The sequence below is a fragment of the Thiohalophilus sp. genome (assembly GCF_034522235.1).
GTDB lineage: Bacteria > Pseudomonadota > Gammaproteobacteria > UBA6429 > Thiohalophilaceae > Thiohalophilus.
The window spans coordinates 171,904-226,696 of sequence record NZ_JAXHLN010000002.1 but is presented as its reverse complement, the minus strand read 5'-3'; the positions used below and the strand labels follow the sequence as shown (position 1 = coordinate 226,696).

At 54.1% G+C, this 54,793-nt stretch carries 66 protein-coding genes (2 of these 66 running past the window's edge); 22 read left to right on the top strand and 44 right to left on the bottom strand.

Annotation, left to right across the window (positions count from 1 at the left end; all coding sequences use genetic code 11):
• The 4 genes from U5J94_RS01290 to U5J94_RS01275 form a co-directional block, all read left to right on the top strand.
• On the top strand, positions 1-868 hold the 3' portion of the coding sequence (locus U5J94_RS01290; protein WP_322563845.1) for a phosphoribulokinase. It extends 20 nt beyond the left edge of the window; only the last 868 of its 888 coding nucleotides appear in the window; its start codon lies beyond the left edge, outside the window; the stop codon is at positions 866-868.
• A 214-nt stretch (positions 869-1,082) separates the two neighbouring features.
• On the top strand, positions 1,083-2,189 hold the full coding sequence (locus tag U5J94_RS01285) for an FIST signal transduction protein (RefSeq protein WP_322563844.1): 1,107 nt from the start codon (positions 1,083-1,085) through the stop codon (positions 2,187-2,189).
• Between the two features lie 191 nt (positions 2,190-2,380).
• Positions 2,381-3,424: an NADP(H)-dependent aldo-keto reductase gene (locus tag U5J94_RS01280; RefSeq protein WP_416224141.1), complete on the top strand. Its 1,044-nt coding sequence runs from the start codon at positions 2,381-2,383 to the stop codon at positions 3,422-3,424.
• A 300-nt stretch (positions 3,425-3,724) separates the two neighbouring features.
• A complete protein-coding gene (locus tag U5J94_RS01275; RefSeq protein ID WP_322563842.1) occupies positions 3,725-4,066 on the top strand; it encodes a histidine triad nucleotide-binding protein in 342 nt (113 codons plus the stop codon).
• A 91-nt stretch (positions 4,067-4,157) separates the two neighbouring features.
• On the opposite strand, the gene U5J94_RS01270 is transcribed toward U5J94_RS01275, so the two are convergent.
• The 3 genes from U5J94_RS01270 to U5J94_RS01260 form a co-directional block, all read right to left on the bottom strand.
• Positions 4,158-5,243 carry a cyclic nucleotide-binding domain-containing protein gene (locus tag U5J94_RS01270; protein WP_322563841.1) on the bottom strand — a complete coding sequence of 362 codons (1,086 nt, stop codon included), beginning with the start codon at positions 5,241-5,243 and terminating at the stop codon, positions 4,158-4,160.
• A 665-nt stretch (positions 5,244-5,908) separates the two neighbouring features.
• Positions 5,909-6,493 carry a TIGR04211 family SH3 domain-containing protein gene (locus tag U5J94_RS01265; protein ID WP_322563840.1) on the bottom strand — a complete coding sequence of 195 codons (585 nt, stop codon included), beginning with the start codon at positions 6,491-6,493 and terminating at the stop codon, positions 5,909-5,911.
• A gap of 90 nt (positions 6,494-6,583) precedes the next feature.
• A complete protein-coding gene (locus tag U5J94_RS01260; protein WP_322563839.1) occupies positions 6,584-6,922 on the bottom strand; it encodes a Rieske (2Fe-2S) protein in 339 nt (112 codons plus the stop codon).
• Positions 6,923-7,089: 167 nt separating this feature from the next.
• Between U5J94_RS01260 and U5J94_RS01255 the strand changes: the two genes are divergently transcribed.
• Positions 7,090-7,476 (top strand): HU family DNA-binding protein, encoded by a 387-nt coding sequence (locus U5J94_RS01255; RefSeq protein ID WP_322563838.1) that lies wholly within the window; start codon positions 7,090-7,092, stop codon positions 7,474-7,476.
• Between the two features lie 263 nt (positions 7,477-7,739).
• Complete coding sequence (locus tag U5J94_RS01250) at positions 7,740-8,336, top strand: CBS domain-containing protein (protein WP_322563837.1); 597 nt, start codon at positions 7,740-7,742, stop codon at positions 8,334-8,336.
• Positions 8,337-8,410: 74 nt separating this feature from the next.
• Here U5J94_RS01250 and U5J94_RS01245 read toward each other — a convergent pair whose 3' ends face one another.
• On the bottom strand, positions 8,411-9,118 hold the full coding sequence (locus U5J94_RS01245) for a YfaZ family outer membrane protein (protein WP_322563836.1): 708 nt from the start codon (positions 9,116-9,118) through the stop codon (positions 8,411-8,413).
• A gap of 54 nt (positions 9,119-9,172) precedes the next feature.
• The gene (locus tag U5J94_RS01240) at positions 9,173-10,087 is read right to left on the bottom strand and encodes a cyclic nucleotide-binding domain-containing protein (RefSeq protein ID WP_322563835.1); all 915 of its coding nucleotides are present in this window, start codon (positions 10,085-10,087) and stop codon (positions 9,173-9,175) included.
• Between the two features lie 203 nt (positions 10,088-10,290).
• Here U5J94_RS01240 and U5J94_RS01235 point away from each other — a divergent pair, with 203 nt between their 5' ends.
• Entirely contained in the window at positions 10,291-11,730 is a 1,440-nt protein-coding gene (locus tag U5J94_RS01235; protein ID WP_322563834.1) for a rhomboid family intramembrane serine protease, read from the top strand.
• Here U5J94_RS01235 and U5J94_RS01230 read toward each other — a convergent pair.
• From U5J94_RS01230 to U5J94_RS01150, 17 genes are all read right to left on the bottom strand, one after another.
• A complete protein-coding gene (locus tag U5J94_RS01230) occupies positions 11,715-13,148 on the bottom strand; it encodes a hypothetical protein (RefSeq protein ID WP_322563833.1) in 1,434 nt (477 codons plus the stop codon). The two genes, U5J94_RS01235 and U5J94_RS01230, sit on opposite strands and share 16 nt — an antisense overlap.
• Before the next feature lie 358 nt (positions 13,149-13,506).
• Complete coding sequence (locus U5J94_RS01225; protein WP_322563832.1) at positions 13,507-13,713, bottom strand: DUF3565 domain-containing protein; 207 nt, start codon at positions 13,711-13,713, stop codon at positions 13,507-13,509.
• Positions 13,706-14,188: a YajQ family cyclic di-GMP-binding protein gene (locus U5J94_RS01220; RefSeq protein ID WP_322563831.1), complete on the bottom strand. Its 483-nt coding sequence runs from the start codon at positions 14,186-14,188 to the stop codon at positions 13,706-13,708. Before U5J94_RS01220 ends, U5J94_RS01225 begins: the two co-directional genes overlap by 8 nt.
• 171 nt (positions 14,189-14,359) lie before the next feature.
• On the bottom strand, positions 14,360-15,052 hold the full coding sequence (locus U5J94_RS01215) for a hypothetical protein (protein WP_322563830.1): 693 nt from the start codon (positions 15,050-15,052) through the stop codon (positions 14,360-14,362).
• Between the two features lie 64 nt (positions 15,053-15,116).
• A complete protein-coding gene (locus tag U5J94_RS01210) occupies positions 15,117-15,572 on the bottom strand; it encodes a YcgN family cysteine cluster protein (protein ID WP_322563829.1) in 456 nt (151 codons plus the stop codon).
• A gap of 67 nt (positions 15,573-15,639) precedes the next feature.
• Positions 15,640-15,921, bottom strand: coding sequence for a PilZ domain-containing protein (locus U5J94_RS01205; RefSeq protein WP_322563828.1), 282 nt, complete (start codon positions 15,919-15,921; stop codon positions 15,640-15,642).
• An 84-nt stretch (positions 15,922-16,005) separates the two neighbouring features.
• On the bottom strand, positions 16,006-16,467 hold the full coding sequence (locus U5J94_RS01200) for a hypothetical protein (RefSeq protein WP_322563827.1): 462 nt from the start codon (positions 16,465-16,467) through the stop codon (positions 16,006-16,008).
• A gap of 71 nt (positions 16,468-16,538) precedes the next feature.
• Complete coding sequence (locus tag U5J94_RS01195; RefSeq protein WP_322563826.1) at positions 16,539-16,892, bottom strand: PilZ domain-containing protein; 354 nt, start codon at positions 16,890-16,892, stop codon at positions 16,539-16,541.
• Between the two features lie 269 nt (positions 16,893-17,161).
• Positions 17,162-17,494 (bottom strand): TraR/DksA family transcriptional regulator, encoded by a 333-nt coding sequence (locus U5J94_RS01190; protein WP_322563825.1) that lies wholly within the window; start codon positions 17,492-17,494, stop codon positions 17,162-17,164.
• 95 nt (positions 17,495-17,589) lie between these two features.
• A complete protein-coding gene (locus U5J94_RS01185; protein ID WP_322563824.1) occupies positions 17,590-17,913 on the bottom strand; it encodes a PilZ domain-containing protein in 324 nt (107 codons plus the stop codon).
• 216 nt (positions 17,914-18,129) lie between these two features.
• On the bottom strand, positions 18,130-18,399 hold the full coding sequence (locus U5J94_RS01180) for a hypothetical protein (RefSeq protein ID WP_322563823.1): 270 nt from the start codon (positions 18,397-18,399) through the stop codon (positions 18,130-18,132).
• A 137-nt stretch (positions 18,400-18,536) separates the two neighbouring features.
• Positions 18,537-18,893 (bottom strand): hypothetical protein, encoded by a 357-nt coding sequence (locus U5J94_RS01175; protein WP_322563822.1) that lies wholly within the window; start codon positions 18,891-18,893, stop codon positions 18,537-18,539.
• A complete protein-coding gene (locus U5J94_RS01170) occupies positions 18,886-19,089 on the bottom strand; it encodes a hypothetical protein (protein ID WP_322563821.1) in 204 nt (67 codons plus the stop codon). Before U5J94_RS01170 ends, U5J94_RS01175 begins: the two co-directional genes overlap by 8 nt.
• Positions 19,090-19,108: 19 nt before the next feature.
• Positions 19,109-19,243 (bottom strand): hypothetical protein, encoded by a 135-nt coding sequence (locus U5J94_RS01165; protein WP_322563820.1) that lies wholly within the window; start codon positions 19,241-19,243, stop codon positions 19,109-19,111.
• Between the two features lie 384 nt (positions 19,244-19,627).
• Complete coding sequence (locus U5J94_RS01160) at positions 19,628-20,440, bottom strand: phospholipase A (protein ID WP_322563819.1); 813 nt, start codon at positions 20,438-20,440, stop codon at positions 19,628-19,630.
• A 212-nt stretch (positions 20,441-20,652) separates the two neighbouring features.
• Positions 20,653-21,555 (bottom strand): patatin-like phospholipase family protein, encoded by a 903-nt coding sequence (locus U5J94_RS01155; protein ID WP_322563818.1) that lies wholly within the window; start codon positions 21,553-21,555, stop codon positions 20,653-20,655.
• A gap of 277 nt (positions 21,556-21,832) precedes the next feature.
• Positions 21,833-22,633 (bottom strand): DUF2189 domain-containing protein, encoded by an 801-nt coding sequence (locus U5J94_RS01150; protein ID WP_322563817.1) that lies wholly within the window; start codon positions 22,631-22,633, stop codon positions 21,833-21,835.
• A gap of 198 nt (positions 22,634-22,831) precedes the next feature.
• Between U5J94_RS01150 and U5J94_RS01145 the strand changes: the two genes are divergently transcribed.
• On the top strand, positions 22,832-23,440 hold the full coding sequence (locus U5J94_RS01145) for a BCCT family transporter (protein WP_322563816.1): 609 nt from the start codon (positions 22,832-22,834) through the stop codon (positions 23,438-23,440).
• A gap of 97 nt (positions 23,441-23,537) precedes the next feature.
• On the opposite strand, the gene U5J94_RS01140 is transcribed toward U5J94_RS01145, so the two are convergent.
• Positions 23,538-23,903, bottom strand: a complete 366-nt coding sequence (locus tag U5J94_RS01140; RefSeq protein WP_322563815.1) for a TusE/DsrC/DsvC family sulfur relay protein — start codon at positions 23,901-23,903, stop codon at positions 23,538-23,540.
• Positions 23,904-24,214: 311 nt separating this feature from the next.
• Here U5J94_RS01140 and U5J94_RS01135 point away from each other — a divergent pair, with 311 nt between their 5' ends.
• Together U5J94_RS01135 and U5J94_RS01130 are read left to right on the top strand one after the other, a co-directional pair.
• A complete protein-coding gene (locus tag U5J94_RS01135; RefSeq protein ID WP_322563814.1) occupies positions 24,215-24,814 on the top strand; it encodes a hypothetical protein in 600 nt (199 codons plus the stop codon).
• Positions 24,815-24,844: 30 nt separating this feature from the next.
• Positions 24,845-26,035, top strand: a complete 1,191-nt coding sequence (locus tag U5J94_RS01130) for a diguanylate cyclase domain-containing protein (RefSeq protein WP_322563813.1) — start codon at positions 24,845-24,847, stop codon at positions 26,033-26,035.
• Here the strand turns inward: U5J94_RS01130 and U5J94_RS01125 are convergent.
• From U5J94_RS01125 to U5J94_RS01085, 9 genes are all read right to left on the bottom strand, one after another.
• Positions 26,029-26,499 carry a hypothetical protein gene (locus U5J94_RS01125; RefSeq protein WP_322563812.1) on the bottom strand — a complete coding sequence of 157 codons (471 nt, stop codon included), beginning with the start codon at positions 26,497-26,499 and terminating at the stop codon, positions 26,029-26,031. The genes U5J94_RS01130 and U5J94_RS01125 overlap by 7 nt on opposite strands.
• Positions 26,500-26,505: 6 nt before the next feature.
• Positions 26,506-26,781 carry an acyloxyacyl hydrolase gene (locus U5J94_RS01120; RefSeq protein WP_322563811.1) on the bottom strand — a complete coding sequence of 92 codons (276 nt, stop codon included), beginning with the start codon at positions 26,779-26,781 and terminating at the stop codon, positions 26,506-26,508.
• A complete protein-coding gene (locus tag U5J94_RS01115; RefSeq protein WP_322563810.1) occupies positions 26,663-27,127 on the bottom strand; it encodes a MerR family transcriptional regulator in 465 nt (154 codons plus the stop codon). The genes U5J94_RS01120 and U5J94_RS01115 overlap by 119 nt, the downstream gene beginning before the upstream one ends.
• A 23-nt stretch (positions 27,128-27,150) precedes the next feature.
• On the bottom strand, positions 27,151-27,441 hold the full coding sequence (locus tag U5J94_RS01110; protein WP_322563809.1) for a hypothetical protein: 291 nt from the start codon (positions 27,439-27,441) through the stop codon (positions 27,151-27,153).
• 118 nt (positions 27,442-27,559) lie between these two features.
• On the bottom strand, positions 27,560-28,909 hold the full coding sequence (locus tag U5J94_RS01105) for a TrpB-like pyridoxal phosphate-dependent enzyme (RefSeq protein ID WP_322563808.1): 1,350 nt from the start codon (positions 28,907-28,909) through the stop codon (positions 27,560-27,562).
• A 259-nt stretch (positions 28,910-29,168) separates the two neighbouring features.
• A complete protein-coding gene (locus U5J94_RS01100; RefSeq protein ID WP_322563807.1) occupies positions 29,169-29,852 on the bottom strand; it encodes a DUF2459 domain-containing protein in 684 nt (227 codons plus the stop codon).
• A 678-nt stretch (positions 29,853-30,530) separates the two neighbouring features.
• A complete protein-coding gene (locus tag U5J94_RS01095; RefSeq protein ID WP_322563806.1) occupies positions 30,531-30,974 on the bottom strand; it encodes a DUF3617 domain-containing protein in 444 nt (147 codons plus the stop codon).
• Between the two features lie 24 nt (positions 30,975-30,998).
• Positions 30,999-31,259 carry a DUF2007 domain-containing protein gene (locus U5J94_RS01090; protein WP_322563805.1) on the bottom strand — a complete coding sequence of 87 codons (261 nt, stop codon included), beginning with the start codon at positions 31,257-31,259 and terminating at the stop codon, positions 30,999-31,001.
• Positions 31,259-31,654 carry a phosphate-starvation-inducible PsiE family protein gene (locus U5J94_RS01085; RefSeq protein ID WP_322563804.1) on the bottom strand — a complete coding sequence of 132 codons (396 nt, stop codon included), beginning with the start codon at positions 31,652-31,654 and terminating at the stop codon, positions 31,259-31,261. Before U5J94_RS01085 ends, U5J94_RS01090 begins: the two co-directional genes overlap by 1 nt.
• 141 nt (positions 31,655-31,795) lie before the next feature.
• Here U5J94_RS01085 and U5J94_RS01080 point away from each other — a divergent pair, with 141 nt between their 5' ends.
• The 4 genes from U5J94_RS01080 (at position 31,796) to U5J94_RS01065 (ending at position 35,919) form a co-directional block, all read left to right on the top strand.
• Positions 31,796-31,990 (top strand): hypothetical protein, encoded by a 195-nt coding sequence (locus U5J94_RS01080; protein WP_322563803.1) that lies wholly within the window; start codon positions 31,796-31,798, stop codon positions 31,988-31,990.
• A gap of 25 nt (positions 31,991-32,015) precedes the next feature.
• Entirely contained in the window at positions 32,016-32,606 is a 591-nt protein-coding gene (locus U5J94_RS01075) for a glutathione S-transferase family protein (protein WP_416224140.1), read from the top strand.
• Between the two features lie 457 nt (positions 32,607-33,063).
• Entirely contained in the window at positions 33,064-35,223 is a 2,160-nt protein-coding gene (katG, locus tag U5J94_RS01070; RefSeq protein ID WP_322563801.1) for a catalase/peroxidase HPI, read from the top strand.
• A gap of 225 nt (positions 35,224-35,448) precedes the next feature.
• On the top strand, positions 35,449-35,919 hold the full coding sequence (locus U5J94_RS01065; protein WP_322563800.1) for a Dps family protein: 471 nt from the start codon (positions 35,449-35,451) through the stop codon (positions 35,917-35,919).
• A 218-nt stretch (positions 35,920-36,137) separates the two neighbouring features.
• Here the strand turns inward: U5J94_RS01065 and bfr (U5J94_RS01060) are convergent, their stop codons facing one another.
• The gene (gene bfr / locus U5J94_RS01060; protein WP_322563799.1) at positions 36,138-36,623 is read right to left on the bottom strand and encodes a bacterioferritin; all 486 of its coding nucleotides are present in this window, start codon (positions 36,621-36,623) and stop codon (positions 36,138-36,140) included.
• A gap of 24 nt (positions 36,624-36,647) precedes the next feature.
• A complete protein-coding gene (gene bfr / locus U5J94_RS01055) occupies positions 36,648-37,112 on the bottom strand; it encodes a bacterioferritin (protein WP_322563798.1) in 465 nt (154 codons plus the stop codon).
• A 214-nt stretch (positions 37,113-37,326) separates the two neighbouring features.
• Between bfr (U5J94_RS01055) and U5J94_RS01050 the strand changes: the two genes are divergently transcribed.
• The gene (locus U5J94_RS01050; protein ID WP_322563797.1) at positions 37,327-37,530 is read left to right on the top strand and encodes a (2Fe-2S)-binding protein; all 204 of its coding nucleotides are present in this window, start codon (positions 37,327-37,329) and stop codon (positions 37,528-37,530) included.
• Between the two features lie 223 nt (positions 37,531-37,753).
• Here U5J94_RS01050 and U5J94_RS01045 read toward each other — a convergent pair whose 3' ends face one another.
• The gene (locus tag U5J94_RS01045) at positions 37,754-38,374 is read right to left on the bottom strand and encodes a DsbA family protein (RefSeq protein ID WP_322563796.1); all 621 of its coding nucleotides are present in this window, start codon (positions 38,372-38,374) and stop codon (positions 37,754-37,756) included.
• Positions 38,375-38,473: 99 nt separating this feature from the next.
• On the opposite strand from U5J94_RS01045, the gene U5J94_RS01040 reads away from it, so the two are divergent.
• Both U5J94_RS01040 and U5J94_RS01035 read left to right on the top strand, forming a co-directional pair.
• On the top strand, positions 38,474-39,643 hold the full coding sequence (locus U5J94_RS01040) for an acetate/propionate family kinase (RefSeq protein ID WP_322563795.1): 1,170 nt from the start codon (positions 38,474-38,476) through the stop codon (positions 39,641-39,643).
• Positions 39,644-39,767: 124 nt separating this feature from the next.
• Complete coding sequence (locus tag U5J94_RS01035; RefSeq protein ID WP_322563794.1) at positions 39,768-42,161, top strand: phosphoketolase family protein; 2,394 nt, start codon at positions 39,768-39,770, stop codon at positions 42,159-42,161.
• 115 nt (positions 42,162-42,276) lie between these two features.
• Here U5J94_RS01035 and U5J94_RS01030 read toward each other — a convergent pair whose 3' ends face one another.
• From U5J94_RS01030 to U5J94_RS00990, 9 genes are all read right to left on the bottom strand, one after another.
• Entirely contained in the window at positions 42,277-43,083 is an 807-nt protein-coding gene (locus U5J94_RS01030; RefSeq protein ID WP_322563793.1) for a cobalamin-binding protein, read from the bottom strand.
• Positions 43,084-43,087: 4 nt separating this feature from the next.
• Positions 43,088-43,318, bottom strand: coding sequence for a cysteine-rich CWC family protein (locus U5J94_RS01025; protein ID WP_322563792.1), 231 nt, complete (start codon positions 43,316-43,318; stop codon positions 43,088-43,090).
• 159 nt (positions 43,319-43,477) lie between these two features.
• Positions 43,478-44,044 (bottom strand): hypothetical protein, encoded by a 567-nt coding sequence (locus U5J94_RS01020; protein WP_322563791.1) that lies wholly within the window; start codon positions 44,042-44,044, stop codon positions 43,478-43,480.
• Positions 44,045-44,338: 294 nt separating this feature from the next.
• Positions 44,339-44,992: a hypothetical protein gene (locus U5J94_RS01015; RefSeq protein WP_322563790.1), complete on the bottom strand. Its 654-nt coding sequence runs from the start codon at positions 44,990-44,992 to the stop codon at positions 44,339-44,341.
• Positions 44,993-45,210: 218 nt separating this feature from the next.
• On the bottom strand, positions 45,211-46,440 hold the full coding sequence (locus U5J94_RS01010) for an IS256 family transposase (protein WP_322563789.1): 1,230 nt from the start codon (positions 46,438-46,440) through the stop codon (positions 45,211-45,213).
• Positions 46,441-46,670: 230 nt separating this feature from the next.
• Positions 46,671-47,555: a hypothetical protein gene (locus U5J94_RS01005; RefSeq protein WP_322563788.1), complete on the bottom strand. Its 885-nt coding sequence runs from the start codon at positions 47,553-47,555 to the stop codon at positions 46,671-46,673.
• Between the two features lie 271 nt (positions 47,556-47,826).
• Positions 47,827-48,063 carry a hypothetical protein gene (locus tag U5J94_RS01000; protein ID WP_322563787.1) on the bottom strand — a complete coding sequence of 79 codons (237 nt, stop codon included), beginning with the start codon at positions 48,061-48,063 and terminating at the stop codon, positions 47,827-47,829.
• Between the two features lie 116 nt (positions 48,064-48,179).
• Positions 48,180-49,004 carry a restriction endonuclease gene (locus U5J94_RS00995; RefSeq protein ID WP_322563786.1) on the bottom strand — a complete coding sequence of 275 codons (825 nt, stop codon included), beginning with the start codon at positions 49,002-49,004 and terminating at the stop codon, positions 48,180-48,182.
• Between the two features lie 333 nt (positions 49,005-49,337).
• Positions 49,338-49,637 carry a hypothetical protein gene (locus tag U5J94_RS00990; RefSeq protein WP_322563785.1) on the bottom strand — a complete coding sequence of 100 codons (300 nt, stop codon included), beginning with the start codon at positions 49,635-49,637 and terminating at the stop codon, positions 49,338-49,340.
• A 1,307-nt stretch (positions 49,638-50,944) separates the two neighbouring features.
• On the opposite strand from U5J94_RS00990, the gene U5J94_RS00985 reads away from it, so the two are divergent.
• The 5 genes from U5J94_RS00985 to U5J94_RS00965 all read left to right on the top strand — a co-directional run.
• Complete coding sequence (locus tag U5J94_RS00985; protein WP_322563784.1) at positions 50,945-51,157, top strand: hypothetical protein; 213 nt, start codon at positions 50,945-50,947, stop codon at positions 51,155-51,157.
• Positions 51,158-51,312: 155 nt separating this feature from the next.
• On the top strand, positions 51,313-52,203 hold the full coding sequence (locus tag U5J94_RS00980; RefSeq protein WP_322563783.1) for a DUF5677 domain-containing protein: 891 nt from the start codon (positions 51,313-51,315) through the stop codon (positions 52,201-52,203).
• Between the two features lie 71 nt (positions 52,204-52,274).
• The gene (locus U5J94_RS00975) at positions 52,275-53,159 is read left to right on the top strand and encodes a phage exclusion protein Lit family protein (RefSeq protein WP_322563782.1); all 885 of its coding nucleotides are present in this window, start codon (positions 52,275-52,277) and stop codon (positions 53,157-53,159) included.
• Positions 53,160-53,255: 96 nt separating this feature from the next.
• Positions 53,256-53,531, top strand: a complete 276-nt coding sequence (locus U5J94_RS00970; protein ID WP_322563781.1) for a hypothetical protein — start codon at positions 53,256-53,258, stop codon at positions 53,529-53,531.
• 636 nt (positions 53,532-54,167) lie between these two features.
• A protein-coding gene (locus U5J94_RS00965; RefSeq protein WP_322563780.1) for a hypothetical protein crosses the window boundary here: on the top strand, positions 54,168-54,793 show its 5' portion. 43 nt of this gene lie beyond the right edge of the window; 626 of the gene's 669 nt are visible here — the first part of the coding sequence; the start codon lies at positions 54,168-54,170; the stop codon falls past the right edge of the window.

Here is a 54,793-nt window from a genome sequence, read left to right as displayed (position 1 = left end):
TATCGCGGTCACCGGTTCCTCAGGAGCCGGGACCACCACGGTAAAAGACGCCTTTGAACATATCTTCTTCCGCGAGCAGATCAATCCGCTGGTGATCGAGGGCGACAGCTACCATCGCTATGACCGCGCGGCCATGAAAGAGGCCATCGCCGACTTTGCCAAACAGGGCAAACAGCTGAGCCATTTCGGCCCCGAAGCCAACCACTTCGATCTGCTGGAAGAAACCTTCAAGACCTACGGCCAGAGCGGCACCTGCAAGCGCCGCTATTACCTGCACAGCGACGAGGAAGCCGCCGAGCACAACAGCCGCCTGAGCACCGATCTCACCCCCGGTCAATTCACACCCTGGGAAGAGATCAAGGAACAGACCGATCTGCTGTTCTATGAAGGCCTGCATGGCGGAGTCGCGGATGGTGATGTCGATGTCTCCAAGCATGTCGACCTGCTGGTCGGGGTTGTGCCGATCGTCAACCTGGAATGGATTCAGAAAATTTTCCGCGACAACGAACAGCGCGGTTATTCCGCCGAGGCGATTGTCGACACCATCCTGCGCCGCATGGATGACTATGTAAATTACATCACGCCGCAGTTCTCTCGTACCCATATCAACTTCCAGCGGGTACCGACGGTGGATACCTCCAACCCCTTCATCGCCCGGGATATCCCGACGCCGGATGAAAGCTTTATCGTTATCCGTTTCAGCGATCCCACCGGCATTGATTTTCCCTATCTGCTGAACATGATCCCCGACTCATTCATGTCGCGACGCAACACCCTGGTGGTGCCGGGGGGCAAGATGGGGTTCGCCATGGAACTGATCCTCAATCCGCTGATTCACAACATGATCCAGAAGAAGAAAAAGGCCTGATCCGAACTACGACAGGTAACAAAAACCGGGCATTTGCCCGGTTTTTTTATGCCTGTCTGAAACCGTCCGGAATTTCGCCTCGCTAAAACCGTGGAGTGCAACCACCGATTTATCAGGCCAACCTTCCTGGATGCTTTTCAGCCAACGCATATCGATAACAGGCCCGCTTACGTGCTAGCATGATCGGCCCTGACAGCATGCAAATGGTCTGACTATGACACAATTTAAACTGGGGAATGCCGCTGATAACGACTGGCAGCAAGCCACCGAACAAGTCGTTGAACAGCTCGGCTCCTGCGAGGCGTGTAATCTCGCATTTGTCTATGTGACCGATGACTTCAGCAACGATCTGAGCAAGATCCTGCGCCTGCTCAAGGAGCAGACGGGTATTCCCCATTGGATCGGCAGCGTCGGCAGCGGCATCTGCTGTACCAACACCGAATACTATGATCGCCCGGCGCTGGCGGTGCTGGCCTGCCAGTTTCCCGAAGAGAGTTTCAGCGTATTCGATCTGGCCCGGGAAGAACAAAATGCTATCACCCATGCCGACGAATATGACTTTTCGTTGCGCCCTGCTGTGGTACATGGCGATCCGCGTAACGGCCATCTCCCGCAGCTGATTGATGAACTGCCGGAGAAGCTGGGCAATGGCTATCTGATCGGCGGTCTGACATCGTCCGAACAGAACTACTTTCAGGTCGCCGATGATCTCACCGAGGGGTCGCTCTCCGGTGTCGTGTTCAAGGATATCCCCATGGTCACCGGCCTGAGTCAGGGTTGCACACCGATCACCGAACCCCGAAAACTCACCAGCTGTGATCACCATATGGCTATCACCATCGATAACCGCCCCGCCCTGGAGGTCTTCAAGGAAGACATCGGCGAGGTACTGGCCCGGGATATTGATCGCGCCGCCGGCTACATCTTCGCGGCCTTCCCCGTGCAAGGCAGCGATACCGGCGACTACCTGGTGCGCAACGTCATCGGTTTTGATCCCGATAACAATCTGCTGGCCATCGGTGAACACATGAGCCCGGACACCCCGATCATGTTCTGCCGCCGCGACGGCAAGTCTGCCGTCGAGGACATGCACCGCATGCTGGCCGATGTTAAAAAACGCCTCGGTGACGCTAAACCCAAAGGCGGGCTCTATATCAGCTGTCTGGGCCGCGGGCGGCACCTGTTCGGGGAGAACTCCGAAGAGATGAAAATGATCAGCGACGTCTTCGGCGATATCCCGCTGGTCGGCTTCTACGCCAACGGCGAAATCGCCGGCCAGCGCCTGTACGGCTACACCGGCGTCCTTACTTTGTTCATATAGTTTTTTACCGCAGAGACGCAGAGAACACAGAGTAAAATATTTTCTGTTTTAAAAACTGTGGTTATAGCAGCAGCCGTTATGCTGGTTATTGTAAATTATTATTCACTACAAAATAGTAAAATTATACCTCTGCGCTCTCTGCGTCTCTGCGGTGAACCGCTTTTTTGAAATTACAGCAAGAAGTCGAGATTATGGAATACCGCAAACTCGGGAACACCGATATCGACGTCAGTGTCATCTGCCTGGGCACGATGACCTGGGGCGAGCAGAATACGTCCGGGGAGGCGTTTGAGCAGATCGAGTACGCGCTGGAGCAGGGGGTGAACTTTATCGACACCGCCGAGCTGTATTCGATTCCGCCGCAGGCGAAGACCTACGGGCGCACCGAGGAGATCATTGGCGAATGGCTGCAGAAAAGCGGTCGGCGTAAGGAGATCATCCTGGCCAGCAAGATCGCCGGGCCCGGGGAGAACTGGATCCCGCACATTCGTGGCGGCAACACCCGTTATAACCGGGAATATATTCGCCAGGCGGTAGATGCCAGTCTCAAGCGGCTGCAGACCGATTATCTCGATCTCTATCAATTGCACTGGCCGGAGCGCAACACCAACTTTTTTGGTCAACTCGGGTATCAACATACGGCGGAGGATGACTTCACGCCCCTGCGGGAAACCCTTGAGGCCCTGGAAGAACAACGTCAGGCCGGCAAGATTCGCCACATCGGTCTATCCAATGAAACGCCCTGGGCGGTCATGCGCTTCCTGCAACTGGCCGAAGCGCATGATCTGCAGCGTATCGTTTCGGTGCAGAACCCCTACAGCCTGCTGAACCGCAGTTATGAGGTGGGACTGGCCGAAATCTCCTGCCGAGAACAGTGCGGCCTGCTGTCCTATTCACCGCTGGGCTTCGGGGTGCTCTCGGGCAAATACCTGGGCGGCAAGAAACCGGCCGGGGCCCGCCTGACCCGCTATCCGGATTACACCCGCTACAGCAATGCGCAGGCGATCGCCGCAACCGAGCAATACGTGGCGCTGGCACACAAGCATGATCTGGACCCGGCACAAATGGCGCTCGCTTATATTAACAGCCGGCCATTTTTGACCAGCAATATTGTCGGCGCCACTGACATGAACCAGCTGCAGAGCAATATCGCCAGTATCGATCTGCACCTGTCCGATGAGGTACTGGCCGGGATCGAGACGATCCACCAGCAATACCCCAACCCCAGTCCCTGAACTAGATGCTAGGTGCTAGGTGCTAGGTGCTAGGTGCTAGGGGCTAGGGGCTAAGGGCTAAGGGCCAGATACAGAAACTGCGTCGTAGCCTGTTTATCTGTAAAAAACGCAGAGTTCGCGGAGGCGTTTATACCCGTTGTTTGGGTGCAGAGGCGCGGAGAAAGATTATTTTGAAATAGCCTGTTTCAGATGTACTACAGACAAAGACACTTTATCTCTTAAATATGTATTACTCTGCGTCTCTGCGACTCCGCGAACTCCGCGTTAATTCCCAGAGACTGGTTAATGAGGGAGCTCTGTATGACATGCCTGTTTTGTCAGATTGCTGGCGGCACGCAACCGGCTGATATCGTCTATACCGATGAGGAGGTCATCGGTTTTCGCGACATCAATCCCCAGGCCCCGCAGCATGTTCTATTCATCCCGCGACGCCATATCAGTACCATTAATGATTTTGGCAACGAAGATGCCGCCCTGATCGGGAAACTGACCCTGGCTGCACAAGACTATGCCCGGCAGCAGGGATTTGACGAGGACGGCTATCGGCTGGTGATGAACTGCAACCGCATGGCCGGCCAGACCGTCTACCACGTCCACCTGCACCTGCTCGCCGGCCGCCCGATGACATGGCCACCGGGGTGAAGCAATTTTGAATTTTGAATGTTTAATGTTGAATTGTTTGCTCAACCAGCCTTCAATTCAACATTCAAAACTAAAAATTCAAAATTGCCCTTCAGCCCCGCTGCAGATCCTGGGGCATGACCTGGATGCCGCCGTTGAGGACGCAGGCCTTGAAGCCGTTCTGGACCAGCAGGAAGGCGGCCGCGGCGCTGCGCTTGCCGGTGGTGCAATAACAGATGTATTCGATATCCCTGTCCAGCTCATCCAGGCGCATGCGCAGCTCATGCAGCGGGATGTTGTTCGCATTCGGCATGCGACTGTGGCGAAATTCGCGCGCATGACGCACGTCCAGCCAGTGCGCTCCCCTGGCGGCACGAACACGCGCCTCGTCGGGGGAGATACGAGCCAGCAACGGCTCCTTTAGTAATGCATCAAAATCTTCCTTGGCCAGGCGCATCACCTGTCCTTTGGTCCTCATGGTGACCGAGGCATTACGTTTGCCGCCGGACAGCAAAGCCTCCTCACCGAAGCTGCTACCGGCCTCCAGGTTTGCCAGTCTGACGCTGCGGGTGACCTGTGCATCGCCTTCTGTCAGCACATAATAATAATCGCCGGGCTCGCCCTGCTCGACGATGGTCTCCCCGGCGCTAACGTCCATCGGCTGCATCTTCTCCAGCAGCTGCTTGATATTGGCCGGCGGCATTGATTCAAATGCCATAATATGCCGCACCTTGCGGATCCAACTCCGGTCAGCTCCGTCAGAGAGAGCCGGCTGAGACATTGTCGAAGTTGAGTCTGTCTGTTCAGGGTGCGTCGCCGTACTCTCCGAGACCGCCATCTGATCCCACATCATCATATAATCGAGAATGCTGTTCTCGATACGGATCACGCGAGCCCGTGTCAGAGCTGTTGCGGTGGCCTGACGCGGCTGACCATCGACCAGCGGAAAGCGGGCCTCGTCGTCACGGGGCGAAATCACCCGGCTTACACCACCATCCGAGGAGGTAAGCTGGATATCCCCCTCCACCAGATAAACCGTCTGGTTATCGATGTCCCCTTCCCGAAAAAGGCTGACACCGATGCCGGGCGAGTCCAGTGAAACCAGACTACTGAGTTCTTGCAGGCGTTCTGCGGAGAGAGAAGCAATAGGCTCATACTTTTTAAGCAATTCGATATTTAAAGTTGACTTGTCATTCATCCGCGACACCAACAAAGGCTGCTATTATTTGCCAAACAACCGGTACAGAACAACCGGTACACACACCGGACAGCTCCCGCAATTGACAGCTGTTACCAGTCTGTTCCGTCGTCAGGAGCACCCCAACCGTCAGGACTTTGGATCACTGACGATTCGGAAACTATTGTTATAAAGTTACATGTCAAAGGTATGTTAACTCCATCACACAATAACCGGTAAAACAGATTTCCCCCTGCCGACACTATGACAAGCCCTCTCTTATTTTGGAAGAAACAAGTTTCCGGGGGTTATCCAGCGCTGTTCTGAAGATGGCAGAGCGGATGGACTAGTACTCGTCCAGAGTTGCCAGCCCGAATGAAGGCACGGGTCCCGGCTGCGTGGCGGCGCTACGGCACGCCAAACCGGATAGTTATGCCTGGGAGTCGGGCTCAAGCAATCTGCCCGTTGACGGGATGTCGGAAAAGCCAAATAGCGACAACAGAATTAAATGGCGACTGGATAAGCGTTGCGAATACCGATACAGATATAGGCTACTGCCGCGCCTTTCAGGACTGTCGGCCACAGGGAGGAGGCCTTCGAAGCTGCCAGGACGTATTCACGCCATCTGTTCGAGGGCATGGCAGCAGTGATTAAAGTCATGGCGATCCGACATTCGGAGCACCTGTTCAGACACGCAGGCCGCCCAGGCGTCGGGTTGTCTGCCGACGCTGCCAGAGAACGCCGCCGGCGAATGCCGCCACAGCCGCCACCACCAGGCCTAGCAGCCAGAGGAACCAGTAGCTGCCAGCCTGCTTTTGCGTCGAAGTATCGCGCGCAAGGCGTAGCTGAAGCTTGGAGCGCTCTGCCTTGACCTGATCCAGCTGGTTGTTGAGGCTGTTGTTTGCCTCCTCCAGAACGGTCACATTCTGACGCAGTGCATCCAGCTCCTCCAGAATCTCGGCGCGTTTTTTCTCGAGCTGTTCAAGCTTAATCATCGCCGGCGGTTCGCCGGTGGCGTAAACAGCCTTGATCCAGCCGGACAGTCCCTTGTCGGTCCGGATTCGCAGATAATCACCCCGGCTATCCAGTACCTCCAGCTGCATCCCCGTGGTGACAACACCCACCGGGGTGGATCGACTGTCCGGTTCGGGACGCACTCCCACCCGCAGCATATCGTCAATATAAACCGTATCGGAGCTGTCGGCCGCGAGGGCCGGTCCGGTAAACGGGCCGACCAGGCAAAGCAGAAAAATCAGGGGTCTGTAGTCCATAATTGAATAGTGTAATGAATTTCTTCCACTTATGCAGTATCGAGAGCAAACAGCCTGACCCGGACGAACACGCGAGCTCGTTAGCCGCCTTCAGGCACAGCTGACATAGACCTGCTGCCGAAGAAGCCTGACCGGCAGCGATTTGAGCGATTGGCCCTGACAGGGCCCCCATACGCAATAACCGTCCCCGGGCCGGAATTGGGCGCCATGCAGGGCACACTGTATCAGCTCCCCTGAATAGTCGAGGAACTGGTCCGGCAACCAGTTAAGAGGGACCCCGGTATGCGGACAACTGTTGACATAGGCATGCAACTGGCCCCGCACCTTGACGACAAATGCGCTGTTCTCCTCATCGTCGCAGGATAGTTCCACTTCCAGGCTGCCCGGATCCCCGATCTCGTCAATATGGCAAACCCTGATCTCGGTCATCGTCAACACTCCGACAAGACACATCTTATCCCGTAAAAATCAGGGAAAAATGCTTGCGTTAGAAATACAAAATCGTCAAAAATAGCCTTATAACAGCTTTAAATTTCGTTAGAGTGTGCTATTTTAGCATCAGTTAAACAATACGTTGAGAACATTCAGGAGCAATCATGGCAACGAAGAAAAAAGCCAAGAAGAAAACCGCAAAGAAAAAAACCGCTGCCAAAAAGGCCCCGGCAGTTAAATCCATCAAGGAACCAATGACCAAGTCCACCCTGTATGCGACTATTGCTGAACGTACCGATCTGCAGAAAAAGCAGGTTGCCGCTGTCTTCGAGGAACTGGCCACCATCATCAATGGCCATGTCAAACGCAATGGCGCCGGCGTCTTCACTCTGCCGGGGCTGTTGAAGATCAAAGTCGTTCGCAAACCGGCCACCAAGGCTCGCAAGGGTATCAACCCCTTCACTGGCGAACCGACTGTGTTCAAGGCCAAACCGGCCCGCAACGTTATCAAGGCCCAGCCCCTCAAGGCACTCAAGGACATGGCCGCCTGAACCGTAACGACAGTGAAGTGAAACAGCGGCCGGGTATTTGCCCGGCCGTTTTCGTTCCGACCACCGAAAGTCCCGCCTCGCGATAAATACAGCCGATTGTCAGCGTGCCATCCGAATGCCGTAACTGGCAACAACCTGCTGCTCATCGAGGCGACCAATTCCCTTATTCCTTATCCAGGATATAGTCCCCTGTCGGATTTGCAAAGTGGCGCAGGATTGTCTATTTACTCAATATGCCCTGTACAAACCGGACGGTAACCATAATGCCTACACACTATACGCCCCTGCCCCTGAGCAAATTATCAAACCACATCGGGTTCCATCGCCCCCAGCAGTTGCTGCCCGATCATCTGACACTGGACATGCCTGCCATCTATGCCATGACCGATTTGCAGCGGGTTGCCGCAATCACCGTGGAACCATCCGTCCGCCTGGATGCCGCCAACCAGAAAATGATTGCCAATCAGGTTCGATTATTACTGGTTTGCCGTGCGGACAATTCGATTGCCGGCATTCTGACCGCGACCGATATTCTGGGTGAGAAGCCTGTGCGCTACATGCACGAGGTGGACTGTACCTACGAGGAAGTGATGGTGCGCGATATCATGACCCCGCATGACGAGCTGGATGTGCTCAACCTCGCCGACATCCAGATGGCCTGTGTCGGTGATATTGTCACAACACTGCAACAGGTCGCCCGTCAACACGCCCTGGTCATCGACAGTGACCGGTACGGCCTGCAGCGGGTTCGGGGAATTTTCTCCGCCTCGCACATCAGTCGGCAACTGGGCATGCCGATCCCGGAGAGTGGCCGGGCTCACAGCTTTGCCGAACTGGAGCAGGCGCTGGCGACAGGCTGACTGTTCAAGTAAAAATCCCGGGGCGGAACAAGCCCCGAGAGACGCCTTTCGGGCTTATCCGGGGCAGGCGGCATTTAGAAGCGAATATCAACTCCGAAGAAACCGCCATCCTCAAACTCCACATCGCCCACGCCGTTTTCGATCTCGGCTTCAATATTCTGAAAACCTGCCACAACGCTGGCCTGCGGCGTAATCTGAAAGGAGGCAAATAAACCCCATTCGGTGAAACTCTCCGCATCCTGGAATGTGACAACTTTCGGGGCGTGGTAGAAGAAGGCTCCCAGACCGAATCCGCCCCAGCTTTCCGGCAGCAACAGCAGATCACCACCGATGCCAATCGCGGAAACATCGAATTCAGCGGCTTGGCCATAATAGGCCCTGCCACCCACCGAGACGATTAACGGAAAATCAAGACTTTCCCCGCGCACCTGCAATCCGAGATGAGCCAGAAAATCATCTTCGCGCACCGCTTCATCACGATCGGTGAACATCAAGCCGAATTCCGTTTCCAGTCGACCGAACTGCTGCCCGAAAGAGTCGGTGGCATAGGAAAAACGCGCAACCTCGTCGCCCAGATTCGCCTTGATGGCGTCGGCGCTGGCTGTGCTGCTGACAAGGGCGAGTAGGACTATCTGAATTATTCTGCTTGGCATAATGATCCCTGACCTGGCTTGTTGCTTTGTACACTTAAGTGGAATGAACGGAATATTAACAGGGAACGCCGGTGAAATAACAGTTTTTTTGCCCGACCAGAACAACGGCCGGGGAGGGTAAAACAGCATCTATTCGGCTCCGCCAACGAAGCGACACCCCGTGCCACAGCCGTCCTGACAGACTTATTCGCCAGACTGGGCAATCAGGTTTTTGATACGCGATAAAACCTGATCCATCATCTCGGGTGAATCGGCCAATTGCCCCTGGCCGGCCACTGTTGAATAACGTTCGAAGGCGAGGGTATTGAACTGATCGGCAATTTGCGGGTTTTCCCGTATAAACTGTAAAAACGGCTGGCAGTCGATGCGAATGGCTTCCACACGGGTCACCGCCGTCACGGTCGCGGCACGCGGCGCCCCGGTCAGGACCGACCATTCCCCCAGGTAATCCCCGGCACACAACAGCGCAAGATTGAGTGACTCCTCACCCACCTGGTGGGCCACTCTGGCTGTCCCGTAAATGATGACGTAAATGGCCTCCCCCGGCTCGCCTTCAGTGACAATCACCTTCCCCGGCGGTATCCCGACTAACGAAAAACACTCATTCAAAGCTGCCAGTCTGTCTGCCGGGATTGAACGAAACAGCGAGACACTGCGTAACGCGGTGTCAGTAATTCGCTGTTTATAACGCTGAACCACCGCCTCATAAAGTTCCGGCCGGCTGCTGATCACCTTTTCCAGGATATCCCCGGGAATTTCCAGCAGTACAGAAGGCCGGCTGATCCTGACAGCGGAGATACGCGGCAAACGGAACAATGCGGAAATCTCGCCGAATAGTTCACTCCGTCCCAGACGGGCCAATACCGTGCCATCTTCTTCTGTGCTGTTTCGAATCTCCACTTCACCAATCACTAATATATAGACCCGGGTATCAACCTGATGGGGACGACATAGAAACTCCCCGGCTACGGCACTGCGTACTACACCATAATCGAGCAGTTGCTCCTTTTCCTGCCGGGTCAACAATTCGCCGAACGCCTCCTGGCGCTCGATGGCCTGCTCAACGGTCTGTCGCAGATTTCCGTTTACTTCTTGCATATCCTCTCCTGTGCCGTTTTCGACTGGCCCGGGCCTGGCGAAGCCTGTATTAGTAAAGTTTAATAATCCGTCCCGGGACACAAAGAAAACAGGAATCGTTTCACAGTTTCCATTTTTCGCCGTAGCTGGCAAAATACCCGGATGCAAAATCATGCCAATTATCCGCTTCAGCTAACGACACTCTAGACGGACACCCCGACCAGATGTTTATTCCATTGGACAGGAAACCCGAGTGGCGAAACCCGCCTGTCATCACATTATTGCTACTGGTTATCAATGTTCTGTGTTTCACACTCTGGCAAGGCGATGATCAACGGCTGGAAGTCCGGGCCTACGACTATTATCTCGACTCCAGACTGCCCGCCATTGAGCTTCCGCTATATCGGGAATTTTTAAGCCAGCAGGGATTCGAAGGCCAGCTCGACCGCCAGGAAAATGACGATATATTGTTATCCCGCCTGCTGACTGACGGGAAATTCCAGCGCCTTATGAAGGACGGCAAGCTTATCGGCCCGGAACATCCGGATTACGAAATCTGGCGGGAACAACGCCGCACATTTGAAAACTATTTGCAACGTATTGTCACTTACCAATACAGCTTCAAGACCGCCGAACCTTCACTCACCACCCTGATTACCCACATGTTTCTTCATGCCAACTGGGGCCATCTGATCGGCAACATGATTTTTCTGTTACTGATTGGTTTCAGCGTGGAAATGACACTTGGGCGGACAACTTATCTGCTTGCCTACCTGGTCGCCGGCGCCAGTTCCGGACTGTTTTATATGTTGCTAGAGCCCGACAGCCTGATGTGGGGCATTGGCGCCTCGGGCGCCATCTCCGGCCTGATGGGCATGTACACGGTGTTGTTTGGTCGACGTAAAATCCGCTTCTTTTACACCCTGCTGTTCTATTTCGATTTTGTTCGCGCACCGGCAATCATTCTACTGCCAATCTGGCTGGGGTACGAGATCATTACCCAACTCTATTCCCCCAGCAATATAAACAACCTTGCGCATATCGGCGGGCTTTTGAGTGGTGCACTAATCGGCTATATCGCCCTGCGTTATGGTAAAGCGGATCTCGACTATCTCGATCGGGAAGAGAAACAGCAGGCCTATCAGAAAAGTTACCAGCAGGGGCTGGAATATGTCGCCCGCATGGAACTCGACAAGGCACGCCGGATTTTCAAGGAGCTTCGGGAAACCTATCCGAATAAGATTGAAGTAACTGAGCAGCTTTTCAATATCGCCAAACTCACCAACGATGGGGCTATACACGAATATGCCAGAGAGCTACTCGAACCCGCTCAACCCAGAACCATTCCGATTCGTCAACTGCATGACATTTTTATCGGTTATGTTGAACAGGTACAGCCCAACGTACGTCTCAGCCCGGATCAACTTATGTCGATTGCCTTACGATTTTCCTCGGGCAACTACCTTGAAGATGCCGAAAAAATCATTTTATATCTGACTACACGCAAAAGTGATTTTGCACGCAACCCGGAGGGATTGATGGCACTGGCGAGTCAATATCAACGTAACAATAACCGTAACAAGGCAGAAAAATACTTAAATATCCTGTTGGAGTGTTATCCCGATAGCCGAGAAGCCGGACATGCCCGTCAGGCACTGGGCTGACTTGCCGTCGTCATCTTTTCTATTACCTGCCGATACTCTTCCACATCTTTCAAGAAAGGGTGTCCGGCATATTTCTTCTTCAGAAAATCCAGGACTTGCAAAGCCTTTTTCTCTTCCCCGAAGTATTCAAACATAATTTGCGCCACCAACAGATAAGCACCCGGAATCCCCTCATAACTGGGAAACTCCTGATGCAGATTGTTCAACAGACTCAATGCCGCGCGAGACTGCCCGTTGGTTTTCAATAACTCGGCCAGCTCATGTCGCTCCCGGGCGCCGCCAGGCTTGAGTTGAGACGCAATATGCGAGGCCTCCAGATAAATCCGCATAGCTTCCGACGGCCTGTTAGTATGAAGTAATCGCATAATATAATCAGCACTGTGCTGCATAAGGCCTTTCTGATTATGGGTTGCGATATAAAACCGATGCAGCTTTTCCCTGGCATCGAACTCGCCAGGGTTATCCTTGATGGCCCGAACCAACTTCTGTTCCGCTTCAGCAGTTTTTCCTTCCTGCAACAATATATCGATGTGTCGAAAACGCGGATCTGAAACCGCCTTGTTGCCCCCTGTTTCCGATTCCAGGTAGGCCTCTGTTACGCTATGCCCAAGTTGCTCATGGTATTGATAAATTACATATCCCATCATGTTATACATAATCAGGATAAAGTACATATTGATAAAATTACTGCTGGCGAACCAGAGCTTCTGGGGCAATACCGTCGTCAGAATATCGCTGGCAACCGCCGCACCACTCAATAACAGGGCCAAAAACAGACACATAATAAAATACGACATCCCGATTCGCTTGATAGTCACCAGAATCATCAGCGGATTGAGCGCCCTGAAAAAACTGTGCTCGACAGCAAGCACCATAATAGCCGCCGGGAAAGCAACAACGGACATAAAGACCGTAATAAAAAAAGGTCCGAGCCCGAAGTATTGGAGAACTTTGTAATTGAGCGTACCAATAAAAAATATGAGAAGTAGTTGCTTGAGCGGTAACTCCAGCTCATCAGAGATGACACTCTTGGTAATCGGCCGGGGCTCCAGATAACCTTGTGCCGTATCCTCCAGGATCACAAATGCATACTTGAAGAACACGATATTAATGGCCAGCATAAACAGCATCCCGAAAAGGGAGCCGGATACCAGCATACTCAGGCCGGCCAGTACCAGAATGAACAGCAATGGAATGACATGAGCCGGAAACAGGAAAAACCGGGGGATACGCTGCCAGAACGGTCGAATCAGGTTACCGGCGCCCAGTGATGTGGTTCTTTGGCCACATAACGGACAGGTCGGTTCGACGCGACCGGTATCAGGCTCTGCACAGGCCATACAGAAATTGACTCGGCATGACGGGCAATGCCAGCGGGCCGGTGCGGCGGGATGATATTTACAGTAGATTTTTTCCATAGTCACGACAATCAACTGGCAGAGGCCTTCCCGGCTCAATGCAGTCTATTGTCACCTGTCTAGCCGTAAAAATCGACACAACAAAGGCCTGTTTCGCAGCAAAAGCGTTGTGAAACAGCGGGCACATAAAAAAGAACCTTCCCACTCAGTGCTCAACGGGAAGGGTCCAAGCGAAGGGTTGGCTTGAAAAGCGGACCGGTCTCACCGACGTGAGACCGGATTAAAACCGGTCATCTAAAATTAGCCGCCGCCTCCAGCCCTTGCAAGTCCGGATCGGAAAATTTATCTCATCCGGTTAGCCATGTTTTTTCACCTTCTAGACGAAGTTCTTAAAGCAAATAATTGAATTGACTTTATATTAGAACTTGTCGATATTCTTTTGGCATTCCCGACAGATCAGCCGATAACCCAGCATTTTCTCGCGCCCCGCCGCGCTCATTACCCAGGGTCGATTCTGCCACGGCGGGCGGTGACGCACGTGCCGACGATGGCCGCAGGAGAGCTCAGCGATCCAGTCTCCCTCCTCGTCCTGCACAAAGCCGGTGATGTGGACTTCTTCAGTCACGGAAATTGGTAAACTGCAGTGGCAGTTCCAGCTCCGCATTTTTCAACAGGGCCATGACCGACTGTAAATCATCGCGCTTTTTACCGGTAACCCGCACCTGTTCCCCCTGAACCTGAGCCTGGACCTTGAGCTTGCTGTCCTTGATCAGTTTGACGATCTTCTTGGCCAGCGCCTGATCGATGCCTTCTCGCAGGGTAACATTCTGCCGAACCTGTTTGCCGGCATGTTCCACTGAACCGGACTCCAGGCAATCGAGATCGATGCCGCGCCGGCTGATCTTGGTACGAAGAATATCCTGCATCTGTTTGAGCTGAAAGTCAGCTTCGCCATGCAAGGTGATTACCTTGTCATTCATCTCGAACTTTGCCCCGCTGCCCTTGAAGTCAAAGCGGGTGGTCACTTCACGATTGGCCTGGTCCACCGCATTGGTGACCTCGTGCATATCGATTTCAGATACGACGTCAAAACTCGGCATAGAGGCTCCTTTATCGTTTTCTATCCTGCGAGGGAAACAGGGATTGTATGGAGTCACTGAGTCCGGGTCCACCCCATCGGATCCAGGGCCCGGATCCATGACGCAACGACAAACCGGAATTAGAACCGTGTCAACCCAAAGCCCCGATTCTGCACAATACGCGGTTAACAATCAGGCAGGTAAAGTGCCGTGCCACTCCAGGTACCCGAAGATAAATCGCAACAACAGCGACACGATAATCAGCATCACGGACAGTACCATCAATAGTCCCGCCCAGCGTCGATCCGCCGGATCGGCAGCGAGCTGTTTGACCCAGTAGCCACACAAAACACCGGTCAGTAGTGCCGGTAACAAAAACGGCGTATGTCCGGGAATAAACATTAAAATCGTGGCCAGTGACTCATTCTGGATAACGACGCTGGCCAGCATCCAAAATGCCAGCAAGGGTAACAACAACAGAAACAGACCCGAGACCAGCAGTATATGCGCGGTCGGCAACAGCGGCAGCGTCTCGCCCCGGCGGCGGGCCAGTTGATAACGCAGCCACTGCCCCAGCAGCCCACCGGTCAGAACCGCCGACAGATACTGTACACCGATAATAACGGCGCCCAGCCAGCGATCACCCGGATAGTCCCGTGGCCCGAACACCACCAACAGCATCGCCCCGACCCACACCGCAACAATCCACATGTAGGTGCCCCGGGCAACAAAGGTAAATAGGCCTGTCAACACAAACAGGCTGATATAGGTCCAGGCAACAGGATAACTGCGCCCGTCCGCCACGGAAGTGATCAGCCATGACAGCAATAATGCGATCACCAGCCCCACGAAGCGTCTAAAATAAAATCCGGGGGAATAGTTCATACAAACCTCATGTTGTTGTCCGTCTGCGCGGTATTGTTCACCGACGCGGGTTAATTCCCGGCGGCTACTCTTCGCCCTGCCAGTTGTACCATTGAATAATATGTTCCGGGTACTGCTCCGGATGAATGTAGTCCTCACTGATCACTTTACCGCTCACGCTGATACCCGCCCACTCCGCCGATGCCGGGTCCGCACTGATCAGCGGGTGCCAGGGCGGCAAGGGCAGGCCCTGGTAGAGACGCTTATAGGCACAACTGGCGGGCAGGTGATCGATCAATGCAGGCAGGCTGTCAGGCGTCAGCTCCAGGCATTCGGGAACCTGCCGGGTCCGGGTCGGGTAACACGTGCACCGACAATCCGGCTGCTGCAGGTGTCGGCAGCTAATATTGGTGAAATAGAGATCCCCGTTGTCCTCATCCTCCAGCTTGAGCAGGCAGCAACGACCACAGCGATCACACAGGGATTCCCATTCCCCGGCGTTCAACTGCGCCAGGGTCTTGTGGCGCCAGAAATCAGCCATGACTTAAAAAGACATTGAGAATGCAACCACGGTTCCAGTGCGTATCGTGCTCGACCTGCAGCATGGATCAACGCGGTTCGAGGAAACTGACCCCGACCCGGTAGCTGTTCGCCGCCAGATCCACATACCGGATTTCGGCCTGCACGTTCAGTTCGCGGGGATCGCCCAGGGTATTGACCTCGAACCGTAGCCAGACTTTCTCACCCACACGTACCGGTCGCTGGCTGACCATGGCCATCCCACTGAGAGAGAAATCCGCGGATTCCAGAATCTGTTCATCCTCCCCCCGGGAGCTCAACAGGTGCACAGAGCGCCGAAACGGAATACGTCGATGCTGTCGCTTTTCCATGGGAACCTCCTCCGGACAACGGCTGTCTGTGAGATATACTTACAGGATAGACCATTTTCGCGGCCATCCCTGCGCCGAACCCGGTCAATCGTCCTGGCCCGGATAACCCCGGTGTTTGTTGCCCGGGTGATCCGGGCCCTTCTTGCGCAGGCCCGGCGGATATTTGGCGCGGTGTTTGGGGTAATCGCGGTAGGGCCTCTCGACGTCCGCTTCCACGGTCACATAATCGCCCAGACGCACCCGGAAACGGCGTGGCAACTCGGCGGAGACCTGCCAGCGCCCGTCACTGTAGTAAAAATAGACCCCGCGACCGTTGTCAAAATAGATCCCACTGCGCGGGTAGTAGCGATATTCCCGCTGCTGCGCCCGTCGACCATGAGCCGGCGCGTGTGCTGGCGGCATGGGCCGGGACTCGGGCGGCGGCGGGGCCGGCTCGCCCCAATCCACCCCCACACTGCCGCCAGTACCCTGGCAGCCGCCCAGCAGCGGCAGCATTAAACACACCACCAGGGACCCCATCCCAATTCGGCTGTTCAGTTGCGACATGTTTTTCTCCTGAGAATAAACAAATACGGTGTACCCGACGATTCACCTGCCCAGAAGGGCCTTTAGCCGGATCAGCGTGGCGGCGACCAATGATGGCGTAACTCGTCCATTTTGTAACGCTGACCGTCCAGCTCAAAATCGACAAACGACAGGGCAACCCCCTCGTCGTTTTCGCGAATCACTTTCATATTAAAGGCGATCTCGGGGCGGGCGGAATCCAGAAACTGCAGCTTGATATGGGCCCCGATGGGCAGCCGGAGCCGATGACGCAGCTCGACGAAGACGCCGGTATCAGAGATATCCCGCGTTGTGGCATGAATGACACCGAAGGTGGAATGACTGATCTTGACCCGGGCCGACCTTGGCTTACGGAACTGGCTACGCTTCTCGCGTATATCAAAATAAGAGGAGAGTCTGGCAATCATTCCTCGTCAAACCCCGCAAGCCTTATTCCTGACATGATCATTTTGGTTATTTTGTGGCTGATCTTATCGTGAGTTGGGGCAAAGCCCAAGGCCAGACCCGACGTTTTCTTCGGATCATTGTATGGCCATCCGCGAATCAATCCCGGTTGGGGCGGGCGGTCATCACGATCAGCAGCACCAGCAATACCGCCAATGCCACAATAATGACCCCTTCGAGGTGTTCGAGCACAAAATCCAGCACCGGCGGAGCCTCCTGAACGCGGAGCGGCTCAGCCCGACTCCTGCTTGCCGGCACAGTCGATGCACAGGGCAGCCTGGGGAATCGCCTTCAGCCGTGCCGGGGCAATAGGCTTGCCGCAGGCACGACACAAACCATATTCACCCTGTTCCATGCGTTGCAGGGCCTGATCGATCTGACTGAGGATCGCCCGCGCCTCTTCATCCAGCGCCGAGAGCACTTCCTCGTTTTCCAGCTCGACGGCCTGTTCTTCCGAGTCCGCGCTGGCCGGACGCTGTTTATCATCAGCTATCGCGGTAACCCGCTCGAGCAGTTCACGGCGTTTGGCAAGCAGGGCCTGGCGGTATTCCGCATAGTCGGACATCGTGGATCATTCCTTATCGGGTCGAGGAGCCTGAACTTACCGTAAGTCACAACCCCGCTCCGAATCAAGGCCGCCGACGGCGGAATGCGCAGTGGTTAATTTTTTTTCTTCATGCTGCTGCGCAGCTCCTGCATGGTGCCACGCTGCCCCCCGGATTCATAATCGAGGAACATCAGTCCAAGACCATCAGACTCGATCCGAACCAGCTGCATGTTAAAGACGATATCCGGCGAACGGGATTGGGGCAGAATCATTTTCAGATACTCGCCCTCTCCCAGCGGCAAGGTGGTGTCCGTCATCACGAACACCCCCCCATCGGAAATGTCCCGGGTAGTACCTTCTACGGCATCAAAATTGGGGTGATAAAGTTTAACGCGCGCATTGACCAGTTTGCGCTTGAAGTAGCGGCGCTCTTTCATGCCCTGTTCCCCTGCGGATCCGGATTTGCTTGTTGTTGTTTATCCTCGCCTTGAGACGTCTCCGCTCGCCGTTTATACACACGAATAATGTGTGATATAGTGCAACATCACGGCGCGCCGAGTCAGTCTCCCTTGCCAGGACTATCGGCAATAAGACGAAAAAATTAAATCCTGCCGGACGGCGAGTTGCGGCTATCGCCTGTCACCTGCGACGGTTTAACCTTCTTCGACAAACTGCAGTATCAGGCCGCTGCCGCTTCGACGTACCAGCTGCATGGTAAATAGAACATCCATGGAGTCCGCGCCCAGCTGAAACGGCGCCTCACCGAAATCGTGGCCGTTGTTTCGGCCGATCTCGGCACAGAGGCGAACCGCCGCCGGCGACCATTCCTCGATCCGCGCCGGGACACAGCCCAACGTCGGGTGGTACAGGCGAACATCGGCCACTGCGGGCTGGCGGATAAACTGACGACGTTCCTGTTTCATTTGCCACCTCCCGTGGATTATGGCCTGAAACCCGGATACTTACGCACTTGATTCAGAATAGTCCGCATGGCATAAAATTGCCACCAATCCGGCACCAGCAGTCGCAGGCCATGGACGTCGGGACAGAGTGTCGCCTTTTATTCAAACCAGCCCGTAAATTCAGCCTCGTCGACGGGAATCTCCTCAATATATCGACAACCCCGCTTGAGCAGGGTATAGCACTCAAGCTGTTCCATTTGTCTGACGTAGGAGCCGAATTCTTCCGGGACGGAAAGGTTCATCTCGATCGTCCCATCGGGTTGAACAAAAAACTGCAGCGTATTGCCTTTCTCGTCAATAATGCCGAGAAGATTGCGCGGATAACCCAGCAAACCGCTCTGGATTGTTGACAGGATTTTATCAAGTGCCATGAAGCGCACATCATCGATGGAAACAAACTCATCGGCGATGTGATCAGTATAAAAGCAGATATAACCTTCGACCCGGTCACTCATTACTTCCCGCCCCGTCGCCTTGCCGGCGCTCAAGTTGCCGACCGATCAACGCCAGCATACCACCGAGAACCAGGGAGATGACACCCTGCATGAAGTCGGTACCGATATTTGAGTAAATCAACGGCGCAATAAACTTCCATAACCCGAACAGGGCGATCACACTACCGATCAGGGTCAGCATTCTGGCAAATATCACACGATACCTCCCGGACAGGTTACTCGATGAAATCCAGTCTTTCCTGCACACTGGCGATGCCTTTTGCCGCACAGTCCGCATCGTTGGCCTGAAGCGGCAACGCCGCCAGCAGGAGTGCGCCCGCCAGGCAGACACCGTGTCGCCATGTTCTCATTCTTTCCTCCTGATAAATTTACCTGACAGTTGGCCCGTTTTTCGCCTTGTGCTGACAACTCTATCAACGATAATAGCCAAAATGCCACTTCACTATCCGGCGCCAATTGCGGACTCGGAATGAAGTTCTGAGCACTAAGTACTTGTTTTAAATGCTTCGATTCAAGGTGTGTCACGCAGGCTATCGCCCGCGTAACCTGCGCCACTTTTGTCTGGCACCGATTTTTAACGCGGAGTTCGCAGAGGCGCAAAGACGCAGAGAACCCTTTACAAGTCAGAGAATGTGCCAACACAAATACACTCTGCGCCTCCGCGACTCTGCGTCCTCCGCGTTATTTCCCAGAAGCCCAGCTGAGTACTAAGTACTAAGTACTAAGTACTTGTTTTAAAGCCAGTCCGTCAGGGCAATACCAACACCCAGGCGTTTAACCCGTGCATCGTAGTCGATCAGGCTTTCCCCATAACCGTCAAAATACTGAATAAACCATTTCGCCCGACGGCTCATGGGAAAACTCCAGTTCAGTTCAACAGCGCCCCGGTTATCCGCTTGCAGATTATTGCGCAACATCAACGATAGCGTATGCTTCTTCGAGGCATATACCAGACGGGCCTCGCCATTGCCCATATAATCCTCGATGTCCGGATTATCGTCCTGTTCATCCGGGGCCGTAATCCGCAACCAGGGTTTGATGCTGAGATAAAAATCACCCCGTTCGAAGATAAAATCGGCATACAGACGATTCCAGCTGCGTGACAGGCTGCCGCTTTGCCCGTTGGATTGATGACTGATACCGAAAAACATAAGCCGGTTGGTGAACCCGACCCACCGCCAATCATTCTGTATTGCGAAGAACAGCTCCGGCTCATGATTGGTCTCGCGAAACGGGCGCGAATGGTCGTGATTATAGGCCTGCCAATAGGACTGACTGGTATAGGCCGCGTACAGGGTTGAACTGTCACCAAACAGCTCATCGGTAAGCGGTATCTTGATGCTGATCTGGAACTTGGCTTCGGTCTTCTCAAGGCTGCCGTCTTCGGCCTGATCAAACGGAGCCTGATTGGGATGACTGTTATAAGTCAATGGCAAAATATAATTGGGTTTATGTGGTGTCAGCACAAAGGGTTGAAAACGGGTCTCGCGTTCGATCCGGCTTCGCTCTTCCAGCGCCGACACCTGTTCACCGGATGTGTCTTGCACCCCGGCCCCATTCACCTCTGCAGCACCGCCCAGACCCGGCAGCAGACAACACAGACAGAGCAATCCGCAGACCGTCCGGCGATTTCGTTTGTCAGATGACGACACTATCCTGTCCTTCTCAACCACCGGGAGTCTTCGCTCAGAAAGCATCGGAGTGGAAAGCATGATTCAATCGTAAATATTGTTCAGATAAACACCGCTACAAGGCACTGTCAGGAACGGCGGATATCCTGCAGTAGCCTGTCGGCTCGCTCATAACCCAGATCGATCATTTCCTGCGCCCGATAGAATTCGAACATGCTGCAGGCATTGACCGGGATTTCAATCAGATGATCGGGGTTATAGGCGGCGATACGAAAACGGGCAATACTGTTTTGCATCGACTCAAGGGAGCGGGATACGATATCGAACACGTCGAACTCCGGTGCCGGTTCATCGCTCAGCCCCAGCTTCTCCTGTACCCCCTCGATAAATTGAGTGATGGCCCGGCGATAACTGTTTTGCTTGTTTTCTCCTTGTTCGAATTCGGCCACCTTTTGTTCGAGTGCTTCCTCGCTGCGCCCGCTGAGACTGACCGCGATGGTCATGCCGGTACTGTCGCGCAGGGTCGGCGCGATTGGCACCGGATTAAGCAGCCCGCCATCGACCAGCAGACGGCCATTGCGTTTAACCGGTGTAAAGACAGTCGGGATGGCGATGGAGGCGCGAATGGCCTCGAACAGCGAGCCGTGGTTCAGCCACACCTCGCGCCCGGATTCGATATCGGTGGCCACGGCGGTGAAGGTAATGGGCAGATCCTCGATATTGATATCCCCCAGCATTTCTTTGAGTTTTTGCATGATCCGTTCGCCGCTGAACAAGCCGCTGCGACTGAAGGCAAAATCGAGCAGCCGCACCACGTCGTACTTGCTGAGCTGGCTAACCCATTCCTCGTACAGATCCAGCTTGCCAGCGGCATAAATGCCGCCGATCAGCGCCCCCATCGAGGAGCCGGCGATCGACTTGATGCGATAATCGCTGTTTTTCTCCAGCCAGCGAATCACCCCGATCTGGGCCAATCCGCGTGCGCCGCCGCTACCCAGGGCCAGGGAGAGTTCCCGATTGCGGTCAGTCATAGGGTCATTTACCCGTGTTCATAATGGGACAAGTAGTGCGGCAGTACCGGGGCAACCCGCATCCCCTCACCGCTTTCACCACCCCGCCATCATGCGCCATGATACCTGTAAAATACAGATCCGATTGCGGCTGCCGCACCCCGGTTTCCATGGCTTTCAGGCGCCGCCGGCCCGCTACTCATCTATGCAGATATTCCGGGGATACGTGATTGATACATCACGGATAATGACAATGTTTTCCGGCATACTCAATTCTGTACGCCGGTCAGACAGCGATTTAAACCACCGGCTCGTTCCTTGGCCAGGCCGAGGCATCGATGGTCTCCTGATAAGCATGCCAGGTCGCGTGACCGACCACCGGCATCCCCAGCGCCAGCCCCAGCAAGCCCGTGGCAAACCCGGCCAGGACGATTGCCACAATCAGCGCCGCCCAGAACAACATGGCCGGCTTGTTGCGTAACACCGCATTGATACTCGTCAATACCGCCGTCACCGTATCCGCGCGGCGATCCAGCAACATCGGCAGGGAAAAGGCGCTGGCACAAAAGATCACCGCGGCGAAGAGGGTCCCCACCACCGTCCCCACCCCCAGAAACAGGGCAAAGTCGGTCAGCTCCGGATCGGCATCCATCGGGAAAAAGACATGCACCATGGAGGCGGCCCGCGCCCAGACCAGAAACACCACCAGCAGGATCACCGCAAACACGAGCAGATTACCCAGATGCCGGCGTCCCTCGCGCAAACAATAACCCAGCACCGGCTGGCGTTCGGCCTGCAACTGACGACTGATGGAATAGAGCCCTACCGCCATCACCGGGCCGATGAAAATAAACCCCGACAACATCGCCAGTAGCAGATAAACACTGCCGTAATGCCAGGCAATCGCGCTGATCCCGTAACTGATCGCCAGCACCGCCACGCCGTAACTGAGACTCGGCCCCGGTGCCCGGCGCAAATCCCGCCAGCCCAGTTCCAACCAGCGTAACGGCGCCAGCGCATCCAGCTGGCGGCACGGTGCGACAAACGGCAGTTCGTCCGGATTGATCTCGGGCTCGTCGGGCGACGGTGTCGAAGTCATGCCTGTCTCCTTACTGGGGAGAAAACTGCTTTACGATTGTTCATAGTCAATAAAGCTGACAGTTCGCCGTGCAGCTACCAGTAAAATATGACCGCAAGGGAGACCAAGGTCAACCGCCGGGCATGCTGGCGGGCGGGTGTACAGCATGCAATCAGGGCATTATTCTGTGCCTTCACTTTTCACCGGGCGACGCGACAAGTGACAAAACGTCCCGCTTTGCTCAAGGCAATGCAGCCGACGGTATTTCTCGGATCGGCGACGCTGGTCATCGCGTTTGTCCTGTTCGGCACCCTGTTCACCCCGCAGGCGATGGCGCTGTTTGAATCGGTGCAAACGTTTCTGGTGAACCGGTTCGGCTGGTTTTACATTCTCACCGCCAGTGTGCTGCTGGTGTTTGTCATCGGTTTGAGCCTCAGCCCCTACGGGCGAATCCGTCTGGGCGAAAAACGGGACCGCCCGGAATTCAGCAATTTTGCCTGGTTCACCATGTTGTTCAGTGCCGGCATGGGAACCGGTCTGGTGTTCTGGGGTGTCGCCGAACCGATGACCCACTATCTCTCCCCGCCCATGGGCGAAGGACGCACCACCGAAGCGTTGAGCGAGGCCATGCGCATCAGCTTCTTTCACTGGGGACTGCATCCCTGGGCCATTTATATTGTCTTCGGTCTGTCCCTGGCCTATTACCATTTCCGGCGCGGCCTGCCCATGGCGCTGCTGCTCCTGCTGGCCAGTTATGGCCTGCTCAAATCCTTGCGAATCGATAAGCACAGCGACGGCGTTCCCGACCCGCGCAAATCGCCCTCCTGAGAGGCGATAAAAGATCGGGGTGCGCAACGTCAAACCGCCCCTGTTCCGGCCGGAACAGGGGCGGACCGGTTTGCCGGATACGGGGAAAGGCCCGGTATTACTGCACCGAACCAAAGTGGGGATCGGCCACGTCCCCCGGCGCCGGCACCCCGGCGATGCGGGTTCCCTGATTGACGGGACCGTTGGGAAACAGTCGATACAGCCAGCGCGAACCGCCCTCGTCCTCGAAGCGTTCGTTAAGCGCCTCGGTCAGTTCCCGGGCATGCTGCAACTGACCGTTGTTTTCGTAGTGCACACGCATGAATTTGATCACCTTCCAGTGATCGTCGGTCAGGCTAATGCCGAGCTCTTTGGCGGTCTCTTCAGCCTGGCTCTCGTTCCAGGCCCGAAAATTCTCCATACCCTCGTCATCATGAATGCCGAGAACATTTTCCCGTTTCTCTTTATTGGTCATGTCGTTCATTACCGTTTCTCCTTGCGCGTACATCATTCAGGGAAGCTTGTCTGAATCTTTTACTCAGAAATAAAAATCAACACTTCATATTTCAAGTCTAGTTGAAATTTCAGTTAGCGCTAAATCCTACAGCCGGGCTGAATAATTGCATTGAAAAATCTAAATGCCGATTCAGAACAAGCGCGGCACGCGCTCACCGCTCCCGATTGTTTATCATTTAACCAGTCCAGCCCCTGTCCGGGCGAATAGTTGATAGCAGCGCTGCAACATTTTAATGTAGTATATTAAATACTATATTAAAACCTGATCCGGCGTTCCCGATGCAGTCGATTGCCTGGTATACCTCGCTTGTTCTTATCCTGTTACTCAGTGCGATCTTTATCACTGTATTACGCCGCTCCCGTGACAGCGGCGACGCCACCGAGGTGGCGCGCCGCGCCTATCGCCCGCGCAGCAAGCTGTTTGCGGTAGCCCTGGCCGCCGGCGTCGTCATCACCGCCACCACCCTGTTGCCCTGGCCCCACCAGCTGCAGGCCGGGGCCGACGTGGATCGGGTGGTGGAAGCCAGCGCCCGCCAGTGGAGTTGGACCCTGAGCGACGATCGGGCCCGGGTCGGCGAACGCATCGAGTTTCAGGTCTACCCTGTTGCGTCTCGGCTGGCTTTACCTGCAGGCCCCGGAGCGTTACTGCGTCAGCTACGGCATCGGCGATCAACAGAGCCTGGGATACCTGCTGCTCATTTACGGGGCCGCCTACGGCATCCTGCTTGGCGTGAGGCTGCTGTTCCTGCCATCCCGCATCCCCCGATCCTCTTCCCCCTCAACGGCAGCCGGTACTGGCCGTCAGCACGATCACGCGCTGATGAAATAATGCGCACATCAGACCCTGAAAGAGATTATAATAAGCGGTTACCCCAATAATAACCCAAACTTTTTAATCAAGTATTCAGCATGCGCAAAAAGCTGGAATCCAAACAGATCATCGTCATCAACGCCGCGGTTGTTCTGCTGTTCATCCTCATACTGGTTATCGTCAACCTGTTCTATTTTGATCGGCTGAATACCAGCCTGTCGTCGATCAATGAAAACCACAACCACAAGCTCGACATCATCACCCAGATGTCGCGCATTGTGCGCGATCGTTCGCTGACCATGCTAAACATGCATCTGTCCAACGATCCCTGGTATATCGACGAGCAATACATGCGTTTTCACCGGCTGGCGCCGGAGTTCATTGTGCTGCGTAAACGTCTGCGGGAGCTGCCGCTGGCCGCCGATGAACAGGCCGAGCTGGATCGCTGTCTGGCCCTGATCGGCGAAACCCAGCCCCTGCAGGAGAATATCGTTCAGCGTATCTACGAAGGCGGGGACGATCGGGTTTTGCACGACATCATGCATGAAGATATGCCGATGGAAAATGAGCTGTGGCAGGGCTTCGACAGACTCAACCGGCTGGTACGTGACAACGCCGAACAGGCGCGCCAGGCGGCGAACAGGGACTTTGAGAACTCCCTGCGTATCATTATTGTTGTCGCCGCCGTCCTGGCCCTGCTGACCACCCTGCTGATGATTCATGCCCTGCGTCGCCTGCAGCGCATCGAAACCCGGCTGATCGATCGCGCGGAACTGCTCAGCTGGGATGCCACCCACGATCCCCTGACCAATATCTGGAACCGCCGTTTTCTGGAGCATCGGGTCAATCAGTTAATCAGCGGCGATCATCCGCCCGAACCGCAGCACGTGCTGGTCTATATTGATCTGGACAACTTCAAGCCCATCAATGACACCTACGGCCACTTTCTGGGTGACGATTTTTTGCGCGCCATCGCCCAGTGCATCGAGCCCTGCATCCGCAAGAACGATACTCTGGCGCGCATCGGCGGGGATGAGTTCGCCATTCTGCTGGAAAACTGCACGCCACAGAAGGCCGGGGCCATTGCCGAATGCGTCCGCTCCAGCATCAACAACTGCACGATCACGTATAACAGCCAGACGATTCGCAACGAGGGTTGCAGCATCGGTATCGCCGGCTTCGACGAACAGCTCGAGGACTTTCAACACCTGCTCAAACAGGCCGATCACGCCTGCTACAGCGCCAAGCGGGCCGGCAAAAACCGTATCATTCACGCCAGCGCTCACTGATCGTCGCGTAGCACCCCGCGCGAAACCCGCTGCCGCTTGTAGCCGGTGGTGGTGCGAATGCGAAACCACATGGTCCATATATAAAATAGTATGGCCAGCAACTGGGCCGCTCCACCACCCAGAATACACCACACCAGCAGCGTCGCATCATCAATACCGCGCCCCAGCTCGCCGCCAGAACGCAATAGCGTACCGATTAATAACAACCAGTAGACCTGTTTGATTCGCGAGTCGCGGTAACGGGGATCATCGTGCGACGGCTTGGGAAACAGCCAGGTCGCCACCCCAAGGATCATGAACATCACAAAGCCGACGAACATGATGTGCGTATGGGCCGAGATCAGATAGGGATGCGGCCATTCACCATATAACTCGCGGCGCAGCAACATCCAGCCGCCGAGCAGCAAACCGAGGATCAAAAACACAAACGCGGTCTTGGTGAATCGTCGGGGCAGTTCGGTCATTGCGACTTAATCCAGTGTCAGACTATAGGAAAAGAGTACCAGATCGATGCCGTGATTGGGTTTATCGAAGCCGCCGTTGGAGTAGTGCATATACACCAGGCCCACAGCATGGCGCGCATTTTGCCAGCCAATGCCGAACTGGTCCTCGAACTGGACACGACTTCTAGTCGTCCTGATCCCAGATGAGATTGAGCAGCACCCTGTCTTCGCGCTGCTGCTTGAGCGGGCAGGCGGGACAGCCCTGCGAAGACGGTCGGTTGCGGCATCCGCGACACTGTTCAAGCAGGGCCTCCGCCTCGCTGAGTCGGTTCTGCAACCGGGTCAGATCGGCAATGCGCCCGGCAATCGTCTGCCCAACAGCCGCCAGGCGGGCCGACACGACGCGCCGGCCCTCCTCGCCCGTTCGGCATTGCGCTCTGGCATGCACCACCTGGCCAATCGCCTCCAGCGAAAAGCCGCTGTCGGCCAGCTCGAGGATCGCCTGCAGCCGTGCCCGATGCCGCTCGGTATACAGCCGGGTGCCGCCGCTGCTGCGCAACGGTTCCAACAGGCGCGCCTCTTCATAATAGCGAATCGTGCGTACCGTGGTCCCGAACCGCTCGGCCAGCTCGCCGATTTTATAGTTCATCGCAGCTGCCGGACGCTACCCAATTACATGCCGACCAGTTGCGCCGTGTACCCGCCGGACTCGACCTGTTGGAGCAGGCGACCCGAATCGGCCACATCGACATCATAACTGACCAGCAGCAGATAACCGAGGCGCACCTGCACCGGAAAGGCGGCAAGACGGCCCTCGCGCAACAGAAAGTGGAGCAACTGGAACACGGTAATACCGATGGCGACATGAAATCCCGGGGTCCAGCCCAACACCCCGGCGCTGAGAAATCCCACTGTCACCAGCCAGTACCACCAGGCCAGCGTTCGGTATTCGAGCAGGAACATGGTATCTCTCCCTGATCAATGCAGGTCTGGGGACCCGCACCTGACGGGTCGTGTAAAGCCTAAAACCAGACCAGGCAGACCGGCCGTCAAGCGGACAGCCAGCCCAGCGGAAGGACCTTCAGCCCACCCTGGGCAGGTGGTGCAACGCCTGGTCGATGGCGTCGGCCGGGTACTCGAAATCCTCCAGCTCGCCGCTGAAATACTTGTCGTAGGAGGCCATGTCGAAGTGGCCGTGGCCGGAGAGGTTGAAGAACAGGGTCTTCGCCTCGCCGCTTTCCTTGCAGCGGTTGGCCGCGTCGATCACCGCGCGGATGGCGTGATTGGACTCGGGGGCGGGAATGATGCCCTCGGCGCGGGCGAACTGCACCCCGGCCTCGAAGGTGGCCAGCTGCGGTACCGCCACCGCCTCGATCAGCCCTTCATTATAAAGCTGCGAGACCAGCGCCGAGTCACCGTGATAGCGCAACCCGCCGGCGTGAATGCCCGGCGGCACGAAGTCGTGGCCCAGGGTGTACATCTTCATCAGCGGGGTCAGGCCGATCGAGTCGCCGAAGTCATAGGCGTAGTGGCCGCGGGTCAGGGTCGGGCAGGAGGCCGGCTCCACCGCCACCAGCCGCACCGGCTTGCCGGCCGCCTTGTCGGCGAAGAACGGGAAGGCCGCGCCGCCGAAGTTGGAGCCGCCGCCGCAGGGGGCGAAAACCATGTCCGGATAATCGCCCACCTTCTCGAACTGCTTTTTGGCCTCCAGACCAATCACCGTCTGGTGCAGCAGCACGTGATTGAGCACCGAGCCCAGCGCGTAGTTGGTGTCCTCGCGCGAGGCGGCCTCTTCCACCGCCTCGGAGATGGCGATGCCCAGCGACCCGGGCGAGTTCGGATCCTGGGCCAGGATCTGGCGCCCCGCCGCGGTCTGATCGGTCGGGCTGGGCAGCACCTCGGCGCCCCAGGTCTGCATCATCGAGCGGCGAAACGGCTTCTGCTCGTAGCTCACCTTCACCATATACACCCGCACCTCGATGCCGAACTTCTGCCCCACCATCGCCAGCGACGAGCCCCACTGCCCGGCCCCGGTCTCGGTGGCCAGCCGGCGGATGCCCGCCTCACGGTTGTAATAGGCCTGGGCCACGGCGGTGTTGGGCTTGTGCGAGCCGGCCGGGCTGACGCCCTCGTACTTGTAATAGATCTTCGCCGGGGTCCCCAGCGCCGCCTCCAGCTGGTGGGCGCGGTACAGCGGCGAGGGCCGCCACAGCTGATACACCTCGCGTACCGGCTCGGGGATGTCGATCCAGCGCTGGTCGCTCACCTCCTGCTCGATCAGCGACATGGGGAAAATCGCACTCAGCGCATCGGGGCCGATCGGCTGACCGTCGGGTCCCAACGGCGGCAATGGCGCGTTGGGCATATCCGCGACCACGTTGTACCACTGTGTCGGGATCTCGGATTCATCGAGCAGGATCTTGGTTTGCATGGTTATCCCCTTTTCGGTCAATCAAGGACAGGCATTCTCAAGGGCCACCGGTGGTTCCGGCTTGTAGTAGCGGAAAATAGTACCCGATGCCCTGATGGACTGAAAGGGCGGGGGACGAGAAAAGCCTGAACCACGAAGGCGCGAAGACTCGAAGACTCGAAGAATGAATGGTCAAAGTCATAGGGTGCGTTCCACACACCGACATTTACCGGAACAGGGAAAGGATGCGTGGAACGCACCCTACACAACTCGTCGCTCGTTACTCGGGCCTCGTTACTCTTTCGCCGCAGGTTGCGGCAACGCTGGATAACAAGCTGTCGACAGTGATATTGAAGGCCGGAGTAACAGGGCAACCCGCCGCGTGCAGGACCCGGGTGGTCCACACATTGCAAGTGTTGAACAGGTGATAACTGTCCGTGGACGGGTAAAAGCGGCTGTCGCCGTACAACCCCGCCTGCAGTGCGCGGGCCGGCTCCCCGTTTCGCGCAAAGCGGGCATCGAGATGCTGGCACAGCTGTTCAAACCCTTCGCGGCCGGTAGCGATCCGGATGATCGTGCTGTGCGGAAAAGCGCGTTGGGGTGCATCACGGAGCCCCGTCACATGCAACACGCTGGCGGTCGGCCATAACCCCGCCTTGAGCAGGATGCCCCAGTGCGGATCCGGGTGCATGTAGTAAGCGCGATCGCCCCAGCCGATTTCCAGATAACGCGCCTCGGGAAAGTCTGCCTGTTCGGGCAGCAGACCCGACGGGATTGCCGCGCGCTCAATCACAATCCCCGCATGCCAGCCGTGACTCACCAGCCAGATCGGCACCACCGGCTCGTCCTCCGCCGGCGGGAACAGCCCCCCGGGCGGCGCCGCGCAGGCCGCCATCCACAGGGTGGATGCGAGCGGCCACAGCCACGCCAGAGCCCGTCGCCACCATGCCGGTACGTTGTTCATCAATCCATCATATCAGAACCGGTCCCGGGGGCGAGGGGCGAGGGGCGAGGGGCGAGGGGCGAGGGGCGAGGAAAAGATCTCACCACGAAGGCGCGAAGACACGAAGAATGAATAATCAAAGTCTCGTAGGTCACGTTGGCGATAGCCTACGTGACACCTCCTTGAACCGAAGCAGGAGCTCCTCGTTTACCTCGTGCAGGTCGCGGGAAAATAACGCGGCGGGCACGAAGTCGCGGAGGCGCAAACTGTCGGTAAAGTCGACGCAGTTTGTTAAACAAATACAGGCTTCCTCCGCGCCTCTGCGAACTCCGCGTCAAAAATCGATGGTCGATATATGGAGCGGTCAGGGCTTCACCATATTCCTGGCCGAAGGACTTGTGGGAGCGCTTTGACGTACATGGATGTACTAATGTCGCAGAAGGCATGGATGCCGTGAGCGACCCAAGCGCGAAAGACAAGTAGCAAGGCGTCGCCGCTGAAAGCGCCTCACACAGGTCCCTCGATAAAATCAATGACCCGCACTTGGCACTTCGCCTTTTCCCTGCCCGAAGGGCTGGTGGGAGCGCTTTTCAAGCGCGAAGGATAAGTGGCAAGACATCGCCACTGCATCACTTCTTGAATAATGTTGCACCACCTGTCATTCCGGCTCGCCGGGATGACAGCGCGATGAACCCCCGATCAGCAGTCACCGACCCGCTTACCTTCGAAGGTGTTGCGCATCTGCATTTCGCCCATCGGCCCGGCCTGGACATTCATCTCGAACCAGCCATCGGAGCTTGTACCGTGAAAGTTCACTTCGCCATGCCCGGAGGAGGAGCCATGCTCTGTGTTGCACTCGATCTCCCAGACGACCTTGCTCGCTGAATCCGAGGTTTTGTTAAACGTACACCCCTTTTCCATATCCTCGGGCTTGAAGCTGATATCATCTTTGGTCACGCACTCCCGTTTGGTCCGCGGCTCCTTTTGCATCATCGACGCCATATTCTCCGGCATACCGCTGACGTCCATCTTGTAGGTCATCTCCCACATCCCGGGCTGGATATTGTAATCCTGTCCGTGGACCGGCTGACTCAGCACGGCAACCAGCATACCCAGCGCAACAAAACTCTTTTTCATTAACATTGTCTCCTCCTTGCATTTTATCTGTTATAGCTGTGAATCCGGGGACGACACATCCTCATTATCCCCGATCTGAAACTCGCCATTTTCATAGCGTTCGATAATCCGCCGCGCCGCCGACTCGTCTTCATCGTCCACGCTCAGCTTGATGTGGCCCATCGGCATCAGCTCGCCGATCCCGCCCTGCAGGTACTCGCCGTTGACGTAGGTATCAATGCCCTGCGACTCCAGCAATCCTTTGACCAGGTTGCCCTCGATATAATCATTGGCGGTATAGATGATAACCATCAGCTGCTGTCCGATTCATAGGGATAGCGGACGTGCCCGAAGCGGATCACCAGCACCGTCAGTGCGATGACCAGCGCCGAACCGGCCACCGCCAGCATACGCCAGGATTCCATCGCCTTCATGTCCAGCACCATGTAACGAGCCAGGGCGATGATGGCGATATACAGCGGGATGCGGATCGGCAGTTTGCCCGACTTGAGATAGATCCCCACCATCGCCAGCACCTCGAGATAGATGAACATCAGCAGCAGATCCGCCAGCGTCACCGCGCGGACCTCCACCATTGTCCCGATCTCGATACCGAAGGCAATGATCGTTGCCAGCGCAATCAGCACCAGGCCGATCTCCTGCAACAGATCCAGCGACTCGCCCGTGACAATTTTCAGTTTCTTCATCGCGTGCCCCACTCAAGTATCCCCTCCCTCTTCAGGTGAAGGCTGACCAGAAAACCACAGCATACATCGTATTCGACCGGCACAGGCCGGTAAACAACCACCTTACTGACAAAACGGCCCGGATCAAGTATGTTCTGTTATATGCCTGACACCACCTGCCAACATTGCGGCCACGTCTTCGACGAGGCGCAGAACTACTGCCCCCACTGCCGCACCCCGACCCCGGCCGAGCAGGAGCGGCTCGCCGCCCCGGCCAAAAAGCGCTTCCTTTACGCCTTCATCGGCCTGATCGTCTTCGCCATTTTGATGATCCTCATCCTGCCGCGCGACGTTTGAATCAGGGAACCGAATCATGCCAAACCTGAAACTCTACGACTTCGATCGTTCCGGCAACTGCTACAAGGTGCGCCTGCTGCTGTCCATGCTGAAACTGGACTATGCGCGCATCCCCACCGACAGCAGCAGCGGCGAGACCCAGACCCCCGAATTCAAACGCCTTAACCCGCGCGGGCAGATCCCGGTGCTGGTGGAGGGCGAGACGCTGATCTGGGATTCCATGGCGATCCTGGTTTACCTGGCCCGGCGTTACGCTGATGAACGCTGGCTGCCGATCGATGCCCTGGGTGAGGCGCGGGTCATGCAGTGGCTTGCCGTATCGGAAAACGAACTGCTCTACGGCCTGGCCCGCGCCCGGGTGACCCTGCGCTTCAACAAACCCTTCGATCTGGAACAGTGCCACCGCGACGCCAAACCGGGGCTGGATACGCTGGAGCAGCAGCTGGCTGAACACGACTGGCTGGCGGAGGACCACCCGACCATCGCCGACCTCGCCTGCTACCCCTACGTCGCCCTCGCCGACGAGGCTCGTATCTCCCTGGCAGACTATCCGGCGATACGCGCCTGGCTGCAACGGGTTGAAGCCATTCCCGGCTGGGTGCCGATGGTCGAATGATCCGCCTGATCGGAGCGACCCGCACCCGGCCAGTCCGGTTTAATCTGATCCCGCTCCATTGATTTAGACTGAATCTAAACTACACTTTATCTGACAGATGTCAAAACACGACCCACTCAGGCGCGTTCGACCCGTTCAATAGGCATGATTTTACTGCCTGTTCAGGCGGGTTTGCACGCTGCCTCAGTCAAAAACGTGTTATCGACACAACGTCACACAACACTCTGACGCGATAACTGAAACCCGATCGCAACATTAACGGTATCCAACAGATCAAGCAGGATCGTGTTAACCGATAAATCGAGCCGCGAGCAAACCATTTAGCAACGCGATAGTCACGCGCTATCGACGGTATCGACACAAACGATTTTCGCGGCTGCAGGTTCTTGCCTAAAGTTGAACATGTCCCCGACATACCGGGGCCAAACCGAATACTGCGCAACGCAAGGAGAAGACGATGGATGACATAACCAAGTGCCCGGTAATGCACGGCGGCGCCACGGAGACCGGCATGTCGAACATGGAATGGTGGCCCAAAGCCCTGAACCTCGACATTCTGCATCAACACGACACCAAGACCGACCCGATGGGCGGAGACTTCAACTATCGCGACGAGGTCCAAAAACTCGACTTCGACGCGCTCAAAAAAGATCTGCACGCGCTGATGACCGGCAGCCAGGCGTGGTGGCCGTCGGACTGGGGGCACTATGGCGGGCTGATGATCCGCCTGTCCTGGCATGCGGCCGGGACCTATCGTATCGCCGACGGCCGCGGCGGTGCCGGGACCGGCAACCAGCGCTTTGCGCCGATCAACTCCTGGCCGGATAACGCCAACCTGGACAAGGCCCGTCGCCTGCTCTGGCCTGTCAAAAAGAAATACGGCAACCAGCTCAGCTGGGCCGACCTGATTACCTATGCGGGCACCATTGCCTATGAATCCATGGGTCTGAAAACCTTCGGCTTCGGTTTCGGCCGCGAAGATATCTGGCATCCGGAAAAGGACACCTACTGGGGCTCCGAGAAGGAATGGCTCGCCCCCACCGACAACCCCAACAGCCGCTATTCCGGCGAGCGGGATCTGGAAAATCCGCTGGCCGCGGTGATGATGGGGCTGATCTACGTTAACCCCGAAGGTGTGGACGGCAACCCGGACCCGCTCAAGACCGCCCATGATGTACGCGTCACCTTTGAACGCATGGCCATGAATGACGAGGAAACCGTCGCCCTGACCGCCGGCGGTCACACCGTGGGCAAATGCCACGGCAACGGCGATGCCACTCTGCTCGGCCCGGAACCCGAAGCCGCCGATGTCGAGGAACAGGGTCTGGGCTGGAACAATCACACCCAACGCGGTATCGGGCGTGACACGGTCACCAGTGGTATCGAGGGCGCCTGGACGACGGATCCGACGAAGTTTGATATGGGTTACTTCGACATGCTGCTCGATCATGAGTGGGCGTCAAAGAAGAGTCCCGCCGGCGCCTGGCAGTGGGAACCGGTCGACATCAAGGAACAAGACATGCCGGTGGATGTGGAAGATCCTTCCATCCGGCGCAAACCGATCATGACCGACGCCGACATGGCCATGAAGATGGATCCCGAGTATCGCAAGATCATGGACAAGTTCCGCGCCGATCCCGAGGCCTTCAAGGACGCCTTTGCACGGGCCTGGTTCAAGCTGACCCACCGTGACATGGGACCGAAGGCCCGTTACATCGGCCCCGACGTACCGACCGAGGATCTGATCTGGCAGGACCCGGTCCCCGCCGGCAAGCGCGACTACGATGTGAAGGCCGTGAAAGAGAAGATCGCCAACAGCGGCCTGGCTATCGGCGAGATGATCGCCACCGCCTGGGACAGCGCCCGCACCTTCCGCGGTTCGGACAAACGCGGTGGCGCCAACGGCGCGCGCCTCCGTCTGGCCCCGCAGAAGGACTGGGAAGGTAACGAACCCAAACGGCTGCGCAAGGTCCTGGATGTGCTGGAACCCATCGCCAGCGAAACCGGCACCAGCGTCGCGGATGTGATCGTGCTGGCCGGCAATGTCGGTGTCGAACAGGCCGCCAGAGCGGCCGGCGTCGAGGTGAACGTCCCCTTCTCGCCCGGCCGCGGCGATGCCACGGACGAGATGACCGATGCGGAGTCCTTCGAGTTCATGGAACCGTTGCATGACGGCTATCGCAACTGGCTGATGAAGGACTATGTGGTCAGTGCCGAAGAACTGATGCTCGATCGCACCCAGCTGATGGGCCTCACCGCCCCCGAGATGACCGTGCTGGTCGGCGGCATGCGGATGCTGGGCACCAATCACGGCGGCAGCCAACACGGGACGTTCACCGATCGCGAAGGCCAGTTGACCAATGACTTTTTCGTCAACCTGACCGACATGAACAACACCTGGAAGCCGGCCGGCAAGGGCCTGTACGAAGTCCGCGACCGCGCGACCGACAAGGTCAGGTGGACCGCGAGCCGGGTGGATCTGGTCTTCGGCTCCAATGCCATCCTGCGCGCCTATGCGGAAGTCTATGCCCAGGACGACAACCACCAGAAATTCGTCAACGACTTCATCAAAGCCTGGAGCAAAGTGATGGACGCGGATCGCTTCGATCTGGATTGATTTGGCCTGATCTGGCAATCAAACGTGTCGGAAAACTCCGGTTTCCGACACCGTTAGAAGCGTAGGTCAGGTTGCGCGCAGCGCTACCTGACATTCTGCGCATCGGCAGGGTGTCACGCAGGCTAACGCCAGCGTGACCTGCAGAATAAGCCGGTGCCGGGAACCGCCGCTTTCCGGCATTACTTGTGTGTAACACGACATTAACCGAACAAATAAGGAGCAAACATGACAACCGCCATCGATATCGGCATCAACGAGAAGGACCGCAACAACATCGCGCAAGGGCTCAAGCGCCTGCTCGCCGATTCCTATACGTTGTATTTACAGACCCACAACTTTCACTGGAACGTCACCGGCCCGCAGTTTCGCGAACTGCACCTGATGTTCGAGGAACATTACACCGAACTGGCCACCGCCGTGGATGAAATCGCCGAACGCATTCGCACCCTGGATGTGCCGGCGCCGGGCACCTACAAGGCCTTCGCCGAGCTGAGTGCGATAAAAGAAGTCGATGGCGTGCCCGAGGCCAAAGAGATGGTCGAGATCCTCACCCGCGGCCATGAACAGGTAGTAAAAACCTGCCGCGAGGCGCTGGCCAAAGCCCAGGACGCGGACGACGAATCCAGCGCCGCGCTGATCTCCGATCGCATGCGCATCCACGAAAAAACCGCCTGGATGCTGCGCGCGATCCAGTAACAATCCCGCACCCCCGTCGCCCGGATCAAGGCGCAACGCGACGGATCCGTGCGACTTGAATGCTTGCTGTTATTCCCGCAATGACCGTAAACAGCGGGGTCATTGCGAGGAATAAAATGACGAAGCAATCTCTTTGGACCGGTATTAGAAATTTCTTTCTGGCTTCATAAAAAAAGGCGGCCTTTCGACCGCCCTTTTGATTCATGAAGTGAAAAACCCTATTCCGAGGCGCCAGAAGCCATCTGTGATTGCAGATAATTCTGCAAACCGATTTTGTCGATCAGGCCCAGCTGTTTCTCCAGCCAGTAGGCGTGGTCTTCCTCGGTATCCTTGAGCAGCACTTCCAGAATCTCGCGGCTCTGATAATCCTTTTCCTGCTCGCACACGTTTATGGCTTCTTTCAGGGCGGCCGTGACCCCATATTCCACATCGAGATCGTTTTTCAGCATCTCGGGGACAGTCTTGCCGATACGCTGGCCATCCTGTTTGGACAGATCCGGGGTACCTTCCAGAAACAGAATACGCTTGATCAACGCATCGGCATGTTGCGTTTCCTCTTCCATTTCATGATTGATGCGCTCGTAGAGTTTGTTCAGCCCCCAGTCCTCGTACATCCGCGAATGGGTAAAATACTGATCGCGGGCCGCCAGTTCACCGCGCAGCAGTTTCTGTAGTTGCTTGATGACTTTGTCGCTACCTTTCATTGTCTTCTCCTTGCCGAACGGTGCTTACATTTGCGACTGCAGATAATTCTGCAGGCCGGCGTTGTCGATTAACCACTGCTGGGATTCCAGCCAGTCGATATGTTCCTCGGTCTCTTCCAGCAGCTCTTCGAGTTCCTCGCGGCTGATAAAGTCCTGCACGGATTCGCAATGGGCGATGGCCGCCTGCAGCCGCCCGGCAATCTCCGTCTGCAGTTTGAGATCATTGGCCAGGAGTTCCGGCACATTCTCGCCAATCAGTAATTTGCCCAGGTCCTGCAAATTCGGCAGCCCCTCCAGAAACAGGATGCGCTCGATAATCTCGTCAGCCAGCTTCATGGCCTTGATCGAGCGTTTGTATGTCTGTTCGTTTAACTCATCGAGGCCCCAGTTTTTCAGCATACGCGCATGCAAAAAGAACTGGTTGATGGCCGTGAGCTGATCCTTCAGCACGCCGTTGAGCTGCTGCAACGTCTTGTTATCACCTTTCATGGAATTCCTCCGCCTGAGTAGATATCGGTAACTGGCTGGTCCCGGAGGGGATTGGCTTGTTAGTGCTGCTGATTATAGTTCATCGGCAGCGCGGAATCCAGCTAAGTCATTGATTCTATTTATAAAATGAAACTAGACAAAAGACGAAAAAAGATAGAGAATAACAATCATTCTCATTACGATACAGGCAACCGGAAAACGAGGTGAATCCATCATGTACGTGTGTGTCTGCCATGCCGTCACCGACCGGACAATCCGCAAGGCCGTGCAAAACGGGGTCGACTCCTTTACGGAACTGCAACAGCAAACCCGGGTGTCCACCTGCTGTGGCCGCTGCCGGGATTGCGCCAAACAGGTAATGGACGACGCCCTGGCCGACCAGTGGGCCGCCCTGGAACCGGTTGCCGCCTTCGGCTGATCGCTGCGATGAAAAAACAGCTCCACAAACTGTTGAAAAACTTCCTGCTTCTCCGCACGCCCAATGCCCGCCAGCGGCGCTGGGACATGCTGCGCAACAGCACGCGCAATCATTCCGGAAATTAAAACATTACTACCGACGCGGTAATTCTGAATCCCGCGTCGCCCGGCTCAAGCAGCAACGCGACGGATCCGGTTTATGCTTTCAATGATCCAATGCCGAATCACACCGGCAGCAGGGCTTCGATCATTTGCAGATTGGTTGCCGCGTCCGTATAGCTGTGGCGAATAAAATGTGGCGTCTCGCCCACTTTCAGCACCAGCGAGGGATAACCGCGCACGCCCAGACTTTCGGCCAACGCGATATCAGCCTGCAGCTGGCGTTCGATCTCTGGCGAGTGGATGCGCTCGATAAACGTCTCGCGCGGGATGCCCAGTTCCTCACCCAGATCGTATAAATTGGCATACACCGACGGATTGCCCGCCTCCTGGTAATAAAAGCGCTGGATACGCTCATACATGGCCACTTCCCTGCCGTACTCCCGCGCCACCAGCGCCGCCCGGCAGGAGGGATAGGTAGAACGCACCGGCGTGTTCTGCGTCCAGAAATCGAAGTTGAACTCCACCCCGCACTGCTCGCTGATCCGCTGCCAGGTCTTTTGCAAATAGTCGCCGATCTCCGGCTCCATCGGTTCATCCGAATCCGGCGCCAGGCCACCCGCCACATAAACGATATCCACTTTATCCTGCAGTGCCGCCTTGACCTGTTGCCAGACCGGCCGCAATCCCCAGCACCAGCTGCACATGGGATCGTAGATGTAATATAAGCTTGCGTCTCGCTGCATGTTGATAAATGCCGCTGAAATCAAACACCTCTATCCCTTTTCTCCCGGGCACGCTATTGTCTATATAAAGTAAAGGCAAAAAAAGGCATAACTTTCAGTGTGAATCAGGCAATTCTGGTCTTAAACGCCGGCTCATCCAGCATCAAGTTCGGCCTCTATACGGCGGCAGACAGTCTGGACCTGCTGTGGCGAGGCCAGGTGGAAGCCATCGGCAGCGCTCAGGCACGCCTGCTGGCAACCCAGCCGGATGGCGAACACATTGCACGTCGACTCGAGACACCGGATCACCCGACGGCGTTGCAACATCTGTTGGCCTGGATGGAAGAGATCATGGGCAAGCGCACATTGTCTGCCGTCGGCCATCGCGTGGTACACGGCGGCAGGCAGTTCAGTACGCCGGTACGGATAACGCCCGGGGTATTGCAACAACTCGATGACCTGACCTCTCTGGCACCACTGCATCAGCCACATAACCTGCTCGGTATCAAACTGTTGGCGCAAAGCTATCCCCGCTTACCTCAAGTCGCCTGCTTCGATACGGCCTTTCACCACAACATACCGGAAGTCGCCAGACTGTTTGCGCTGCCACGCGAACTGACCGAACACGGCATCTGCCGCTATGGCTTTCACGGCCTGTCCTACGAATACATCGCCGAGACATTACCGGCGCATTCTGGTGCGGCGGCGGACGGGCGGGTGGTGGTGGCCCATCTGGGACACGGCGTCAGTCTCTGCGCGCTCCAGCATGGCGCCAGTATCGCCACTACCATGAGCTTCAGTCCCCTCGACGGCATCCCCATGGCCACCCGCAGCGGGGCGCTCGATCCCAGTGTGGTGTTTTACCTGCAGCGGAGCATGAACATGTCGATCGATGAGATCGAACAACTGCTCAATCACCGCGCCGGTCTGCTCGGCGTGTCGGGCCAGAGCGCGGATGTTCGCGCGCTGCTCGAAAGCACGCACCCCGATGCCAGACTCGCGCTCGATCTGTTTGTCTATCATACAGTGCGTGCTGTCGGCTCACTGGCCGCGGCACTGGGCGGGCTGGATGCGCTGGTGTTCACCGCGGGGATCGGTGAGCACGCCATCCCGATTCGCGAGCGGATCTGCCGTGGCTGCGAATGGCTTGGCGTGCAGCTGGATGCCGGGGCCAACGCCCGTCACGACGTTCAAATCAGCCGGCCTGAAAGCCCTGTCTCAGCCTGGGTGATTCCCACCGACGAGGAGCAAATGATTGCACGCCATACCTGGCGGCGGATCAACACTTGAAAATGCACTTGCAAGCCCGGCTGATTCAGCTAATTAAACAGGGACAGTCCCGGTTCCCAGAACTGTCACGACGCTTTGCTACGTTATCGTCACCCATTCGTATTACACCCAGAAGGAATTCACAATGAGCAGCGCCACACCGTTATCCCCGCAGGACGTCATTTTGAGCGATCAGGAACTGGAGCGGATACACGCCTACTGGCGGGCCTGCAATTACCTGGCGGCCGGCATGATCTATCTGCGCGACAATCCGTTGTTGCGCCGGCCGCTGAAGCCCGCCCATATCAAGGAGCGCCTGCTCGGTCACTGGGGCGCCAGTCCCGCATTGAGTTTCACCTATGTGCACCTTAACCGGCTTATCAACAAGTATGATCTGAACGCCATCTTTCTTGCCGGTCCCGGGCATGGGGCGCCCGGAGTGCTGGGGCCGGTCTATCTCGAGGGGACCTATTCCGAGATCTATCCCAACAAGAGTGAGGACGAAGAGGGCCTGCGACGGTTCTTCAAGGAATTCTCCTTTCCCGGCGGGATCGGCAGTCACTGTACACCGGAAACCCCCGGCTCCATTCATGAAGGCGGGGAGCTGGGTTACAGCCTGTCCCACGCCTTTGGCGCGGCGTTCGACAACCCGGATCTGCTGGTCAACGTGATGATCGGCGACGGGGAAGCTGAAACCGGACCGCTGGCCACCGCCTGGCATGCCAACAAGTTTCTCAATCCCATCCGCGATGGGGCGGTATTACCCATCCTCAATCTCAACGGCTACAAGATCAACAACCCCACCGTCCTCTCGCGCATCCCCCGCGAGGAACTGCGCAAGCTGCTGGAAGGCTACGGCTGGCAGCCATTCTTCGTCGAGGGAGACGACCCCGTCTATATGCACCAGCACATGGCGCAAACCCTCGAGCAATGTGTCCTGGAAATACAACGTATCCAGGCAGAAGCCCGGCGCAGCGGCGAACCGACACGGCCTCACTGGCCGATGATCGTGTTACGCAGTCCCAAGGGCTGGACCGGCCCCAAATCAGTAGACGGTCACAAGGTGGAGGGGTTCTGGCGCGCCCACCAGGTCCCGCTGGGTGACGTGCGCAACAACCGCAAGCAATTGAAACTGCTGGAAGAGTGGTTGCGCAGCTATCGACCCGACGAGCTGTTCGACGAACGGGGCCAGCTCATCGACGAATTGCGGCAGCTGGCACCAAAGGGACTGCGCCGCATGAGCGCCAACCCGCATGCCAACGGCGGCCTGTTACGCAAGGCGTTGCGTCTGCCGGATTTTCGCCACTACGCGACCAAAGTGGACAAACCGGGGCAAACTGACGTCGAGAATACCCGGCCGCTCGGCGAGTTCCTGCGCGATATCCTGCGTAGTAATCCCGCCAACTTCCGGGTTTTCGGGCCGGACGAAACCAGTTCCAACAAACTTAATGCCGTCTACGAGGCCAGCGGCAAAACCTGGCTGGCGGAGTATCTGCCCGAGGACGCGGACGGCGGCGAACTCTCGCCGGACGGCCGGGTCATGGAGCTGCTCTCCGAACACACCCTGGAAGGCTGGCTGGAAGGTTATCTGCTCACCGGGCGGCACGGCTTTTTCTCCACCTACGAGGCATTTGTGCATGTCATCGATTCCATGTTCAACCAGCACGCCAAGTGGCTGGATATTGCCGAAGACATTCCGTGGCGGGCGCCGGTCTCCTCGCTGAATCTGCTGATCACCTCCACGGTCTGGCGTCAGGACCATAATGGTTTTACTCACCAGGATCCCGGTTTTCTGGATCTCGTGGTCAACAAGAGTCCCAGCGTCACCCGCATCTACCTGCCGCCCGATGTGAATACCCTGTTATCGGTGGCCGATCACTGCCTGCGCAGCACCAATGACGTCAATGTCATTGTCTGCGACAAACAGAAGCACCCGCAGTACCTGGATATGGAGACAGCAATCAGGCACTGCACCAAGGGCATTGGAATCTGGGACTGGGCCAGTAACGATCAGGGCGACGAACCGGATGTCGTCATGGCCGGCTGTGGCGATGTCCCCACCCAGGAAGCCCTGGCCGCGGTGATGTTACTGCGCGAAAATTTCCCCAAACTCAAGATCCGGTTTATCAACGTGGTGGATCTGTACACCCTGTCCTCGGCCAGGGAACACCCGCACGGCCTGGACGACCGGGATTTCGACAGTCTGTTTACCGTCAACAAACCCATCATCTTTAACTTTCATGGCTATCCCTGGTTGATTCACCGCCTGGCCTATCGGCGGACCAATCACCACAACCTGCATGTGCGCGGTTACAAGGAGAAGGGCAACATCAACACGCCGCTGGAGCTGGCAATCCAGAACGAAATCGATCGCTTCAGCCTCGCCATCGACGTCATCAACCGGGTACCCGGCCTGCTGGTCGCCGGCGCCCACATCAAGGAGAAACTGCGCGATATGCAGATCGACTGCCGCAATTACGCGCATGAATACGGCATGGACAAACCGGAAGTTCGGGACTGGCACTGGCAGGCGGGTTGAGCCTGCTTGCAGTTATTCCGGCGCCAGGTTTCAGGTGGAACCGCGGTGCTTGATCCAGCCTGCGTTAATGCACTTCTCCGTCGCCCGGCTCAAGCAGCAACGCGACGGATCCGGGTCAGACGACTGAATGCGCGTCCCGCTGCTGAATGATCGCCACCAGCTGCGCCAGGCCATCACTCAACGCCGCCGGACCCGGCTGTAATATCAGGGGGGATTTGATTTCATATAACCGGTTGTCCCGCACCGCCGGGATCCGATCCCAGCCGGGGCGTTCAGCCACCGTGGCCGGCTGAAACTTCTTGCCGCACCAGGAGCCAATGATGATCTCCGGGGCCCGTTCGATGACCTCATTGGCATCGGCGATGATGCGCCGCTTCGCATCGGGATGCTGCGCCCGATCGGCACAAACGTCCTCGCCGCCGGCGATACCGATCAACTCCGACACCCAGCGGATGCCCGAGATCATCGGATCGTCCCACTCCTCGAAATAGACCCGCGGGCGACGCGACAACGTGGCGGCCTGTTCCCGGGCCTGCTCGATATTGGCGTTCAATTCCGCAACCAACGCCTGTGCCTTGTTTGCGGCACCGACCAGGTTGCCCAGTAACAGGATGTTATCCAGGATTTCATCCACCGACCGCTGGTTGGTGATCAGCACCTGCACGCCCTCGCGGATCAGTCCGGCGGCAATGTCCGCCTGCAGATCGGAAAAGCCCACCACCAGATCCGGTTCCAGCGCCAGGATCTTGTCCAGCTTCGCCGTGGTAAACGCCGCGACCTTCGGCTTTTCCTTGCGCGCCTCGGGCGGGCGCACCGTAAACCCCGAAATCCCCACGATCCGCCCCTGCTCGCCCAGCCGATACAGGATCTCCGTCGGCTCTTCGGTCAGGCAGACGATCCGCTGCGGCAATTTGCCCGGCATGGTGTTAAGACTTGCTCAACGCGCGGATCTTGCGCGCGTGCTGCAGTTCGTTGTATTCCGACCGCACTTCCAGCAGACAGCGGCTGCACAGACAATCCTCGTACTGCTCGGAGATATACTCCAGCTGCTCGCTACTCAGCACCACCGTCTGGCACTGGCAAAGCATGATCGAGCCGGATTTGCATTCAAAAACGGTCTGACACCGCGCGCACTGTTTGGATTCGTGTTTTGGCATACCTCACCTGACAACTTGCCGGATGCGCCATGGCCGGCGCACCCGTTTAAAAATAGAGCCTTCCCTGGCCATGCGGCTGTTTTTATTATTCCCGCAACTCTCCCGTTGAGCACTGATGAACGAGTTAAATTCCCGTTTTTACTTCAAACCTGTATCTTGTCAGCGAGCACCGGATTCAGCATCCCCGCTCTCAATAATTGGTGCGTTGATATCCAGCTCCCAGCGCGTCTCGACCAGTTCGCGCCGGCCGGTGAAACGAAACCGGATGCGTTCCCCGTCAAAACGGTACCCCTGCAAGCGCGCCTGTTCGGCAAAATGGCCGTTGAGCGTACTTGCCCGATTCTGCTGGTGAATACCCTGGATCATGAGCGCGTAGCTGTACAAATCCTGATCCGACGCAAAACCCGCTCCGCGGTACTGCAACTCCAGCGTGGCATAGGGATACCCGTCCCACTTGCGAGAGTCCGGGCTGCCCTTGTTCATCAACACCATCAACGCACTCCCACGGCCGATCCGGCGCTTCTCATCATCGCTCAGGCGCGTCGGCAACAGATAAATGATCAACTTGTCCAGCCGCTCATCCACCACCGCCAGCGAATCGACAACCGGCATCCGCGCCCCGGCCTTGTCGATAAACCCCTGCGCCGCAACACCAGCACCGGCGAACGACCCCACCAGCAGCGCCAGCACAACGCGCATCATCTTTCCCCGTTTCAATAACAGCATGTCAAACACCCCGCTGTATCACAAAATTAAAACCGTCCCTGGCACGTGCGGATTCTTGTTTTTGTTACCGCAACTCTCCCGTTGAGCACTGATAAAAACGATGTTCTCCGGCATTTTCATTAAACAGGCATTTTTAACCCAAAAATGGGGCCTCTAAGCCTTTATAAAGGCGAAAAACCCGAGGAGTTTTCCACTAAATCAATACCTTACCTTGGTCCGACCCCGCCATAATTAAGCCAGGAACTTTCTCACTAAATCAAGACCTTACCTTGATCCGACCCCGACATGTGGAACTCATCCTTTATAATCTTTGATAAACTCAAATGCTGGATAGCTACCATTTTCTTTAATCTCAACATCTGGAACCTCAGAATAATTTCCTCTTGCAATAAACCTCAAACTCTTGGGAACCTCAAAATACTGATCAAATTCCAGGACATCCAGAATTGCATGAGAGCGATTCTTTATATTTCGAAAATAGTGCTTCAAGCTATTTTTCTGTGCCCTAACAGTCACATTATTTAATGTAACCGTATTAACGTTTTTAGGTGACCATCTCATTGATAGATTTCTTTCTATTTCTCTTAAATTTAACTCTATATCCACTATAGTATCGTGCGACATCTTGCGATGTCCCTTATGAAAATATTCGATAAATTCATATATTTCATTAGAATTAGTTTCAACTTTTGCGGCTAGTTCCTCGTCAACAGAGAAGTCGCCTTTCGATGCCTTCGGATATATTCGCCTATGGCAACTCCTTTTCTTTTCGATTAACATCTCTGTTTGATCAATGTTTGTTTCAATATATTTCTCGAATTCTTCTATATGCTTATAATAATTTGAAAATATATTTTGCTGATTATTTGATAGTATTTGCGCCTTAGTTTGCTCTGATCTATGGTTAGCCGCCAACAAGGCAACAATAGGTATAATTAATGCTGCCATACCTAATGGGACCTTGTATATAGAAACAAAATTATTAAAGCCTTGATAATCGAATCTTAATGTTAAGTCACTATTGATCGTTATTATTACTGCAAAACACAATGACAATAGTATGAAACTTATAATGGTAACCCACAGCACAGGGAGCTTCAGGAAGCTTTTATGAGGATCGAATGAAAATAAATAGAGACTGTAAATAATTCTGTGTAACTGCCCGCTTAGAACTGCTCCGGCATTCTGTCCGGGAATTCAATCATAAAGCGATTGAGCGCGTTCTTCCAATGGTGAATGGGCATGGTCCATTTTTTCGATGCCGCCTGGATGGCCAGGTAGACGACCTTGAGGGCGGATTCATCGTTAGGGAAAACCTTGCGATTTTTGACCGCCTTGCGGATCACGCTGTTCAGTGATTCGATGGCGTTGGTCGTGTAGATCACCCGACGGATGTCATCCGGATAGTCGAACAGGGTAATCAGGTTGGGCCAGTGTCGCCGCCAGCTGGCACTGATCGACGGGAACTGATCATCCCAGCGAGCCGCAAAGGCGTCGAGCTCCTGCTCGGCTTCGGCCACCGTCAGGGAGGTGTAGATCTTTTTCAAATCCGCGGCGACCGCCTTGCGCTGTTTCCAGGCCACGAACTTCAGCGAGTTGCGCACCATGTGGACGATACACAGCTGGATTTTTGTTTTGGGGTAGACGGTATTGATCGCCTCGGGGAAGCCGGTCAGACCGTCCACGGCGGCGATAAAGATATCCCGGACACCCCGCTGCTGGAGTTCGGTCAACACGGACAACCAGAACTTAGCCCCCTCGTTCTCATTGAGCCAGAGCCCCAGCAGTTCTTTCTGGCCGTCCAGGTTGATACCCAGCGCCAGATAGATGGCCTTGTTGCTGACCCGCTTGTCCTGGCGGATCTTGATGTGGATGCAGTCCAGATAGACGATGGGATAGATCTCGTCCAGCGGTCGGCACTGCCACTGCTGCACTTCCTCAATCACCTGCGCGGTGACCTGGGAGATGAGCGTAGGGGAAACCTCGACGCCGTAGAGCTCTAGTAGCATGGCAACGATATCGCGGGTACTCATGCCCCGACTGTAGAGCGCCAGGATTTTATCGTTGAACATCGGCAGACGCGTCTGCCCCTTGGGAATAATGAGCGGCTCAAACTCGCCGTTACGGTCTCGAGGCACATCGAGGGTCAGTGCGCCCTGTTCGCCTTTGAGGGTTTTGGCGCTATACCCGTTACGGCTGTTGCCGGTGTTGTGGCCGGCTGTGGCGTGCTTGGGATAGCCGAGATGGTCAGTCATCTCGCCTTCGAGCATGGCCTCAAAGGCTTTTTGCTGAAGCTGCTGGGTCAATGCGGCAAGCTGTTCTGGCGTTTTGACTGCCTTGACCAGTTCTTCAAGCTGCGGGTCGAGATCGGTTTTGGTTTTTGTTCTTCTGCTCATGTGTCTTCTCCTTTATTATCAAGGGTATGGGACTTTGAGCAGTTACACAATTTAATTTACAGTCTCAATAAATACTTAATATTCATTTATTAGAAATAGTCTTTGTCTGTATTATCTTAGTTAATAAAAGCCATCCGTGGCGATGCGGATATTATTTTTATTCCCACAACTCTCCCGTTGAGCACTGAATGAAACTGGTTAAAATTAAATCCCTCCGACACCATTCCCTATCATGCATAATTGCTAATTTTTGAAAGGTATAAAATTCCACTTTCAACTCTTTCTTTAATTGCAACTAATTTTTCAAACTCGTATTTTCCAACCTCGCCATGTGTCCCATCATTGAAAACACGAAAGAGCTGAAGAACATTCTTCATATCTTCATCGACAAAATCCACAGCTTCATCGCTTACAATTCCAGCATTTACTAAAATGTACTTAATTTTCCATCTTCTCGTTGGAGCACCATTTTCAGTTTTATCGCATTCTGGAAAACGTGCAAGAACCACACTATCCGGAGCATGATGATTGAGAATTTGAATAAATATTTCTCTTGCACTTGTGCAAAAATGTCGTGATGCATCAGGATTTCTTGGGCTCAGGGAAAATAGAGCCCCCTTCCAGCGATTATCAAGATCGTCAGATATCTGAATAAGTTCGATAGTAATAGTAGTATTCGAAAGTCCATCTTCATTAAAATCCGAATTCTCTTGGTCGTCATTCTCTAAAGCATTCGAAACGGCAAGGCTATTAGCATTCTCTTTCTCTGATAGATCAAGAAACTCATTACCAAATTCATAATTTTCAAAATCACGCTCTTTCGCTTCAAGATTTTGGTATGTACTATTAAGAGAAAGGGTTGATGTTCGTAACACTTCATATCGTATAGTTGTGCGAGAACTAAATTTATTTAACTCAGTAATCATTTTTTGGCGATATGCCCGAACTCGGGCGTTATACCTTCTTACTTCATTATTATAATTATTGACAGCGCGACGAACGTTTTGATTGTGCTTCCGCACGGCTTGGTTGTACTTATTTACAGCCTGCCTTTGCTTGTTTTGCTGCTGCCTAAGCTTGGTGCGAATCTGTGAAGACGAAATCTTCCTAGCCATTACTCTTATCCTATTACATTAAACTAGCGCCCAACGGGGTCAGGTCATGTCTTTTGACTTCTGAAAGTCAAAAGGCAAGACCTGACCCTAGTAACTTTGTAGACCTCACGTTTAGCACTGAATAAAACTTTTCAATCGAGTCTAACTCTATTGGTCCCCTTATTAGCACGCTTGCGAATTCATAAAAGCCTTCCGTGGCGATGCGGATTATTGCTTTTATTACCGCAACTCTCCCGTTGAGCACTGAATGAAACTGGTTAAAATTAAATCCCTACGTCCCCTTTTTAATGAGATACACATTAAACTCTTTTATTTTTGCAGGACCTAATCCTTTATTGATAAGCAAAGTCTTTACTTCTAATCTTGAATTAGCAGTATTTTTTTCATCAAAAATTACCAAATGCGGCATAACCGATAACTTGTTATGTTTGACTAAGAAAACAACATTCATAATCGCAATTAAGACTGCAATAAAAGCAATCATTGATTCCCCACTTACATATTCCATATAACTCACCTGTTATAAAAAGCCTTCCGTGGCGATGCGGATTATTATTTTTAGCCCGCAACTCTCCCGTAGAGCACTGATAAAACTATTCCAATCGAGTCTGAGCCTATTGGCCCTTAATTAAAAATTGGATGGAGATCCGAATTTTGAACTATGGAGAGTATTTTTTCTCGAGTAGCCCAATTTGAATGTGTGTTGTAGTGAGATAACTCTAGTGCTGAATAGAAGTTTTGAGCATTATAAAGTTGGATCGGAAGGCCTCTTTCTGCATATAACCGAGCTGTCCGCTTACATCCTGCCTGATAATCAGAAGTTGTGACAAAAACACCTCGGGAATAACCATGAAGGTATAAAGCTCCTGCAAAGGCACGGATCTGCTCAACTTCAATCTTACTTTTATACCTTTTTACTTGAACACCAACTAAATCAGATCCATCTGTCATTACTGCGTCAATACCTCCGTCGCCTGAATATGCAGTAACTACAACATTCTGATCAAGATTTCGGAATACGCTTGCCACCACATTCTCGAAAACCTTCGGGTTGACCACAAAACGGTCACCAAACTTTCCTATCAGGTACTGTCGTATCTCTGCCAATGGTTCATTAATATCATTGAGGCTCAACTCTTTTAAGCTACCAATTCCACCGTATAAAAATACCATGCGCTCTAGCTCATCATCCCACATCTGCTTGTCAGAATGAGCCTGTGAAACTGACCACCAACCACAATTAGGGCATAGCTGCAATTCAGTTAGCACCTCATAATTGTCATCACCCAAATAATCTTCTGGCAAATCAATAAGAGGAACATTACAGAAGATACACGACTCTGATAGTAAAACTTGGCTGCTAACTAACCGACTAATATCATTGTAAGCCCAGTTATTCTGATAAGGTATTGTATGAAGCATTTCGGTTAAAAAGGCGTTTCCATTCACTTAGTTAAGAGCAAGCGAGGGAGTCATGGGCAAGGCGCAGTGCTTCCCGAAAAGCGCAGCGTATAAATCAATACGTGAGCATTTTCGGGAAGTGCTGCAACGTGTAGGTTTAACCATAAAGTGATAATCGCCTCCACTTAAAATCAATGACTTACGCCTTGCTTAGCTCCCATAAATTGCAAATTTATTAACTGATATGTTGCAAATATCACATGGAATATAGCGATAAATTGCAAATATCCGTTATCCAGGCCACCATAATATTAAGTTGCTGATATCACTACTATTATTACACCATGTGAATGTCAACCTGAACACTCTACCGATCGCCTACTATTCTGAATATGAGTCAAGATCTGAATCCGTTGCATTACTTAATACCAGTTCAGCTTGACTAACTATCTCCCTCAACCGTTCTTCACTGACTTGAAAGCTGCCTTCAAATGTATCGGTCTGCTCAGATTGCCGAATAATTGACATCATCTCTTCATACAGCGTTGTGTCTAAGAGATACCCAATAATCTTACCGTCGTCTGAACTAACTGCTACTGCCTGGTCTGTAAAGCACTCTTCAGGGGCCTTACGTAATTCATCAATCGGTATGACTTTGTCTGGTACGAGCGATCGCATCATTCACTCTACTTGTTAAAGAACGGTACTTCCTATCCTATTCATATGAATCATGACCAGAAACACGTATATTCTATGTGTGTACTAAAATCTGTGTATACACTGATATATATTGTTAGGCTCAGCTGAACTTAGTGCCAATATACCTCACAAATAGTCTGCCATATCACTATATCTTGTGCAAACAGCACGCTTCCTACACAAAATATAGATATTAGTTACTAACTGTAGTCAGAATAATTAAAAAATAAAGCTTCTGTAGGAAATTTTATCGTCCAGGAAAAAACCTATTCGTGCTTAGCCACAGAATTGGGGCACTTCTGGCCGGCTTAGGCAATGACGATAGTGGGATTTGGAGGGTGCCGAGGCCGGCGATCAGGGGGGTAAGCTCGGTGGAGCGGGATCAAGAAGTGAATCTTAATAATGGCAGGAACGTGCAGCAGCTGGGCTTAAGATTCTTCAGGCGGATTATCCACATAATTAGTGTTATTACTACGCCATTCAAAGATACACTCGCCTGCTGATCGTGGAACCAAAGCACATGACCAGAAATATCATATTTTTGTGATACATAATTTTATATATATAGCACCTAAAAATAATCAGGTTTTGTTAGCATAATATGACTATCACAAATGACGGCAAACGACCCGAAGCGGTCATCGCGAGAAAGTGGTCGGCGATAAATAGTAATGCAAGTACTTCTCGTTTATCACCGATCCCATTTACTCGAAGGGCGAGCTACAGGGATGTGGCAAGACAATCCAGTCTTTAAAATAAAGAATCGCCCTTCGGCACTCCCGTCATTCCGGGCAAGCCGGAGGCGCGACCCGGAATCCAGTCTGTCCAGGAGGTTCGCCCTGCGGGCGCCCTTGATCTTGAAAGCGGGCTCTCGCGCCCGCGCGGCGAGTTCATTTCGTTGTAACGCGACAACGAAACGAACCAAAGGAAACGCGCCCGAAAGACGCCGCCGGTTCCCTGCGCTTCTCGCTCCGGTCGGGCTCGCCAGACGGCACATCCGTGTGCCGACTGGCGAGTGCGCGCGTCCATGCGCGCACCCTTCGGGCTGTTCCTCCTTCCACTGCGATGCTCGGCGGCGTCTGACGGGATCAAAAACAGACTGGATGAGGTAGGGGAAACCCTGATGTCTCGACAAAATGATTCCCTGCCAACCTCGAAAAGCCCCTTCCTCCCTGCTACGATTATGGGTAATTTCTGTAATATCAGGACCCGGGTCCGGAATAGACAGAATCTGTCTATATCCTGGAAAAGGCAGATTCTGTCTAAATCACTGTTAGGCATAAAACTTAATGAAACAATTCGATATTAGGCCAGGCGTTGGAGTAGGGCCAGTTAATTTAGGTATGAACAGAAATGAAGTTTTATCTGTTATGGGCCCAGTAGAATTTTCTAATGAGGAAAGTGATGCTTTCCTGTCAGGGTTCCGGGTTGATTACGACTCAAATAACAAAGTTGAGTTAATAGAACTAGCAGAATCAAATAAATATGAGGCATTGCTGTAGCTATTGCTATAGATGGTTACTTTAATGACCCATTATACGGCTAAAATATTGCCTAACCAGAACATCCGGCGGATAGCCAAAAACGTCGCGATTTTTGCAAAAGCAAAAATACGCGCCCCTTTTGCCTTCCGCTGATGTTAACGTTAGATTCAATAATGGAAGCAATGAACATCCCATTACCGCCTGAATTCTCTGATGAACTACTTCTGGAGTGTCAAGATGGTGGCGACTACCGTCCTGTCATGTTCGAGTGGTACAAATACGTTGGTCACTTAGCAAATTATTTTTCATGTATTTCTTTGGCTTCACCCTCCATTCGGGACATGAATCCAATTTATCACTCAGTATTGATTGGGCTTCTTAATAGATGCTCGAGGCTTATGTTGTCTAATGTAACTCTCTCTCATGAGGGGCTATATGGGGAAACCACATCTATCATTGATCGTTGTGTTTTTGAATCAGCTATAAAATTGAATTGGATGTGCTCAAACCCCACAGATGATTATTTCAATAGATTTATTGCTGAAGGCCTTAAAACAGAAATAGAGCTTAAACAAAAAATCGAAGAGAACATTAGAGCTGGTGGTGGAAAAGTAATGGCTATAGAGGAACGAATGTTAAACTCTATAGATAATTATTTTACAAAGTCAGGATTAACTGAGGAATTCATTAATCAGTCTGGAAAACTTCCCAATCTCGCACAAATGATCGAGAGAATCGGGCACGATAGGTTAGCTTATGTTGTAGGCCAAAGGATTGGATCGCACCACGTACATGGAACATGGGTAAGTCTATGGTACCACTATCTAGACGAGACTGATGGCGTTATTGGTCCACGCGATCACAATTGCCCAACGCATATCAACCAATACTTTTATGTGCCATTGGTAGTCCTTGATGCAATTAATGCGTATTTTCAATATTTGATTGTTGAACAACAAGAAAGAGATGAAATGGTAGGAGTAATTGACGCTATATCAGATGAAATTACTACATTATTTCATGAAATATCTACCTCTGATAGAGAGGTTGTAAATGGAATCTAACCATAGGCTACAGTTGACGTTCGCTATCTCTCGCCCCACTGAGCCAAGTCGTTAGGCGATAAGGAATGGCTATGTCACCAATTCGAGCTCTGGATGAAGATTTGATCGATTCAGTGGCGAGAATCGCTCCTGAAAAAGCTGATACGCTTAAGAAATTTCGTATCGAACACGATCCATGTGCTGTATTTACGAATGACCAAAAATTTAGTTTTAGGGTTAATACAGAGTCAAAAGAAATTAAGCTGCCAACAGCGGCACTGGAGTACTTGTGGTGTGCGTGTTACGCATTTTACGTAGCGTACCAAGAATACAGTACCGCGAATCAGGGCTCTGCTAGCGAATTTGATCTTAACAGAAATGAAAGATCAAGAGGGGCGCTTTCCTTGTATAAATGGGGCATGGAGAAGTTGCAACAGAGTCCTCTCAAAGAGTGGCCTAGTGATAAAGCCAAGCCAGACGTGGATGCAACCATTAACGAAGATGTAAGAGTTGCGAATGAGCTATATCTATGTGCCGCAGCCTGGATAATTCACCATGAATTTGCGCACATAAATCATGGTCATAAAAATGAACCCATCAACAATGAAGAATCGCGCGAACAAGAAACAGAAGCAGATAATTCAGCAACGAAATGGGTTCTTGCAGACGTTGCCGATGAATCCGTTCTAAAGAAAAGAGGTCTTGGGGTAGCAATAGCAACTCTCGTGCTAACAGCCCAAGATATTTTGGCTGGTGAGTTCAAAGAAACAACACATCCCAGATCGTTCCAAAGACTTTACTATGCAATCTGCCCATATTTTCAAGATCCCGATCACCTTGTGTATGCCTTTAGTACTGTGATATGTCATATTAACATGGCAATGAGTGGCATGGAGATCGTTACGAATGACGATGAAACTTGGAAGGAAAACTTAGAAACATGTTTAGTTCAGTTCAGTCGCCTAACAAGGCCATAAACTCGGACGCATTTTTCGTTCGCTGCGCTCGCTACAAATGCGCCGGTTATGGCTGGCGTTAGAACGAGGAAACAAATGTCACGACCGAGGTCGAAAATGAAGGTCAAGCCAACCGAACGGCTGAGCGACGGAAAAAAGTGGCTGAAAAATGGGATTCCAGTCAACCCTCTGACCGACGCATACATGAAACGGTATGGCGTAGAACGGTGGATGGCTCAAGAGGAACTGATGATCCTCGGCTATAAGTACACGGTCCAAGAGGAAAATTATGACCGAGAAGGGATCGAGTGGGAGTACATGTATGACCCACTCGCGGATGAATTGAAGCCCGTACCGAAGGGAACTGAAGAGCATGAACTTCATCTTTTCTAGGTACGGCGTGGCTGATTCGATGAATTGTGCTAACAAGCCGGTGAACCCGACGCAGGAAAGGCATGCGGCGCGGGTTCCGGTAGCGTTGAATGGCCGCATTTAGCCGGTAAGCGATCACACGCTTTGCCGCTTACCGGCCAAGGAATTGCTGTCCAGGGCTAGATTGAATAGGGCCAGTTCTCTCACCTTGTAGCCTACTGAAGGCGGATACGGATTGCCGAGATTTCACGGATTTTCAGTGGCGGCTTCAGGCCAACTAATCTACCCTTGTTCCAGGGTCCAGCGTAATGTGGAAACTCGGTACGGTAGGTCATGGTCGGTTCTCCCGGTGGTGACAGGATCACCAAGTATGCGACAAATTCTGATGGGCGCTGACCGACCCAAAGCAGTCATCAGGAGTTGCTGGACACCATTATGCTCCGTCTATCTTTTGACAAATCTGCCTGCATCAGGGAAAACCCCAATATCTCGACAAAACGGTGCATTGCCAACCTCGAAAAGCCACTGCATCCCTGCTACGATTATGGGTAATGTCTGTAATATCAGGACCCGGCTCCGGGATAGGCAGACATCTTTCTAACACAGTAAAAGACAGACGTCTGTTTAACTAGCTGTGAGAGCACAAGGTATCAAACCATGGAAGATGATGAAATTGAAGTGCCATCAAAGTCTCCTGGAGATGTAGCTCACTCAATAGCAAAGGCCGGATTATCGGCGGTTCCAGTAATTGGCGGGCCTGCTGCTGAGCTATTTCAAAATGTCGTTCAACCTCCACTTGAGAAACGGCGTGGTGAATGGATGGCTAAAGTTGGGGAAAAACTACAGGAACTGGAAAAAAATGGCCTAAATCTGGAAGACCTTAAAGAAAATGAACAGTTTATTTCTGCTGCAATGTATGCTTCTCATCTAGCACTAAGAACACATCAAGAAGAAAAAATAGCGGCTCTGCGAAATGCTGTTGTAAATATCGCTACTGACCAGGCGCCCGAAGAAGCACTACAACATATATTTCTAGATTTCATTGATTCTCTAACAGAGGTGCACCTCCGTATATTGAAACTATTCCAAGAACCAACGCCGCCGCCAAATATAAGTATGGGTGGCCTCAGTAGTGTTTTGGAGCACAATATACCGGAAATGCGTAACCGTCGCGATCTTTATGACCAGTTTTGGAGGGATCTGTATTCTAGGGGCTTAGTGAATACTGATGGGTTGCATCTAACTATGACCGGCAATGGCCTTGGACAGAAGCGCACTACAGC

What these genes read in the sequence shown, in the direction of transcription:
- U5J94_RS01220 (WP_322563831.1), bottom strand. Translation starts at nt 14,188, where the DNA reads ATGCCGAGTTTTGACGTCGTATCTGAAATCGATATGCACGAGGTCACC.
- bfr (WP_322563799.1), bottom strand. Translation starts at nt 36,623, where the DNA reads ATGAAAGGTAGCGACAAAGTCATCAAGCAACTACAGAAACTGCTGCGC.
- U5J94_RS01205 (WP_322563828.1), bottom strand. Translation starts at nt 15,921, where the DNA reads ATGGAAAAGCGACAGCATCGACGTATTCCGTTTCGGCGCTCTGTGCAC.
- U5J94_RS01140 (WP_322563815.1), bottom strand. Translation starts at nt 23,903, where the DNA reads ATGAACGACATGACCAATAAAGAGAAACGGGAAAATGTTCTCGGCATT.
- U5J94_RS01110 (WP_322563809.1), bottom strand. Translation starts at nt 27,441, where the DNA reads ATGTTCCTGCTCGAATACCGAACGCTGGCCTGGTGGTACTGGCTGGTG.
- U5J94_RS01065 (WP_322563800.1), top strand. Translation starts at nt 35,449, where the DNA reads ATGACAACCGCCATCGATATCGGCATCAACGAGAAGGACCGCAACAAC.
- U5J94_RS00975 (WP_322563782.1), top strand. Translation starts at nt 52,275, where the DNA reads ATGTCACCAATTCGAGCTCTGGATGAAGATTTGATCGATTCAGTGGCG.
- katG (WP_322563801.1), top strand. Translation starts at nt 33,064, where the DNA reads ATGGATGACATAACCAAGTGCCCGGTAATGCACGGCGGCGCCACGGAG.
- U5J94_RS01105 (WP_322563808.1), bottom strand. Translation starts at nt 28,909, where the DNA reads ATGCAAACCAAGATCCTGCTCGATGAATCCGAGATCCCGACACAGTGG.
- U5J94_RS01050 (WP_322563797.1), top strand. Translation starts at nt 37,327, where the DNA reads ATGTACGTGTGTGTCTGCCATGCCGTCACCGACCGGACAATCCGCAAG.
- U5J94_RS01015 (WP_322563790.1), bottom strand. Translation starts at nt 44,992, where the DNA reads ATGGCAGCATTAATTATACCTATTGTTGCCTTGTTGGCGGCTAACCAT.
- U5J94_RS01270 (WP_322563841.1), bottom strand. Translation starts at nt 5,243, where the DNA reads ATGAATGACAAGTCAACTTTAAATATCGAATTGCTTAAAAAGTATGAG.
- U5J94_RS01195 (WP_322563826.1), bottom strand. Translation starts at nt 16,892, where the DNA reads ATGATTGCCAGACTCTCCTCTTATTTTGATATACGCGAGAAGCGTAGC.
- U5J94_RS01115 (WP_322563810.1), bottom strand. Translation starts at nt 27,127, where the DNA reads ATGAACTATAAAATCGGCGAGCTGGCCGAGCGGTTCGGGACCACGGTA.
- U5J94_RS00970 (WP_322563781.1), top strand. Translation starts at nt 53,256, where the DNA reads ATGAAGGTCAAGCCAACCGAACGGCTGAGCGACGGAAAAAAGTGGCTG.
- U5J94_RS01250 (WP_322563837.1), top strand. Translation starts at nt 7,740, where the DNA reads ATGCCTACACACTATACGCCCCTGCCCCTGAGCAAATTATCAAACCAC.
- U5J94_RS01235 (WP_322563834.1), top strand. Translation starts at nt 10,291, where the DNA reads ATGTTTATTCCATTGGACAGGAAACCCGAGTGGCGAAACCCGCCTGTC.
- U5J94_RS01260 (WP_322563839.1), bottom strand. Translation starts at nt 6,922, where the DNA reads ATGACCGAGATCAGGGTTTGCCATATTGACGAGATCGGGGATCCGGGC.
- U5J94_RS01200 (WP_322563827.1), bottom strand. Translation starts at nt 16,467, where the DNA reads ATGTCGCAACTGAACAGCCGAATTGGGATGGGGTCCCTGGTGGTGTGT.
- U5J94_RS01035 (WP_322563794.1), top strand. Translation starts at nt 39,768, where the DNA reads ATGAGCAGCGCCACACCGTTATCCCCGCAGGACGTCATTTTGAGCGAT.
- U5J94_RS01230 (WP_322563833.1), bottom strand. Translation starts at nt 13,148, where the DNA reads ATGGAAAAAATCTACTGTAAATATCATCCCGCCGCACCGGCCCGCTGG.
- U5J94_RS01045 (WP_322563796.1), bottom strand. Translation starts at nt 38,374, where the DNA reads ATGCAGCGAGACGCAAGCTTATATTACATCTACGATCCCATGTGCAGC.
- U5J94_RS01020 (WP_322563791.1), bottom strand. Translation starts at nt 44,044, where the DNA reads ATGCTGTTATTGAAACGGGGAAAGATGATGCGCGTTGTGCTGGCGCTG.
- U5J94_RS01180 (WP_322563823.1), bottom strand. Translation starts at nt 18,399, where the DNA reads ATGAAACAGGAACGTCGTCAGTTTATCCGCCAGCCCGCAGTGGCCGAT.
- U5J94_RS01080 (WP_322563803.1), top strand. Translation starts at nt 31,796, where the DNA reads ATGCCTGACACCACCTGCCAACATTGCGGCCACGTCTTCGACGAGGCG.
- U5J94_RS01285 (WP_322563844.1), top strand. Translation starts at nt 1,083, where the DNA reads ATGACACAATTTAAACTGGGGAATGCCGCTGATAACGACTGGCAGCAA.
- U5J94_RS01135 (WP_322563814.1), top strand. Translation starts at nt 24,215, where the DNA reads ATGCAGTCGATTGCCTGGTATACCTCGCTTGTTCTTATCCTGTTACTC.
- U5J94_RS01265 (WP_322563840.1), bottom strand. Translation starts at nt 6,493, where the DNA reads ATGGACTACAGACCCCTGATTTTTCTGCTTTGCCTGGTCGGCCCGTTT.
- U5J94_RS01255 (WP_322563838.1), top strand. Translation starts at nt 7,090, where the DNA reads ATGGCAACGAAGAAAAAAGCCAAGAAGAAAACCGCAAAGAAAAAAACC.
- U5J94_RS01155 (WP_322563818.1), bottom strand. Translation starts at nt 21,555, where the DNA reads ATGACTGACCGCAATCGGGAACTCTCCCTGGCCCTGGGTAGCGGCGGC.
- U5J94_RS01280 (WP_416224141.1), top strand. Translation starts at nt 2,381, where the DNA reads ATGGAATACCGCAAACTCGGGAACACCGATATCGACGTCAGTGTCATC.
- U5J94_RS01000 (WP_322563787.1), bottom strand. Translation starts at nt 48,063, where the DNA reads ATGGAATATGTAAGTGGGGAATCAATGATTGCTTTTATTGCAGTCTTA.
- U5J94_RS01010 (WP_322563789.1), bottom strand. Translation starts at nt 46,440, where the DNA reads ATGAGCAGAAGAACAAAAACCAAAACCGATCTCGACCCGCAGCTTGAA.
- U5J94_RS01150 (WP_322563817.1), bottom strand. Translation starts at nt 22,633, where the DNA reads ATGACTTCGACACCGTCGCCCGACGAGCCCGAGATCAATCCGGACGAA.
- U5J94_RS01275 (WP_322563842.1), top strand. Translation starts at nt 3,725, where the DNA reads ATGACATGCCTGTTTTGTCAGATTGCTGGCGGCACGCAACCGGCTGAT.
- U5J94_RS01190 (WP_322563825.1), bottom strand. Translation starts at nt 17,494, where the DNA reads ATGTCCGACTATGCGGAATACCGCCAGGCCCTGCTTGCCAAACGCCGT.
- U5J94_RS01245 (WP_322563836.1), bottom strand. Translation starts at nt 9,118, where the DNA reads ATGCTGTTTTACCCTCCCCGGCCGTTGTTCTGGTCGGGCAAAAAAACT.
- U5J94_RS01090 (WP_322563805.1), bottom strand. Translation starts at nt 31,259, where the DNA reads ATGGTTATCATCTATACCGCCAATGATTATATCGAGGGCAACCTGGTC.
- U5J94_RS01025 (WP_322563792.1), bottom strand. Translation starts at nt 43,318, where the DNA reads ATGCCAAAACACGAATCCAAACAGTGCGCGCGGTGTCAGACCGTTTTT.
- U5J94_RS01125 (WP_322563812.1), bottom strand. Translation starts at nt 26,499, where the DNA reads ATGACCGAACTGCCCCGACGATTCACCAAGACCGCGTTTGTGTTTTTG.
- U5J94_RS01085 (WP_322563804.1), bottom strand. Translation starts at nt 31,654, where the DNA reads ATGAAGAAACTGAAAATTGTCACGGGCGAGTCGCTGGATCTGTTGCAG.
- U5J94_RS01210 (WP_322563829.1), bottom strand. Translation starts at nt 15,572, where the DNA reads ATGGCTGATTTCTGGCGCCACAAGACCCTGGCGCAGTTGAACGCCGGG.
- U5J94_RS00985 (WP_322563784.1), top strand. Translation starts at nt 50,945, where the DNA reads ATGAAACAATTCGATATTAGGCCAGGCGTTGGAGTAGGGCCAGTTAAT.
- bfr (WP_322563798.1), bottom strand. Translation starts at nt 37,112, where the DNA reads ATGAAAGGTGATAACAAGACGTTGCAGCAGCTCAACGGCGTGCTGAAG.
- U5J94_RS00980 (WP_322563783.1), top strand. Translation starts at nt 51,313, where the DNA reads ATGGAAGCAATGAACATCCCATTACCGCCTGAATTCTCTGATGAACTA.
- U5J94_RS01030 (WP_322563793.1), bottom strand. Translation starts at nt 43,083, where the DNA reads ATGCCGGGCAAATTGCCGCAGCGGATCGTCTGCCTGACCGAAGAGCCG.
- U5J94_RS01005 (WP_322563788.1), bottom strand. Translation starts at nt 47,555, where the DNA reads ATGGCTAGGAAGATTTCGTCTTCACAGATTCGCACCAAGCTTAGGCAG.
- U5J94_RS01165 (WP_322563820.1), bottom strand. Translation starts at nt 19,243, where the DNA reads ATGAGAACATGGCGACACGGTGTCTGCCTGGCGGGCGCACTCCTGCTG.
- U5J94_RS01185 (WP_322563824.1), bottom strand. Translation starts at nt 17,913, where the DNA reads ATGAAAGAGCGCCGCTACTTCAAGCGCAAACTGGTCAATGCGCGCGTT.
- U5J94_RS01175 (WP_322563822.1), bottom strand. Translation starts at nt 18,893, where the DNA reads ATGAGTGACCGGGTCGAAGGTTATATCTGCTTTTATACTGATCACATC.
- U5J94_RS01100 (WP_322563807.1), bottom strand. Translation starts at nt 29,852, where the DNA reads ATGAACAACGTACCGGCATGGTGGCGACGGGCTCTGGCGTGGCTGTGG.
- U5J94_RS01215 (WP_322563830.1), bottom strand. Translation starts at nt 15,052, where the DNA reads ATGAACTATTCCCCCGGATTTTATTTTAGACGCTTCGTGGGGCTGGTG.
- U5J94_RS00990 (WP_322563785.1), bottom strand. Translation starts at nt 49,637, where the DNA reads ATGATGCGATCGCTCGTACCAGACAAAGTCATACCGATTGATGAATTA.
- U5J94_RS01095 (WP_322563806.1), bottom strand. Translation starts at nt 30,974, where the DNA reads ATGTTAATGAAAAAGAGTTTTGTTGCGCTGGGTATGCTGGTTGCCGTG.
- U5J94_RS01240 (WP_322563835.1), bottom strand. Translation starts at nt 10,087, where the DNA reads ATGCAAGAAGTAAACGGAAATCTGCGACAGACCGTTGAGCAGGCCATC.
- U5J94_RS01130 (WP_322563813.1), top strand. Translation starts at nt 24,845, where the DNA reads ATGCGCAAAAAGCTGGAATCCAAACAGATCATCGTCATCAACGCCGCG.